At 40.1% G+C, this 57,671-nt stretch carries 46 protein-coding genes, 1 other RNA gene and 1 pseudogene (2 of these 48 cut by a window edge); 19 read left to right on the top strand and 29 right to left on the bottom strand.

The genetic code is table 11. The features are described 5' to 3' along the window. Window positions 1–1,992, bottom strand: partial view of a TonB-dependent receptor gene (locus H5115_RS08840; RefSeq protein WP_182754845.1) — the 5' portion only. It extends 1,302 nt beyond the left edge of the window; the window shows 1,992 of its 3,294 coding nt (coding positions 1–1,992); it begins with the start codon at window positions 1,990–1,992; its stop codon lies off the left edge, out of view. A gap of 345 nt (window positions 1,993–2,337) precedes the next feature. Between H5115_RS08840 and H5115_RS08845 the strand changes: the two genes are divergently transcribed. From H5115_RS08845 to H5115_RS08870, 6 genes are all read left to right on the top strand, one after another. Next, window positions 2,338–2,910, top strand: coding sequence for an RNA polymerase sigma factor (locus H5115_RS08845; protein ID WP_002958279.1), 573 nt, complete (start codon window positions 2,338–2,340; stop codon window positions 2,908–2,910). Further along, entirely contained in the window at window positions 2,903–4,006 is a 1,104-nt protein-coding gene (locus tag H5115_RS08850; protein ID WP_182754847.1) for a FecR family protein, read from the top strand. Before H5115_RS08845 ends, H5115_RS08850 begins: the two co-directional genes overlap by 8 nt. Before the next feature lie 36 nt (window positions 4,007–4,042). Continuing rightward, the gene (locus H5115_RS08855) at window positions 4,043–5,473 is read left to right on the top strand and encodes a sugar porter family MFS transporter (protein WP_182754849.1); all 1,431 of its coding nucleotides are present in this window, start codon (window positions 4,043–4,045) and stop codon (window positions 5,471–5,473) included. 132 nt (window positions 5,474–5,605) lie between these two features. Next, entirely contained in the window at window positions 5,606–6,019 is a 414-nt protein-coding gene (locus H5115_RS08860; RefSeq protein ID WP_182754851.1) for a YeeE/YedE family protein, read from the top strand. A gap of 3 nt (window positions 6,020–6,022) precedes the next feature. After that, the gene (locus H5115_RS08865) at window positions 6,023–6,424 is read left to right on the top strand and encodes a DUF6691 family protein (RefSeq protein ID WP_182737147.1); all 402 of its coding nucleotides are present in this window, start codon (window positions 6,023–6,025) and stop codon (window positions 6,422–6,424) included. 97 nt (window positions 6,425–6,521) lie between these two features. After that, a complete protein-coding gene (locus tag H5115_RS08870; RefSeq protein WP_002958286.1) occupies window positions 6,522–7,616 on the top strand; it encodes a mechanosensitive ion channel family protein in 1,095 nt (364 codons plus the stop codon). 34 nt (window positions 7,617–7,650) lie between these two features. Here H5115_RS08870 and H5115_RS08875 read toward each other — a convergent pair whose 3' ends face one another. After that, entirely contained in the window at window positions 7,651–9,786 is a 2,136-nt protein-coding gene (locus H5115_RS08875; protein ID WP_182754853.1) for a TonB-dependent siderophore receptor, read from the bottom strand. 223 nt (window positions 9,787–10,009) lie between these two features. Between H5115_RS08875 and zigA the strand changes: the two genes are divergently transcribed. Both zigA and H5115_RS08885 read left to right on the top strand, forming a co-directional pair. After that, complete coding sequence (gene zigA, locus H5115_RS08880; protein WP_182682318.1) at window positions 10,010–11,209, top strand: zinc metallochaperone GTPase ZigA; 1,200 nt, start codon at window positions 10,010–10,012, stop codon at window positions 11,207–11,209. Next, a complete protein-coding gene (locus tag H5115_RS08885) occupies window positions 11,209–11,898 on the top strand; it encodes a DUF1826 domain-containing protein (RefSeq protein ID WP_154903567.1) in 690 nt (229 codons plus the stop codon). The genes zigA and H5115_RS08885 overlap by 1 nt, the downstream gene beginning before the upstream one ends. A 26-nt stretch (window positions 11,899–11,924) precedes the next feature. Here H5115_RS08885 and H5115_RS08890 read toward each other — a convergent pair whose 3' ends face one another. From H5115_RS08890 to H5115_RS08900, 3 genes are all read right to left on the bottom strand, one after another. Further along, the gene (locus H5115_RS08890; protein WP_154903568.1) at window positions 11,925–14,684 is read right to left on the bottom strand and encodes a response regulator; all 2,760 of its coding nucleotides are present in this window, start codon (window positions 14,682–14,684) and stop codon (window positions 11,925–11,927) included. 732 nt (window positions 14,685–15,416) lie between these two features. Continuing rightward, an RNA gene (ffs, locus tag H5115_RS08895) (signal recognition particle sRNA small type) lies at window positions 15,417–15,513 on the bottom strand. 139 nt (window positions 15,514–15,652) lie between these two features. Then, the gene (locus H5115_RS08900) at window positions 15,653–16,528 is read right to left on the bottom strand and encodes a DUF3014 domain-containing protein (protein ID WP_039484317.1); all 876 of its coding nucleotides are present in this window, start codon (window positions 16,526–16,528) and stop codon (window positions 15,653–15,655) included. Window positions 16,529–16,767: 239 nt separating this feature from the next. Here H5115_RS08900 and H5115_RS08905 point away from each other — a divergent pair, with 239 nt between their 5' ends. Further along, window positions 16,768–17,913: a patatin-like phospholipase family protein gene (locus tag H5115_RS08905; protein WP_002958292.1), complete on the top strand. Its 1,146-nt coding sequence runs from the start codon at window positions 16,768–16,770 to the stop codon at window positions 17,911–17,913. 15 nt (window positions 17,914–17,928) lie between these two features. On the opposite strand, the gene H5115_RS08910 is transcribed toward H5115_RS08905, so the two are convergent. After that, window positions 17,929–19,902, bottom strand: a complete 1,974-nt coding sequence (locus H5115_RS08910; protein ID WP_024596261.1) for a monovalent cation:proton antiporter-2 (CPA2) family protein — start codon at window positions 19,900–19,902, stop codon at window positions 17,929–17,931. A gap of 133 nt (window positions 19,903–20,035) precedes the next feature. Here H5115_RS08910 and H5115_RS08915 point away from each other — a divergent pair, with 133 nt between their 5' ends. Continuing rightward, entirely contained in the window at window positions 20,036–20,932 is an 897-nt protein-coding gene (locus H5115_RS08915) for a GGDEF domain-containing protein (protein WP_182754854.1), read from the top strand. A gap of 29 nt (window positions 20,933–20,961) precedes the next feature. Here H5115_RS08915 and H5115_RS08920 read toward each other — a convergent pair whose 3' ends face one another. The 6 genes and pseudogenes from H5115_RS08920 to lpxB all read right to left on the bottom strand — a co-directional run bounded on the left by H5115_RS08920 (window position 20,962) and on the right by lpxB (window position 28,918). Then, a complete protein-coding gene (locus H5115_RS08920) occupies window positions 20,962–21,315 on the bottom strand; it encodes a hypothetical protein (protein ID WP_182754856.1) in 354 nt (117 codons plus the stop codon). Next, window positions 21,316–22,619: pseudogene (gene tilS, locus H5115_RS08925) on the bottom strand (tRNA lysidine(34) synthetase TilS). Between the two features lie 82 nt (window positions 22,620–22,701). Continuing rightward, window positions 22,702–23,658: an acetyl-CoA carboxylase carboxyl transferase subunit alpha gene (gene accA, locus H5115_RS08930; RefSeq protein WP_002958297.1), complete on the bottom strand. Its 957-nt coding sequence runs from the start codon at window positions 23,656–23,658 to the stop codon at window positions 22,702–22,704. Window positions 23,659–23,674: 16 nt separating this feature from the next. Further along, complete coding sequence (gene dnaE / locus H5115_RS08935) at window positions 23,675–27,166, bottom strand: DNA polymerase III subunit alpha (RefSeq protein ID WP_138488763.1); 3,492 nt, start codon at window positions 27,164–27,166, stop codon at window positions 23,675–23,677. 2 nt (window positions 27,167–27,168) lie between these two features. Continuing rightward, a complete protein-coding gene (gene rnhB / locus H5115_RS08940) occupies window positions 27,169–27,771 on the bottom strand; it encodes a ribonuclease HII (RefSeq protein WP_182754860.1) in 603 nt (200 codons plus the stop codon). Further along, the gene (gene lpxB / locus H5115_RS08945; RefSeq protein WP_182754862.1) at window positions 27,761–28,918 is read right to left on the bottom strand and encodes a lipid-A-disaccharide synthase; all 1,158 of its coding nucleotides are present in this window, start codon (window positions 28,916–28,918) and stop codon (window positions 27,761–27,763) included. The genes rnhB and lpxB overlap by 11 nt, the downstream gene beginning before the upstream one ends. Before the next feature lie 301 nt (window positions 28,919–29,219). Between lpxB and H5115_RS08950 the strand changes: the two genes are divergently transcribed. The 6 genes from H5115_RS08950 (at window position 29,220) to H5115_RS08975 (ending at window position 38,322) form a co-directional block, all read left to right on the top strand. Continuing rightward, window positions 29,220–30,803: a cytochrome ubiquinol oxidase subunit I gene (locus H5115_RS08950; protein ID WP_002958301.1), complete on the top strand. Its 1,584-nt coding sequence runs from the start codon at window positions 29,220–29,222 to the stop codon at window positions 30,801–30,803. Next, window positions 30,800–31,939, top strand: a complete 1,140-nt coding sequence (cydB, locus tag H5115_RS08955) for a cytochrome d ubiquinol oxidase subunit II (RefSeq protein WP_220487217.1) — start codon at window positions 30,800–30,802, stop codon at window positions 31,937–31,939. The genes H5115_RS08950 and cydB overlap by 4 nt, the downstream gene beginning before the upstream one ends. Window positions 31,940–31,951: 12 nt before the next feature. Beyond that, on the top strand, window positions 31,952–32,116 hold the full coding sequence (gene cydX / locus H5115_RS08960) for a cytochrome bd-I oxidase subunit CydX (protein WP_002958303.1): 165 nt from the start codon (window positions 31,952–31,954) through the stop codon (window positions 32,114–32,116). After that, window positions 32,106–33,899, top strand: coding sequence for a thiol reductant ABC exporter subunit CydD (gene cydD / locus H5115_RS08965; RefSeq protein WP_182754894.1), 1,794 nt, complete (start codon window positions 32,106–32,108; stop codon window positions 33,897–33,899). Before cydX ends, cydD begins: the two co-directional genes overlap by 11 nt. Continuing rightward, window positions 33,892–35,637 (top strand): thiol reductant ABC exporter subunit CydC, encoded by a 1,746-nt coding sequence (gene cydC / locus H5115_RS08970; protein WP_182754864.1) that lies wholly within the window; start codon window positions 33,892–33,894, stop codon window positions 35,635–35,637. Before cydD ends, cydC begins: the two co-directional genes overlap by 8 nt. A 708-nt stretch (window positions 35,638–36,345) precedes the next feature. After that, window positions 36,346–38,322 carry an RICIN domain-containing protein gene (locus tag H5115_RS08975; protein ID WP_182754866.1) on the top strand — a complete coding sequence of 659 codons (1,977 nt, stop codon included), beginning with the start codon at window positions 36,346–36,348 and terminating at the stop codon, window positions 38,320–38,322. A gap of 61 nt (window positions 38,323–38,383) precedes the next feature. On the opposite strand, the gene lpxA is transcribed toward H5115_RS08975, so the two are convergent. The 13 genes from lpxA to rpsB form a co-directional block, all read right to left on the bottom strand. Then, on the bottom strand, window positions 38,384–39,154 hold the full coding sequence (gene lpxA, locus H5115_RS08980) for an acyl-ACP--UDP-N-acetylglucosamine O-acyltransferase (protein WP_002958309.1): 771 nt from the start codon (window positions 39,152–39,154) through the stop codon (window positions 38,384–38,386). Between the two features lie 2 nt (window positions 39,155–39,156). After that, the gene (gene fabZ, locus H5115_RS08985) at window positions 39,157–39,609 is read right to left on the bottom strand and encodes a 3-hydroxyacyl-ACP dehydratase FabZ (RefSeq protein WP_002958310.1); all 453 of its coding nucleotides are present in this window, start codon (window positions 39,607–39,609) and stop codon (window positions 39,157–39,159) included. A gap of 26 nt (window positions 39,610–39,635) precedes the next feature. Continuing rightward, a complete protein-coding gene (gene lpxD, locus H5115_RS08990; RefSeq protein ID WP_024596249.1) occupies window positions 39,636–40,658 on the bottom strand; it encodes a UDP-3-O-(3-hydroxymyristoyl)glucosamine N-acyltransferase in 1,023 nt (340 codons plus the stop codon). Between the two features lie 7 nt (window positions 40,659–40,665). Beyond that, window positions 40,666–41,184: an OmpH family outer membrane protein gene (locus H5115_RS08995; protein ID WP_002958312.1), complete on the bottom strand. Its 519-nt coding sequence runs from the start codon at window positions 41,182–41,184 to the stop codon at window positions 40,666–40,668. An 11-nt stretch (window positions 41,185–41,195) separates the two neighbouring features. Continuing rightward, a complete protein-coding gene (gene bamA, locus H5115_RS09000; protein ID WP_024596248.1) occupies window positions 41,196–43,667 on the bottom strand; it encodes an outer membrane protein assembly factor BamA in 2,472 nt (823 codons plus the stop codon). A 100-nt stretch (window positions 43,668–43,767) separates the two neighbouring features. Beyond that, window positions 43,768–45,120 carry a sigma E protease regulator RseP gene (rseP, locus tag H5115_RS09005; protein ID WP_182754868.1) on the bottom strand — a complete coding sequence of 451 codons (1,353 nt, stop codon included), beginning with the start codon at window positions 45,118–45,120 and terminating at the stop codon, window positions 43,768–43,770. Window position 45,121: 1 nt separating this feature from the next. Then, window positions 45,122–46,327, bottom strand: a complete 1,206-nt coding sequence (gene ispC / locus H5115_RS09010; protein WP_182754870.1) for a 1-deoxy-D-xylulose-5-phosphate reductoisomerase — start codon at window positions 46,325–46,327, stop codon at window positions 45,122–45,124. Further along, window positions 46,324–47,190, bottom strand: a complete 867-nt coding sequence (locus H5115_RS09015; protein WP_182754872.1) for a phosphatidate cytidylyltransferase — start codon at window positions 47,188–47,190, stop codon at window positions 46,324–46,326. Before H5115_RS09015 ends, ispC begins: the two co-directional genes overlap by 4 nt. Before the next feature lie 19 nt (window positions 47,191–47,209). Continuing rightward, window positions 47,210–47,989, bottom strand: a complete 780-nt coding sequence (locus H5115_RS09020; protein ID WP_024596497.1) for an isoprenyl transferase — start codon at window positions 47,987–47,989, stop codon at window positions 47,210–47,212. Between the two features lie 243 nt (window positions 47,990–48,232). Beyond that, window positions 48,233–48,754, bottom strand: coding sequence for a ribosome recycling factor (gene frr / locus H5115_RS09025; RefSeq protein ID WP_220487221.1), 522 nt, complete (start codon window positions 48,752–48,754; stop codon window positions 48,233–48,235). Between the two features lie 49 nt (window positions 48,755–48,803). Continuing rightward, a complete protein-coding gene (gene pyrH / locus H5115_RS09030; RefSeq protein WP_024596498.1) occupies window positions 48,804–49,553 on the bottom strand; it encodes a UMP kinase in 750 nt (249 codons plus the stop codon). 158 nt (window positions 49,554–49,711) lie between these two features. Further along, window positions 49,712–50,563: a translation elongation factor Ts gene (gene tsf / locus H5115_RS09035; RefSeq protein WP_002958320.1), complete on the bottom strand. Its 852-nt coding sequence runs from the start codon at window positions 50,561–50,563 to the stop codon at window positions 49,712–49,714. A gap of 104 nt (window positions 50,564–50,667) precedes the next feature. After that, window positions 50,668–51,396: a 30S ribosomal protein S2 gene (gene rpsB, locus H5115_RS09040; RefSeq protein ID WP_002958321.1), complete on the bottom strand. Its 729-nt coding sequence runs from the start codon at window positions 51,394–51,396 to the stop codon at window positions 50,668–50,670. 271 nt (window positions 51,397–51,667) lie between these two features. Between rpsB and map the strand changes: the two genes are divergently transcribed. From map to dapD, 3 genes are read left to right on the top strand one after another with little or no spacing between them, the layout of a single operon-like run. Next, entirely contained in the window at window positions 51,668–52,453 is a 786-nt protein-coding gene (map, locus tag H5115_RS09045; protein ID WP_002958322.1) for a type I methionyl aminopeptidase, read from the top strand. 30 nt (window positions 52,454–52,483) lie between these two features. Beyond that, the gene (gene glnD, locus H5115_RS09050; RefSeq protein WP_149591839.1) at window positions 52,484–55,102 is read left to right on the top strand and encodes a [protein-PII] uridylyltransferase; all 2,619 of its coding nucleotides are present in this window, start codon (window positions 52,484–52,486) and stop codon (window positions 55,100–55,102) included. A 9-nt stretch (window positions 55,103–55,111) separates the two neighbouring features. Continuing rightward, on the top strand, window positions 55,112–55,939 hold the full coding sequence (gene dapD / locus H5115_RS09055; RefSeq protein WP_002958324.1) for a 2,3,4,5-tetrahydropyridine-2,6-dicarboxylate N-succinyltransferase: 828 nt from the start codon (window positions 55,112–55,114) through the stop codon (window positions 55,937–55,939). 179 nt (window positions 55,940–56,118) lie between these two features. On the opposite strand, the gene H5115_RS09060 is transcribed toward dapD, so the two are convergent. The 4 genes from H5115_RS09060 to phhA form a co-directional block, all read right to left on the bottom strand. Beyond that, window positions 56,119–56,892, bottom strand: a complete 774-nt coding sequence (locus tag H5115_RS09060; RefSeq protein ID WP_182754876.1) for a hypothetical protein — start codon at window positions 56,890–56,892, stop codon at window positions 56,119–56,121. After that, window positions 56,893–57,099: a hypothetical protein gene (locus H5115_RS09065; RefSeq protein WP_182754878.1), complete on the bottom strand. Its 207-nt coding sequence runs from the start codon at window positions 57,097–57,099 to the stop codon at window positions 56,893–56,895. It abuts the gene before it with no gap. A 175-nt stretch (window positions 57,100–57,274) separates the two neighbouring features. Continuing rightward, window positions 57,275–57,619 (bottom strand): 4a-hydroxytetrahydrobiopterin dehydratase, encoded by a 345-nt coding sequence (locus tag H5115_RS09070; protein WP_002958326.1) that lies wholly within the window; start codon window positions 57,617–57,619, stop codon window positions 57,275–57,277. Window positions 57,620–57,656: 37 nt separating this feature from the next. Next, window positions 57,657–57,671: the end of a phenylalanine 4-monooxygenase gene (phhA, locus tag H5115_RS09075; protein WP_008134775.1), read on the bottom strand. 783 nt of this gene lie beyond the right edge of the window; only the last 15 of its 798 coding nucleotides appear in the window; its start codon lies off the right edge, out of view — the gene reads right to left on this strand; it ends in the stop codon at window positions 57,657–57,659.

The following is a 57,671-nucleotide window of genomic DNA, read 5'->3' on the forward strand; positions in this document are numbered from 1 at the left end:
ACCACAAAAAGTACAGTGAATACCAACCCCTTCGTTGTCCCAACGATCAAGGTTTTTAGTTTCAGTTGAATACATAGTACCAAATTTAACCGAAACTAGGCCTGAGCTGCCATCGTTATGCCAAATGCTATCCCAACGAAACTGATCCACAGTATCTTCTACAGCCCAACCACGGCGAAGCATTACGTGTGCACGGCTGTTGGCTGTATCTAAATGATTTGATACACCATCAGGTGCAACTGCAGGGTTATAAGCAACACCGTCCAGCTCTTGCTGGCCGCTATAAATGTTAGGGTTAGCAGAGGCAAACTCACTCGCGTAAGGTAGTATGCCGCCATCTACTTCAAATCGAACTCGGTTAGCATAGCCAATCAACGATAGCTGATCGCCACCGCCATTATTAGCCTCACGCTTGGCTTTTGAGTGGCTCAAATCAAACTTCATATTTAAGTTATCGTTTACATGCCAATCAAAGTTTAAACCTAATGCGCTAGAGTTGGTTAAACGATCAAACTTTTTAGCGTGCATATCGGTTGCAAGGCCTACCTCTTGATATAAATCAACCACAGTGCCATTTTCATCAACGGTTGGGCCTGCAGCATCACCAAAGCCTTCTAAGTTTGGAGCTGTAAACCAGTGCCCGTAAGACGTTGTGTCTGCTTCTACATCAAAATCTGAATAGAGCGCATCAGCAGTGATAACTAAATCATCTGAAGGTGCATACTGTATAACTAAATTTGCATTAGTGCGTGTACGTGTCTCTGTAGTAACTTTATGATCGTAATTACGTGGCGAGAAAATATTACCGGTGTATGCTTGCCCGCTTTGAGTTTGAGGATTTGGGACGCCCACGTTTTCTAACCAGCCGTCTACCTGTGCCTGATTTAAGCGTGTTTCGCGCTCTTGGCGAGAAACAGCAAATAACACACCCAGTGTGTCATCATTAAATGTATTGCTGATTAACCCAGATATCTCAGGTGTGGTTTCTTCGCTATTTTCATCGTAAATACCCTTAACACTGCCCGCAACTTTAAAGCCATTAATAGCAAATGGGCGCGCTGTATTTACATTGACTGTTGAACCAATACCACCTGACTGCTTTGTGGCTGTTGAGGTTTTAAATACGTCTAAGCTTTTAACCAGCTCTGATGCAATGGTATCAAAACTAAACGCACGGCTTTGATTCTCTGATGCCATTTGGCGTCCATTTACAAGCACTGTATTAAACTGAGGGCCAAAACCACGTACTGTAATGAGCTGCCCTTCACCGCCTGAACGGTCTATTGAAACCCCTGTAATACGCTGTAAAGACTCAGCTAAATTTGTGTCAGGAAATTTACCAATATCTTCAGCTGAAATGGAGTCAACCACGCCACCCGCTTCTCTTTTGGCATCCATAGCTCGACCAAGCGAGCCTCTAATTCCGCGTACTTCAATTATTTCTGGTTCTTGTGCTGCTGTCTCTGCTACTGCAGGGAGCGTTGCCATTGTGCTTAGTACAGCAAGTACTGCACTGGACACGCCATTTTTTTTATAGTTAGCCATGTTGTCAGTTCTCTCGAAGCTTGGATCTATTAAAATAGATATTTGCCCATCTTCGCTAACATGCGGTTGCAACCCTGTGCCATCGAGTAAAATCTGTAATGCGTTTATTATTGAATACTCGCCAGCAATAGTATTTGTTTGTAACTGCTGAATTTTATCCAGCGGAAAAAGCAAAGTAATATCGGCTTGCTCGGCAAAATTTATTAGCGATAAATCGGCCCTTTGTCTAGGAATATTAAACACTGCTTTATCGTTTACAGGGCTCGCTTTTACCTCGGTGGTGAATAAGCTAAAAACCAGCACATAAATTGGTAAACAAAGCGGCAAATGCACATATTCCTTGTGTATAGTTTTTGGCCATACACTGAACAAAGACGAGTGACTTTTTATTTTCCTCCATAAATATTTTTTATTTTTTTCAAATAATTTATTTTTTTGACTAGCCATACTTATTATTACTAAACCTTTATTATTTTTTGGTGTGCAAAAAAATGTTGTGGGGTTTCAACTAAAAAGTTAAATATATTTTTATATTAATTAATTGGTTATATGAACACGTATAATTATAGAGCTAGCCTATACGTGTTAATAATCTGAAAAACTGTAGTACACTTGGTATTCAAATTACAAGCTTTTAACAACAAGGATTGATAGTGCCTGCAATTTTACAAATAGAAAAACAATTTATTTTAAAATTGAGTAGCGGATTTTTTATTACCAATCGTCTTAAGCTGTAATGGCAAAACAATAACAACAATTGCCAAAACCACACACACACGAGACACACACTCAATGACAAAAGACACACTATTTTATAAGGCTTATCTGGCCTCGCGCAAAGGTCTCTCAAATGTAGTGGCACGCATAGTGCCTCCACATGAAATTGAAGACATTGTGCAAGAAACTTACGTGCGAATTTGTCAAATAAAAAACACTGAAAACATTTGCTCACCAAAATCTTTTATTTATAAAACGGCGCGTAACCTAGCGCTCGATTATCAAAAGCAAGCCAATATACGACTAGTCGATAGTATCGACAACATGGAAGCATTAGAGCAACTCTTAACGGAACATCAGAAAGACGAAATGTACGAAAATGCGCTTACCGATTGCGAATTTTCAAATTTTTGTGAAGCTGTCAGGCTTTTGCCTGTTCAATGCCGTAAAGTGTTTGTATTAAAAAAAGTGTATGGTTATTCGCAGCGAGAAATTGCTGCTCAATTAAACCTTAGTGAAAGTACCGTGGAAAAACATATAGCAACCGGCGTAAAACGTTGTACGCAGTTTATGCGACAATCTGAAAAAAGTGTGTATGGCAAACCTAACTCTTCTTCACAAAAAAGTGCAGGGGGTAGTCATGAGTAATGTCCACCATATAAACGAACGAAATAATAAGGCAGTCGAAGACGTACGCCTTGATTGTGCTAGTGAATGGCTTGCTAAGCTCGATAGAGGTTTAACTAAACCCGAAAAAGACGCATTGCAGCTATGGTTAGCTCAGTCATATAAAAACGTCGAAGTATTACTTGAAGTTGCACACCTATGGGACAAGATGGGTGAACTCAGCCGCTTATCTGATCTATTCCCGCAATCACAATCTAGAAAAAAACGCCTCCCTGTGTGGTTAGGTGCAACGGCCGCTTCTGTTTTATTGGCTGTTGCACTTAGCTTTTTTCAAGAAGCATTTAATTTTTCATTTTTTTATCCCGTTAATCAGTCAACTGTTGTCGCTAAGCAACTTAACTTTCAAACGGGTGTAGGTGAAAGCAAGGACATAATTTTGCCAGATAAAAGTGAAATTACATTAAACACTAATAGTTTTGTACAAATAAGATATACCCGAGACTCTCGAGTAATTAACTTACTGCGGGGCGAGATACATATAAATGTGGCGCATGATAAGACACGGCCTTTAAGTGTTATTGCTGGTGATAAAGTTATTCAGGCAGTAGGCACTGCGTTTAATGTTGAAGTGGGTAAAAAACAAATAGAGTTAATAGTCACTGATGGCAAAGTGCTTGTTGCCGAACAAACTAGTTCGCAACCATCAAACCTCCAAAAAAATGGAACAAATAAGCTTGGTAAATATTTATCAAATAACTCTACAGCAGTTTCTAAAGGTGAAAAGCTCGATTTAAGTTTCAAAGGTAAAATAGCTAAGCACGTTGAAAAAGTAGACCCTATAGACGTAGCGGCTAGTCTTTCTTGGCGTAAAGGAAGCCTTATTTTTAGAGGCGAATCTCTTGCCGATGCCATGGCCGAGATTAGTCGATATACGAATATAGACTTTGAGCTTTCTGATGATGAGCGTTTAACAAGGGTACAAGTCGCTGGTATGTTTAAAACAGGCGATGTTAAGGGCTTATTAGAAGTATTAAATAATAATTTTAATATTAGTTATGAAAGAATTAGCCCAGATAAAATTCGTTTAAATTACGCAGATCCAAGCGCTTCAATATAGTACAGTACACAATAATAAAAATCAGGACACACAATCATGACATCATCTTTATCGCCGAGGAATAATAGCTCGGCGCGCACATCAAACACGTGCTCACTTTTTTACGTAATTTTTATCTCTGCCGTGGCTGCTATTGGTGGCTTTTTATTTGGTTTTGACTCGGGCGTTATTAACGGCACGGTGTCGGCGCTGGGTAATGCGTTTAATTCTAGCAGTGTAGCTACGGGGTTTAACGTAGCGTCTGTATTACTTGGCTGCGCGTTAGGTGCGCTTGCTGCGGGGCCGATGGCTGATAAGTTTGGTCGCCGTGCAATTATGATCATCACTGCGATTATTTTTGCCATTAGTGCATTTGGTTCGGGCATTAGCGAAAGCTCTGCGGAGTTTATTTTTTACCGTTTATTTGGTGGTTTAGGTATTGGTGCTGCATCAGTATTAGCGCCAGCTTATATTGCAGAGGTGGCACCACCAGCACTACGTGGTCGTTTAGCTACATTGCAACAACTCGCTATTGTATTGGGTTTATTTGCTGCTTTTTTAAGTAACTACTTAATTGCTGATGCAGCAGGCAGCGCGCAAAATATTTTAATGCTTGATATAGCCGCTTGGCGCTGGATGTTTTGGGCTGAGCTTGTGCCTGCTGTGTTGTTTTTAGTCGGTGTTTTGTTTATTCCGGAGTCGCCTCGTTATTTAGTGGCGCAAGGTAAAGTGGATGATGCAAAATCGGTATTTAGTAAAATATCGAACGACAATGTTGATGCGCAAATAAGCGATGTTAAACGCTCATTGCATAGCGATACAAAGCCAAGTATTCGCGACTTATTTATTGATAACAGTAAAAAAGTACACCCAATTGTTTGGGTGGGTGTTGCGCTGAGTGTATTTCAGCAATTTGTGGGTATTAACGTGGTGTTTTATTACGGCTCTGAGCTTTGGCAAGCCGCTGGGTTTGATGAGTCGCAATCGCTATTTATAAATGTACTCGCAGGTACTACTAATATTGTATCGACCTTTATTGCCATTGCCCTAGTTGACAAAATTGGCCGTAAACCACTGCTATTAGTAGGCAGTATTGGTATGTTTATTAGCTTAAGCGCGCTTACTTATATATTTGGCAGTGCAGGCCTTGATGAAGCAGGCAAACTTGCACTTAGCGATGACATGGGTACGTTTGCGCTTATTATGGCTAACTTATTTGTGGTGTTTTTTGGCTTAAGTTGGGGCCCTGTTGTATGGGTATTATTAGGCGAAATGTTTAATAACCGTATTCGCGGGGCAGCACTTGCTGTTGCAGCTAGTGCGCAGTGGATTGCTAACTTTGCCATTACCATGACCTTCCCTATTATGCTTGCCAACATTGGCCTTGCCGGTGCTTATGGCTTTTATGCATTATCGGCACTTATAAGCATATTTTTTGTTGTTAAATACATAAAAGAAACACGTGGTAAAACGCTCGAATCTATGTAATTTTTAAAAGCGATGATATTAATCGCCAGCAAAAAAAGTAACGGGTGCTAACTACTTAGCGCCTAATCAACAATTATCAATCGAAATGAAACAAACCGGTTTAGGCGCTTCTATTGTTTGGGAAATTTAAAAATGATAACAGAATTCACCCCAGTATCGGCTGCAATAGGCGGGGCATTAATAGGTATAGCGTGTACGTTATTACTGGTTTTATACGGAAAAATTGCGGGTATATCAGGCATTGTTAAATCTGTATTCGCTAAAGCAAATTCAGACTCTCGTTGGCAGTTATACTTTATTTTAGGGTTGTTGTTTGCAGGAGTGGCTGTAAGGGTATTTGCGCCATCTTTATTAGAAGGCGAATTGCAATTACCACCTTGGCTTATTGTTGTTGCAGGGCTTTTAGTTGGCGCTGGTACAACGTTAGCTAATGGGTGCACAAGTGGCCATGGTGTGTGCGGCATGTCGCGCTTTTCTACTCGCTCTTGGGTTGCAACATGCACATTTATGCTTGTAGCCTTCATTACAGCAAACCTTGTAGGATAAATAATGAAAGCAATTATGATGGTTGTTATAGGCTTTATATTTGGCTTAGGACTTATTATTAGCGGGATGACAAACCCCGCTAAAGTGATTAACTTTCTTACCTATGGAAACCAATGGGACGCAAGTTTAATTATAGTGATGGCTGTTGCCATGCTAATAATGATGCTTACATGGTTATGGGTTGCAAAAAAAGAGAAGCCACTTCTTTCAGGAACGTTTAATTTAAGTGATTTAAAAAAAATTGATACGCGCTTAATTATCGGCTCGGTACTTTTTGGTTTAGGCTGGGGTTTAAGTGGTATATGCCCAGGCCCGGGCTTGGTTCAATTAGTATCTCTTAAAATGGAATTTTTATTGTTTTTTGCAGCCGTGCTAGGCGGTATGTGGTTAGCCAAAAAAGTATAATATTTGCTGCCGACTAAACTCGGCAGCTACTTTTACCCAAACAAAGGTACATAACTTGCTGCAATATATATAAAACTATATTGAACAGGTTTAAGTTATGCTAAATAAAGCGCTGGAATTTTCTAACAACACACCTTGGTTAGGCGCAGCGTCCTCCCTATTACTTATAGCTATACTACTGTTTTTAATTCGTTTTTTTGTAATGTACTGGCTAAAAAAATGGACTTCAAAAACCAAATTTATATTCGATACTTTACTAATAGAGTCAATATCTAAGCCGCTAACACTGTGCACAATTATTGTGCTACTCACCATTTTAGAGCACGACACTTTCATTATTAGTACTTCTATTTCTCAACAGATCCCTTTTAATAGCATTAATATTGTATTAGCTCTGCTTGCACTTATTATGTTTTTAGACCGCTTTATTATTGGCACTATTAATTACTATGGTAAACAATCTGCCGTGGTTTTTAATTCAAAAAGCATAATTAAAGGCGTGATACGCGTTACATTATCGTCAGTGGGATTACTGGTTTTAATGGGCACGTTAGGTATTTCTATTACGCCCATTATTGCCTCGTTAGGTATTACATCACTGGCTGTTGCTCTTGCTTTGCAACCTACCCTCGAAAACTTTTTTTCTGGCGTGCAGCTAGTAATAGATAAACCTATAAGGGTGGGTGATTTTATTGAGCTTGAATCTAAGGAGCAAGGCTTTGTAGATCATATAGGCTGGCGATCTACATGGGTTAAAATGCTACCTAACAATATGATTATTATACCTAATAGCCAATTATCTAAATCGCGTATTATTAATTACTTTTACCCTGAAAAAGAGCTAAGCGTGCCTGTTGATATAAGTGTGCATTACGATTCAGATTTAGAATTTGTTGAACAAGTAACACTTGAAGTGGCTCGTGAAATACTTATTTCACACGAATGGGGTGTTGATGATTACAATACCTTTGTGGTTTTTCATACCTTTGATAGATCAAGCATTAACTTTACGGTGATGCTTAGAGCTAAAGAATACTTTAATCGCTTTTGGGTAAAATCTGCTTTTATAAAAGCCCTGCATAAACGCTATAAAAAAGAAGGTATTGTAATCCCCTTCCCTATTACGGCTATTAACACTACTCAAGAAGCCGCTAAATTTAATAGTGATAAAAAGGTGCAAGGCGACACTTAAAAAAAAGCGCGAGTAACTCTCGCGCTAATAAGTATTAAAACTTGTAAGTTATTTGCCCAATAATTTCACGAGGGCTGCCAGGAAAGTGGCCGTTTCGCTCACTAAATCCACTTACCGCGTATTCTTTATCAAACAGATTATTAATATTTACACTCAGCAATACGTCGTCAAAGCGACTCGTCCAGCTCATATCAAATAAAGTAAATGGTTTTACTTTTTGGCCACTGGTACTCAGTTGCTCACTTACGTAATTTGCACCAAAGGCAATTGATGAGTCAATTGAATCAATAGCGTAGCGAGTCCATAAACCTGCCTGGTGGCGTGGTGCATTAGCAAAGCGCGAACCATCTCCAAATGTATTTGAAAGCGTATCACCCGTTACGCCGTCTACCACTTGCGTATCGTTGTAAGCGTAGTTAGCCGTTACGGTCCAGTGCGCTGATAAATCGCCGACTAAAGTTGTTTCAAATCCTCGGCTTTCTACTTCACCTATATTTAAAAGTGCAGCAATTCCATCTCCAGCTCCCGTATCGTCAGGGTTGCTCATTACCACGTTTTCTTTATTAATTTGGTAAATTGCAAAGGTGCTCATTATTTTGCCGTCGAGCCATTGGTTTTTCATACCCAGCTCGGTTTGCTTGCCGGTTTCTGGTTCTAAATTACCTTCGCCTTCTACATCTTCTTGGTCGGCTGACGATGTAGGGTTAAAGCTCTCTGAGTAATTAATATATACCGATGTGTTTTCTACTGGCTGATAAGTAACAGCAACGCGCGGCGTTATATCGTTATCTGAGTAACTAAAACCTGTTTCTTGATTAAACTCTTTAAAATGGTCATAGCGCAAACCTGCAATTATTGTCCACTGCTCGCCTATGCTAATTACGTCTTGCGCGTATACACCAAATCGGTCGGTATCTACGCCATCGCGGTTCATATCGGTAAGGTTATAAGTACTTGGATCGGTTTCACCGTAGTTTAAATTAAAAATATTTAAATTAGCGACGCCATCGGCCTCATATCGGGCGCGAAAGTAGTCATATTCGGTATCAACGGTGTGGTAATCACCACCAAATAAAAACTGATGGGTTAATTGTCCTTGTCCAAAGTTATAAACAAAGTCGGTGGTTACACTTGCCTCTTTATTGGCACGAAATTGCTTACGGTATTCACGCTTAATCGTTTCATCGTCAATATTGGCAACGCCATCACCGTTTACATCTACCCAGCTTTGCGACTCATGGTAGGCTTGGTCTCGCTTGTTATCCATGTAACGAAACGTAGTACTTAACGAAAAATCATCATTAAAATAATGGCTAAGTTCTGCTTGAAGCACCAAAGCTTCCATATTTTGATAATCAAACGACTCATTCGCGTTATAACTTGGGTCAACTAAAAAGTTACCGTTGTCATCTACCGGTACGCCACGTAAGCGGTTTCCGCCTAGGTCTTGTTTAATGTAGTCAACACTTGTGGTTAAGGTCGTTGAATCTGTTAAATCAAATAACAATCCGCCTGTCAGCTCGGTGTTTTTTGAGTCTGCATTGTTACGAAAGCTGTCTTGCTCTTCATAGTAACCACCCAATCTATAAGCCATTGTATCGCTTAAACCGCCGGTCATATCAAGTGATGCACCACGGGTGTTGTAGTTACCCAAAGTAAGCTTTAGTTCGCGTTTTTGTGTGTAGCTTGGCTTTTTGGTTACGTAATTAATCATCCCACCAGGTTCGCCACCGCCATACAAAGCAGAGGCAGGCCCTTTTAATACTTCAACACGTTCAACATTAAATAACTGCGGTACACCAAAGCCCGAATATGGGTCGCCACGCACACCATCATAAAATACATTGGCGTCATCTCTAAAACCACGAAAAGTTACACCTGAGTAGCTGTATTCACTCACACCCGCAATCGAGCGGTATAAATCGGTAATGTCGCGCGCGGCTTGGTCAATAATAAGTTGCTCGGTTAATACCTGCGCAGATTGCGGTAATTTAATAAGATCTAAATCCGTTTTAGTACCAATTTTACTTTCGGTTTCTAGGTAAAATTGCTGGGCACGGCCAGTTACTTCTATTTTTTCAATATCGTTATTTTTCTCGGCAAATGCCACATTAGAAAAAGCAGAAAAAGACGCAGCAATACTGAGCGCCAAATATTTTTGGTTAAACATATTGATCCAAAGAAGAGGTTTATAAAACACTGCGAATGATAACGACTATCATTAACATGTGCAATGTAAATAATTTCATATTCATCCTTATTTTTCGAATGAAGAGTTTTTGAGTAACACACTAAATTTGCAGCTCAGCATTAAAAAAATTAATTAGCATTACTGGAATACAAAATTGATATAATATAACATACCTTTAATTGTAATTTAGTAAGATTATTAAATGATAAATAAACTGCCCGTCACAGTGTTATCAGGTTTTTTGGGGGCTGGTAAAACCACTGTACTTAGCCATATTCTTAATAACAGGCAAGGTAAAAAAGTGGCTGTTATAGTTAACGATATGAGCGATATAAATATCGATGCAGCCACTATTAAAAACGATGTATCGCTCAATCACAGTAACGAAAAGCTCGTTGAAATGAGCAACGGTTGTATTTGCTGCACCCTACGAGAAGACTTACTTGTTGAAGTGGGCAAACTTGCCAAAGATGGGCGTTTTGATTACCTCGTTATTGAATCAACCGGTATTTCTGAGCCATTACCTGTAGCCGAAACCTTCACATTTGCCGATGAAAATGGCGTATCACTGGGTGATATTGCCACCCTTGATACCATGGTAACGGTGGTTGATGCCGTTAACTTTTTAAACGACTACGAACAAGCAAATGATTTACAAGATACTGGCGAATCGTTAGGAGAAGACGACGAGCGAAGCGTAGCCGACCTACTTGTTGACCAAGTTGAATTTGCCGATGTAATCTTAATTAGTAAAACTGATTTAATTACAAACGATGAATTAAATAAACTCACTGCCATTTTAAATACGCTTAATACTCAAGCTAACATTATTCCTATTTCAAACGGCCATATTAATATTAACGAAGTGCTAAACACGGGTTTATTTAATTTTGAACGTGCCCAACAAGCACCGGGGTGGCTTAAAGAAATGCGTGGTGAACATATTCCCGAGACTGAAGAGTATGGAATTAGCAGCTTTAATTACACTGCGCGCCGCCCATTTGACCCAGAAAAGTTTTATAACTTTCTTCATAGCACCGAACAATTTGGCAAACTTATTCGCTCAAAAGGTTATTTTTGGTTAGCAACACGCCCTTTATTTTGCGCGCAGTGGAGCCAAGCAGGCGGTATAGCTCATTACGGATTTGCTGGTATGTTTTTTAAAGCCATCCCCCAAAAAGACTGGCCTACAGAGCCTGAACTGCTTGCTGACATAAATAATAAATGGGTAGAACCCTTTGGTGACATGCGCCAAGAGCTTGTGTTTATTGGTCAATCATTAAATAAACAAGCGATGATTAAAGCGCTTGATGACTGCCTACTACCAGAAGATGCGGTACTTAAGGGTAAGGACTTTTGGAGAACCTATAACGACCCGTTTCCTATTTGGGAGGAAGAGTAATGAATGCCCTAGCCCCAATAACTGCGCAAATAAAGCCTGCGGAACCGCTGTACCGAAAAGCAGCTAAAGAGTGTGACGCCGATGTATTGCCACAAATTTATAACCAAGACACTAACATTGTTATTTGGCAAAGAGACCTTGAGCAAACATTAACAAATGCAGTTAATACTCTCATTAGCGCAAATGCTTTAAAGCCACTAGAACTTGCGGTATCGCCCGATGATGCGTTTGATCAATTAATAAAAACGCTTAAGCCAGAAGATAATAACCGCGATGAAGTTAAAGCGCTGTGTGAAGATATCGCACTGTTGGTTGAAATGTTTTGCTGCCTGTTTGATTTAAAACGCGCCGGTTTAAGGCTAAAAATATTAGATAAACCCATGTGCCCGCGTTTTCATGTAGACAAAATTCCGTGCCGGCTAGTGACTACCTATCAAGGTGTTGCTACGCAGTGGTTAAATCACAGCGATGTAAACCGCTCAAAGCTAGGTACTGGTAATTTAGGTAGACCCGATGAAGAGTCTGGCTTATTTAAAAGCCTAAATAATATTAATCAACTCAAGCAAGGTGATGTTGCCCTGCTTAAAGGCGAGTACTGGGATGAAAACGAAGGTGCAGGGCTTGTACATCGCTCACCAGCGGTGGCTGCAAACGAGCAACGCTTATTACTTACGCTCGATTTTATCTAAAATTTGTTGTGGTGATAAACGCTAAGCTAGTACGCGTTTATCACCCTAGCGATTACTTCGTACAAACCTTGTGTATTTACAGGTTTAGATACAAAATCGTCCATGCCCACACTTAAACAGCGCTGTTTATCGTCTTCGTAGGCATTAGCGGTAATTGCAATAATGGGCACATGTGCCTTAGTGTTTGCTTCGTTAGCACGTATTGTTTGTGTACATTCGTAACCATCCATATTTGGCATTTGGCAATCCATTAAAATTAAGTCAAAGGTGTTACCCTTAAGCACTTTTAACGCTTCAATTCCATCGTTAGCCATTGTAAGTTGTATATGAGTTGGCTCTAACATTTTTGCAATTACTTGGCGGTTTATGGGGTTGTCTTCTACCAATAGTAATTTTTTGCTACCAAGATCAGGTACTGATTGCGACTTTACTGCGGCTGTGGGCTCTATAAACTCAGCTTTAGGCGCATTAATGTAAAACTTGAGCATGCTGCCTTTACCGGGTTCACTATTTAAAGATATTTCACCCTGCATTTTTTTAATTAACCCTTGGCTAATGGCCAAACCTAGCCCGGTACCGCCATATTTACGCGCAACACCTACATCAGCTTGAGTAAACTCACTAAACAATAACGATTGCTGATCTTTTTCTATGCCTATGCCGCTATCAGACACACTCACAAATAATTGCTGGCCACTGTAATCAAACGATAAACGCACAAACCCGCGCTCAGTAAACTTATACGCGTTAGATAATAAATTAATAATAACTTGGCTTAAGCGTAAATCATCTACGTTAATACAATCTGGCAAGGTGTTACTACACTGAACTATAAACTGCACATCGTCAGAGCTTACAATGGGTGAAAACAACGATTTAATATTTTCGATAAACGGCGCTAAGTTTGTTGGGCGCGGGCTAATTTGCATTGCATTAGCCTCAATTTTAGAAAAATCTAAAATATCGTTTAAGATTTTTAATAAGTTTTGAGCACTTTTTTGTTGCGTATCTAAAAGATCTCTTTGCTCGTCGGTTAACGAACTATCACGCAGCAATACTTCACCCATGCCCAAAATACCGTTCATTGGGGTGCGTAGTTCATGACTCATATTTGCTAAAAACTGCGATTTAGCCACATTAGCTAAATTAGCACGCTCTACTGCTTGCTTAAGCTTGTTAGTTTGCTCAGCAACTTGTTTTTCTAGCTGCTGGTTAAACTCACTGAGTTGTTTGTTTAGGTCTTGGTTTTTTATATTTGACGCTTGCAGGTTTTCTATTGAATGCTGCAGCGCAGTGGCTAGCATTTCAAACTGCTGTTGTAGTTGCAATACTTCTTGCCAACTTGAATCTGTATTAAAAGTATGTTTTTTTGATTTATTAAAGCTTTGCATTAAATTAGTTAAACCACTAATTGGCTGCACTAATAAGTTTGCAAGTTGGCGTACAAACAGCACCACCATAATAATTAGCATAGCGCCTAGCAAGATACTTGGCAGCCATGCTTTAGCTACAGCCATACTCAAATGTTTACGATTATAAAAAGTGATTACTTGCCATTTGCTCTGCGGATTAACATATCTAGAACTATGGTAAACCTCATTATTATTGGAGCGAAATAAATTTTTATCGCCCATATTACGCGTATTAAAACCATCTTCGTTAAAGTCGGTTAATATTTTAAACTGCTCAAGCGAGCTAAAAACCACTTTTTGCTTATCATCCAGTACAACTAATTCGCCAGTATTTTCAAATAAATTAGGAATAAACTGCTCTAATCGTCCAAGCTTTAACGACCCCTCTACTACGCCGAAAAACTCACCATCACGATAAATAGGTGCCGACAGCGCAACAATGGCTTCATTGCCAAGCCCTCGACCTTGAAACACACCACCGCTATAACCGAGAGGATATTGCTTAGCCTGATTAAAGTACTCGCGATCAGTGACATTACGCTGCGCCTTAGTTAACCCCGCTATAAGGTTATTAGGCGACGTTATTTCAACGTAGCCGCTAGGGTTTGCATACAAGCTTGTAGCAAACCCTGGAAATAGATTCATTAGCCTTTTTAACTGCTGTTCACTATCTGTGCCCGCGCTTATGGCGTCGCTACTCATTACAATGGCATTTTTATGAAACGTTAAATAATCACTTAATTGAGTGCTTATATATTTGGCTTTTTCTTCAAGCTGGGCGTCTACCTCATACTCTAACCGAGAGTGGTGATCGTTCACTAAAATTACACTGGTAAGCAGTATAACCAATATAATAATAACGCTTACAACATAGCTAAGAATGCGAGCAAGAGGCCTGCCCTGATAGGCACGGCTGGCGTGGGGTACAAATACACTAAATAAATCAACTAAAGCTAAGCTAATTAACGCATTTATGAGGTACTTTGATATTGCAACAACTAGCGTTAACCATGGCAGACCAATAAGGAACTGCCCTATTCCCCAAATTATAGGTAAACCAACTAACAGCCAAAAAACAGTACCAAGAGGGAGTATGGGTTTAGAGCGGCGTAAACAAAAAGTGTAAAGCCAAAAAAGCTCGAGTAAATAAACAATACTCGGCCAGCAATGCCCCCACCTATAAAGTAAAAAGCCAGATACGATCGCAAGGCTTAAGCACGCATAACGCAGCCCAATAAACACTAAGCTACATAATACAAATACTTGTCCAAATAAAAACTCAGAACTGTCGAAAAAATATAACGGCGAGAGGTTAACTAAACCCCCTAGCAACCCTAATAAAACAGCGAGTGTCCACTTACTTCTTTGAGGCATTACTTCAACCCTAGAGTACTTTGTTAACACGCAGTGTTAAATTAATATAATTGCTACATTATTGCGTACAAGTTAAAAGTTGTCTAGCGAGAAAAGGAGCTGGAAACTATTAGGTATTATGGATTAATTTAGTGAAAAAATATAAATATTAAGGAGTTAGCGATATACACCCAATGTTGCTTGAAGTATAAGTTGGCATAACCAAACTCGGTTTTATTGGTCCACAGCGACAAAAGTGAAGCGTAAGTTGACATAGAGTTGAATCATAAAATGGCATAAAGTGACTGGTTTTCTTAAATTAAAAGCTCCTGATACCAAAGCCAGTTTTTTAATGCTAAAAAATTCCGATTAATTTAGTAGAAATAGATATTTCTCATTAAGACTTAAACACCGTTAAGTTTCAATTTTTGATGGTGAAGAAAATGATTGGATAAATTTTATGGGATATCTATGTCGATGACATGACGTACCGATTCGCAACGAACGATTATATTAACACATCAAGAATAGTGGAAATATCACCTCAGAACCAGCTAATCAAAACAGTCAGTGGTAGCCTTTATCAAGTTATTGGAAAAGGAAAAAAGCCGAAGTGCAAATGTGAGTGAGCCATTTAACAATTTGGTTAATGCTAAATTATGTCATCTTATGCTTCTTGTTTATGCCATCTTTTAGTACAAATATGTCAACTTATACTTCAAACAACACCCAAATGAGGAATTTGGGTGGCAGTCTTACCAGCCACATCTCGGCACACACGTCACAAACTGTGGCTGCTCCCTTCCGGGCCTGACCAGGTTCGCCTGCTAGTGTTGCGAGAGGACCAATAAGACTACCATTGAGGGCCTTGGTTGGCGCGGGAAGGATTATCTCTACTTTTGCTCTGTTATTCAAGGGATAATCTAAAAAGAAAGTGCGATTGCATACTTCATATACAATCGCGACGTGTTTAGCTGTTTTAGTGCGTATTAATTGTTCTCTAACTGCGCTTTTATATTACGAAGTGCTGCTTTTACTTTTTTCATGTTTTCTGGACCCATACGTAAAAGCTGTTTTTGCGCAGCAGGTAATTGCTCCCACTCCGAAAACGCATACTGATACGTCACTGAGTCGCGAAGTAACGGCAAGTCACCTTCAGGCTCTGGCGTATCAAGTAATAAATCGATTGCATCGGTTAGCGTTTGATTAAACTCATCATCTCCATAACCAATTTCACTGTATGCATTATTTATAAGTGGCTTGTACTCTTCGTACATGCGAACGGCTTGCGCTGCACTCATACTGGTAAATATTTTCACATACGGGGTATAACGCTCGTAGCTGTTAGGGTTAATTGTGAGGATATCCCCTTCATTAACGCTAAATTTCTCTTCTGGCTGTACAACAGGCGTGTGCTTTTTAGCTACCTTACCTTTAGCTAGGTTATCTACAAATACAACACCACGGCGAATTACATCGTCGGTCACCATTAGGCTCATTACTGAGTCGCTTAGGTACTCATCCATTTTAGCAACCACAACTGCATCACTTTCGTTAAGTGTTGGTAGTGGCTCTACTTCAGGCTCCGGCTCACTCGGGCTTTGTGCTGGTACTTCAAGCTCGGCTGGTTTTTCTGGCATTACAGATGGCGCGTCTACCACTGGGTCATTCTCGGGTTTAAGCTCCATCATAGGTTGCTCTTTAACTGCGGGCTCTACCTCAGTGCGTGTTTCTTGCTCGTCACTTGGTGTGAGCAATACGAAGGCGGCCGCACATGCTACGACTATTAAAATAATAACGGCGAAAAGAATATTGTTATTAGGTGGACGTTTTTGAACATCTGATGCTTCTGGTTTATCTGACATACGAACTCCATAAAAATTAAAATGCGATATCACTTAGAGTACGCTAAGTGGATTAAATTCATTCTTACACAAATACTATGACATTTTATAATACGGCAATTATAGCAAAGTAAGTTACCTACTAAATTGGGTGATTAAATAATGTAATAAGCATTAGGGCAGTTATCCTTTGATTCTTCTAGCTTAAAGACTTACAGTTAATAAATAAAGTAAAGACGTAGAACAGTTTAACCACCAATATGAAAATCAAGCAAGTTGATCCACAAAAACCTAAAACTGCCTTATTACTTACAGGTGGTGGCGCACGAGCTGCTTATCAAGTCGGTGTGCTAAAAGCGCTAGCTCATAGTATGCCTCGTACTGCTCCATTGCCATTTAGAGTAATAAATGGCACCTCCGCTGGCGCTATTAACTCTGCTGCATTGGCATGTTACGCTTCTTGTGCGCATTTGGCTGTACGAAAGCTCGAATCAGTTTGGAAAAACTTTTCAACCTCTATGGTCTATAAAAGTGACTTTTTAAGCGTGTTTGGTCATATTGCTCGCAATATCTTAACGAGCTTTCAGTCAGAGCATATTAACCACCCACCAGCGAGCTTACTAAATAACCGCCCTCTGCGTAGTTTATTAAACGAGATTTTAGATTTACACCGCATTGAGCGCAATTTACACCGTAATTATTTAGATGCGCTGTCTATTACAGCCTCAAGTTATACAACGGGTGACTCGGTTGCATTTTTTCAATCTAATACGCAAACATCGTGGCAACGCGCTAAACGCGAAGGCCGCGCAACTCGTATTAATGTTGAGCACTTAATGGCATCAAGTGCCATTCCTATGGTGTTTCCAAGTGTAAATATTTATAACCATTACTTTGGTGATGGCTCTATACATCAACTTTCTCCGCTGAGTCCGTCGATTCATTTAGGCGCTGAAAAAATATTTATTATTGGGGTAGACCAACCTAAAGAATTACACCCGCCGGGTTATTCGCCGCATTATCCTGGACTCTCTGCTGTTGCGGGGCATTTACTCGACAGTGTATTTACCGACACTATGCAATCGGATTTAGAGCGCTTGGCTCGTGTTAACCGAACATTAGGGCTATTACCCGCTCGTGACAAACATCAAGAACTTAAACAAATAGATACCTTTGTAATTAACCCATCGCAAAACTTTAATGCTATTGCAGCGCAGTATTACGATGATATGCCTTGGGCTATTAAAGTATTGCTACGTACCATAGGTGTTAAAAAACATTCGCAATCGAGCTTAACCAGTTATCTATTGTTTGAAAAACGCTACACCCAGCATTTAATGCAAATTGGTTATGAAGACGGTATGAAAAAATTACCGGAGATACGCAAGTTTTTAGAACTAGATTAAGCCCAAACAGAAACGTTATTCTATTCCGTCGAGCAGGTAGTGCTCTACCCGCTCAACACGCCTTGGTTTACCTTGTAACACTAAAACGTCATTAGCCAATAAGGTTGTTTGTGCTGATGGCGTGTCTATTTCGGCCCCTTCTCTGCGCAGTGCTTTTACCAGTACCCGACGCTTTTCTAAATTTAAATTTTCGATTGTTTTATTAACTGCATAAGCTTTATCAGGCAGAGCAACCACATGTAAGTACTCTAACCGGTCACTTGATGTATCTTCGTTATCTTTAAAATAGCCTGCATAAAAGCTTTGCATTAACGGATAACGATTACGACGCTCTTTACTTACTCTTCGCACAATACGCGTCATCGGTACTCCCGACATAGACAACACATGCGACACGAGCATTAAGCTTGCCTCTAACGACTCAGGTACTACTTCGGTTACACCTAGCTCTTTTAAATAATCTAGCTGGCTATCGTCACGGGTACGAATGAGTATTTTAACATTGGGTGCTATTTGCTTTATGGCATCAATAACAACCTGTGCGTGATCAAACTCTGTAAAAGTAATAATAACCAAGCGAGCTCGCTCTACTCCTGCGCACTTTAAAATATCTTTTTGTTTAACATAGCCAAATATGACAGGCTCACCTGCCGCTTTGCCTTCTTGTACTAAAATTGGGTTACTTTCAATCGCAACATAATCAATTGCTTCGGGCTTTAAAAAACGCGCTATAGTTTGCCCAACTCGCGAAAAACCACAAATAACAACATGGTCGCTATAAAGCGTACTACTTTGTGGCTCACTCTCGAGCGCCAAACTTGGGCGATCGAGTATGCCTAAACGCTTTAAAATAAATGGCGTTTTATCAATCAAAAATGGGGTAAATGCCATTGAAAGCACACCAAGGGCAATTAAAAATGAAGCTTGCTCTGAATTTAATAATTGATGCTGGCCAGCGAGTGCAATAAGTACAAAGCCAAACTCCCCCATTTGCCACAGCATAATGCCACAGGCGAGTGAATCTTGGTTTCGCTCATGCATTAGCCGCGCGCTAAATGCTACCACTGCAATTTTTAATACCAGTAAACCCAGCAAGGCGCCAATAATTATTACGATATGTCCTAGTACAAATAAAATATCTAGCTGCATACCTACAGTAACAAAAAATAGCCCCATTAAAATATCGCGAAATGGGCGTATATCGGCCTCTAACTGATGCCTGTAATGGCTCTCACCTAACATCATTCCGGCTAAAAAAGCACCTAGCGCCATAGACAAGCCAAACATATACGTTAAAAAGCCTGCAAACAACGCGACTAATATGGTGGTAAGTACAAATAACTCATCGGTTCGTACTTGCGCTATTTCTTTAAACACAATAGGCAATACCCATTTACCAATTGCCCAAAGAAGCACACATACAAATGCGCCTTTACTTAGGGCAAACGCTAAAGCCCAGCCAATACTTTGAGAGTCACTTGATGCAAATAAAGGAAGTATTATTAATAAAGGAACAACAGCAATATCTTGAAAAAGCAGCACACCAACGGCTAATTGCCCACGGCGCTGATTAAGCTCACCCGTTTCTTTTAATAACTTAACAACTACGGCGGTTGAAGAAAGCGCCATAATTGTGCCGATGGTAAAACTGGTGAGTAATGAAAAATTTAAGCAATATAGAATAATAATGAAGAGTAAACTGGTTATACCTACTTGTAATGAGCCCAAACCAAATACTAGATTTCGCATTGCCATTAGCCGAGAAATAGAAAATTCTAGCCCTAAACTAAATAACAAAAACACAATACCCAGTTCAGCTACAAACTCTATTTCGTGAGATTGTGCAAGCCAGCCAATACCATGACTACCGGCTAAAACCCCCGTTGCTAGGTACGCTAAAATAGGCGGCAAGCCAATGCGCTTAAAAAACCACACAAAAAGAACTGCCGCGACTAATAAGCCAAAAATTTGAGCATTAATACTTTGCAAATGCAGCCTCGCGTTTAAATTAAACTAGTAGCTTGTAAGTAAATATAACAACCATATGTTTTTCATGCAATTTTAAAATGTGGCACAAAAATAGCTTGGTTATTGCAAAGTAACACCCTCGGGGGAGAATTTAATGGAAAACGTCCATATTTTGACGCAGCGTGTGTCTGGTCGCGGTGATTTTTTGCCGTTTTCGGCTGAACAATCACCTACAAATGAAATAACTGAAACGCATGAACTCGTCGCAGAGCTACAAACAAGCTTAGTGATCGAGGATGTTCTGGCTATTTACGCTAAATTTGCAAAACAATTGCTCAATTTTTCTGGATTGCAGTTTCAATCAACTTTAGGTACTGCTCAAACATCACAAAGTGATACAAATAGTACACCCTATATTTTTGATTTAGCGATTAATAAAGACCACTTAGGGCAGCTAATTTATTTTAGTAAATTCCCGCTTGGTCACGCAATTGAGAAAAAATTACATACATTACATACTGCGCTGGTTTATCCACTTCGTAATGCGATGATGTATAGCCGCGTACTAAAGCTTGCCACAAAGGATGCGTTAACCGGTTTAAATAATCGTAGTCAATTTAATGACTTTTTACTTCAAAAGCTTGAAAACTGTCGCCGTTATCAACGTCCATTTAGTTTAATGTTGCTTGATTTAGATAACTTTAAACAAGTTAATGACAACTTCGGCCATAAAATTGGTGACGATACACTTAAAGAATTTTCAAAAGTACTGTGTAGTAGTATACGCGGCACTGATTCGGTATTTAGATTTGGTGGTGATGAGTTTGCTTTACTTATTGAAGACCCTGAGTTTACAACTAATAAAGTGATTGCTGAGCGGATAATGTGCTTAGTAAGAAAATCGCCATTAATGTCTAAATACAAAGTAACAACTAGTATTGGTTTTACTTTAGCTAACAGCCAAGACAGCGAAACTGAAATATTTGCTCGCGCCGATAAAGGTTTATACAAAGCAAAAGCATCTGGTAGAAACTGCGCAAAAGCATATTAGTCTTTACTTAGCTGCATTAAATAAAAAGCCTAGCTTCCCCCGCTAGGCTTTTTATTTACCAATTTATAAATAAACAAAGCAGCACAAAAACCAAAAAAGAATCCGCTAATTAAATTAAGTAATGCGGTAATAGTAGCAAGCGGTGTAAATAACACTAAAAGCAGTGGCAGGCTCACGCCTAAAATAAAAAACAATCCACCTTTACCTAACCAATAAGCTAATAAAAGCACTGCAGATACAATTCCACCCGCAACTGCATAACCTAGCGTAACTATATTTAGCTCAAGTGAAATATTAGCAATAATAGCTATAACGGCCGTTATTAGCATACCCATTGGCGCTTTAGTAACTAACGACAAACCAACATGCGGCTGTTTACTCATTTATTTACACTCCCAAAAAATACCATTTTCATCAACATGCTTAGCACTTATAAATAACCAACCACTTGAACTAATTCATCATTATAAAAAATAAGTGGCACACTGGCGCGTAGCCACGGCGCTATTTTTGCATCTTTAAACCAATGCTTAACTGTATTACTACCAGGCTTTTTAAGTGGTTTAATACGTGCGCTATTGCAATTAAAGCGCACTATTACTTGCTCATTTGAGTGTGGAGGTCTTACTCCAAAACCAATGCTTTTAATTAATAAGCGCCCGTCTGCAAGTTTTAGCTGTGAATGATTTAGCTCAATATCTGTTAATACTTCACTCGGTGTTACAAAATACAAATAACCTTGATGACGACGTATTTGCCCATCGAGCAAATCAATACGCATTTGCGCGTCGTTTTTTGCGCACATTGCTTGATTAATAATTTGCTCAAGCTGCTTTTGCGATGGCATGACTTGTGTAAATAATGCAAGCCACGCACGTACTATATTTGCAATACGCGCTGAGCTGTATTCACTTATTTGGCTAATGCACAGTGCTTGGTGCTCGTTAATACACTTATTTAAATCAAGCTGAGTGTACTCATCAAGTAGTGTTTGCTGCTGTTGTAGTAGCTCAATACTTCGTGCTGTACATTGTTCAAACCCAGTAAAACGCTCGGCTAACACAGGTACTATTTTTGAGCGTAAAAAGTTACGGTCAAAACTTTCATCTGTATTAGAGTCATCGGTTATGTGGCTAATACTAAACTGCGCTGCAAACGCTTCTATATCGCTGCGAGCTACATTTAGTAATGGTCTAAAACATATACGCCCACTTTGCAGAAAGCGCTCTTTATACATAGAACCAAGCCCTTTTAAACCTGAGCCACGCTTTAAGCGCAATAAAAACGTTTCCACTTGATCGTTTAAGTGTTGGCCCAGTAAAATAATGCTGCCTTGTGGGCTTAGTTCATCAAGTGCTTTATAACGGGCGTCGCGTGCTTGGGCTTCAAGACTTGTGCGCGACTGCTGCTCAATTACAACTTTTGCGGCTTTAAAAGGCACATCAAGCTCAATACATATGTTTTTGCAAAAGCGTTGCCAGTCATCGCCATACTGGCTCAAGCCATGGTGAACATAAATAGCCGATACATCAATTGCAGGGTTATCGGCCCTTAAAGCACGCATTAAATGCAGCAACACCACAGAATCAACACCACCAGAAAGCGCCACAGTAAAAACAGTGTTACCTTGCTCAATATAGCTATTTAGTGATTTTTTTAATTGCTGATAAATTGCTGTTGTATGCATATGGCCGCACTTTTATATAAAAACTCTGAACATTTTAAAGCAAAAAAGCCGCATAAGCGGCTTTTTTTAACAATTAATGTGTTTAGCAATAACCAAACGACATTAAACGTTTGTAACGTTGATCAAGCATTTCTTCAAGCGTAAGCGCTTGTAAGTCTGCTAGGTCACGCTTAAGACGTACTTTTAAGTTACGTGCCATAGCATCGTAATTACGATGTGCACCACCTAGAGGCTCATCAACTAAGTTGTTGATTAAGTCTAGCTCTTTAACGCGCTCTGCGGTTACACCCATTGCTTCTGCTGCAAGCGGTGCTTTGTCAGCGCTTTTCCAAAGAATAGACGCACAACCTTCAGGCGAAATTACAGAATAAGTGCTGTACTGCAACATGTTAACTCTGTCGCCAACACCAATTGCTAATGCACCACCTGAACCGCCTTCACCAATAACTGTACATATTGTCGGCACTTTAAGTGACGCCATTACTTTTAAGTTACGTGCGATTGCTTCAGATTGACCACGTTCTTCAGCGCCAACACCTGGGTATGCACCTGGTGTGTCAATAAAGGTCATGATTGGCATTTTAAAACGCTCAGCCATTTCCATTAAGCGTAATGCTTTACGGTAACCTTCTGGCTTTGGCATACCAAAGTTACGTTTAATTTTTTCAGCAGTATCACGACCTTTTTGTTGGCCAATAACCATTACTGGTTCGCCATCTAAACGCGCAATGCCACCTAAAATAGCTGGATCGTTAGCAAAAGTACGATCGCCAGCAAACTCGTCAAATTCCGTGAAAATGCGCTCGATATAATCTCGAGTGTATGGACGCAACGGATGACGTGCTAACTGTGATACTTGCCAAGCGCCTAAATTAGAAAAAATCTCCTGTTTTTGTTTGGCACTTTTTTCTTTTAATTTGCTGACTTCCTCTTCTAACTCAAGGTCTAATTCGCCAGCGCGGCTGATACTTTGTAATTCTTCAATTTTTGCTTCTAATTCTGCAATTGGAAGCTCAAAATCAAGATAATTGAGGCTCATGCTCTAAACTACCTAATTAGTTAAATTCTAGTTCTACATCTTGCGCAGCCATTAGTGATAACTTATGGATTAAGTCGTCACTTGGCGTAACACACCATTCGATTCCAAGAGTTAATTGCGCCAACGCATCTGGACGTTGGTAATAAACCTTGATCGGACACGTTCCCATTTTATAGGGTTCGAGTACTTTTTGTAATTTATCGAAGAAACCTGCCTCGATTTGCACCATGTTCAGCGTCATTTTAATCGCTTTAATACGCTTTTCACGCGCTTGAGCAATGGTGTTTATTTCTCTGGCGGTCATTGTAATACCACCGGAGAAGTTATCAAAGCTGACCTGTCCAGATATTACCAAGATATTGTTAACTTGGAGCATATCTTGGTACTTTTCAAACTCGTCTGAATACAAGCGTACATCAATCCGTGCACTCTTGTCATCTAAAGTTACTAAGGCCCAACGATTTCCTTTTTTATTAATTAATACTCTAGAAGCAATAACTAAACCAGCTGCCGTTGCAAACACATCACGATTAGTTGGCTGTAAATCAACTATTTTTCCACTAGTGTAATGCCTAAGCTCACGGCGGTACTGATTTATTGGATGCCCAGTTAAATAAAGGCCTAGCGTCTCTTTTTCGCCATCTAACCACTCGTTATCAGTAAGCCCTGTGGCTTTAATAAAAGCTTGTTCAACTTCATCAGGCTCAGTGGCTAATAAACCAAATAAGTCACTTTGTCCTAATTGCTCAGCTTTGTTGTGTTGATCGGCCGCACGCATAGCATCTTTTAAACTGGCTAGTAATGTAGCACGCCCAGATTGGGTTTTTTCTGGCCCTAATTGGTCCAAAGCACCTGCGTAAATTAATTTTTCAGTAACACGTTTATTTAAGCGTTTTAAATCAACACGCGCACAAAAATCAAATAAATCTTTAAATGGGCCACCTTTTGCACGCGCTTCTAAAATTGCTTCAACCGGTGCCTCACCTACGCCTTTTATTGCGCCAATACCGTAAACAATTTCACCTTCAAGGTTTACTGTAAACTTAAACTCACCTGCATTTACGTCTGGTGGTAATAAGGTGAGCTTCATGTTTTCACATTCATCCACCAAAATAACTATTTTGTCGGTGTTATCCATATCGGCCGACATTACCGCAGCCATAAACTCTGCAGGATGATGCGTTTTCATCCACAATGTTTGATACGATACGAGTGCGTAAGCTGCTGAGTGAGATTTGTTAAAACCGTAACCTGCGAACTTTTCTACCAAGTCGAAGATTTTTATCGCAAGCTCGCCGTCAATGCCGTTATTTCTTGCGCCATCTTCAAATGTTGAACGCTGCTTTGCCATTTCTTCGGGTTTTTTCTTACCCATTGCACGACGCAGCATGTCGGCGCCACCTAGCGTGTAACCTGCTAGTACTTGCGCAATTTGCATTACTTGTTCTTGATACAAAATAATGCCGTAAGTTGGATCAAGTATTGGTTTTAAGCTTTCGTGCTGATACTGCGCATCTGGGTATGAGATTTCTTCTCGGCCCAGTTTTCGGTCGATAAAGTTATCTACCATGCCTGATTGCAGTGGACCTGGGCGGAACAAAGCCACAAGTGCAATCATATCTTCAAAGCAGTCGGGTTTAAGGCGGCGTACTAAGTCTTTCATACCACGCGACTCTAGCTGAAATACAGCGGTCGTTTCGGCGCGAAGTAGCAACTCAATACTTTTTTTATCATCCAGTGGAATGGTGTTTATATCAACGGGGTCTTTACCTTGGCGCTTCATGCGCACATTGGTCATATCGACCGCCCACTGCAATATAGTCAGTGTACGTAAACCCAAGAAATCGAACTTAACTAAGCCGGCTGTTTCTACATCGTTTTTATCAAACTGTGTTACTGGAAACTTACCTTCGTCATCGCAATAAAGCGCAGCGAAGTCGGTAATAGTGGTTGGCGATATTACTACGCCACCCGCATGTTTACCGGCATTACGTGTACACCCTTCAAGGATGCGACACATGTCGATTAAGTCTTTTACCTCATTGTCGCCATCGTAGGCTTCTTGCAAGCGTGGTTCTACATCAAACGCTTTGGCAAGTGTCATACCGGGGTCACCCGGAATCAATTTTGAAATTCGATCAACAAACCCGTAAGGATGCCCAAGCACTCGCCCTACATCGCGTATTACCGCCTTTGCAGCCATGGTACCAAAGGTAATAATTTGCGAAACCGCATCCCGACCATACAAAGCCGACACGTGATCAATTACCTCGTCTCGTCTATCCATACAAAAATCGACGTCGAAATCGGGCATTGATACACGTTCAGGGTTTAAGAATCGCTCAAAGAGTAAGTCAAACTCAAGTGGATCAAGGTCGGTAATTTTAAGCGCGTACGCAACTAACGAACCCGCACCTGAACCACGACCAGGTCCAACTGGAATATTATTATCTTTACTCCACTGAATAAACTCCATTACGATTAAGAAGTAACCTGGGAATCCCATTTGGTTGATTACACCGAGCTCAATTGCAAGACGCTCATCGTATTCAACACGTTTTACTTTTCTATCTTCTTCGTCGGGGAATAAAAACTGTAGTCGCTCTTCTAGGCCGTCTTGTGACACTTTAACTAAAAAGTCTTCAATTTTAAGCGAGCCGGTTGGGTAATCAGGTAAAAAGTAAGTACCTAATTGCACAGTTACATTACAACGCTTAGCGATTTCTACGGTATTTTGTAGGGCTTCTGGAATATCGCTAAACAACTCAGCCATTTGCTCAGGTGTTTTTAGATATTGCTCTTCAGAGAACCGTTTAGGGCGGCGCTTATCATCGAGCGTGTAACCGTCAAAAATAGCAACACGAATTTCGTGCGCTTCAAAGTTTTCTGGCTTTAAAAACACCACTTCGTTGGTCGCTACAACCGGTAGTTGCTCTTTAGCAGCAAGCTCTACCGCCATGTGCAAGTAATCTTCTTCAAGCGGTCGATTGGTGCGAACAAGCTCTAGGTAGTAGTTATCGCTAAAATGCTGCTTATAAAAACTAACAACCGATTCAATTACAGTCGGATTATTTTTTAATAATGCTTTACCTAAGTCACCGTCTTTAGCGCCTGAGAGAATAATTAAGCCTGCTTTTAGCTCAACTAACCACTCACGGTCAATAACTGGGCGATGAAATACATGCCCACGCTGATAAGCTTTAGATATCAGCAAGGTAATATTTTTATAGCCGTCGTTGTCTTTGGCTAATATAGTTAAGCGGCTTGGCTCATCAGGAAACTCTGGGCTTCGAACCCAAAAGTCAGCACCCACTATAGGTTTAATACCTGCATTATGCGTGGCGCCATAAAAACGCACTAAACCACAAAAGTTCATTTGATCAGTAATTGCAATGGCTGGCATTTGCAGCTCTTGCGCTTTTGCGACTATTGGCTTTGTTTTAGCAAGGCCATCAACCATCGAAAAGTCTGAATGAACTCTTAAATGAACAAAATCAGGAGCAGCCATGCTTAGCCCTCACCATTGGCTTGCGCCAAAACGCGCTGCACAGGTTTAAAGCTTTTACGATGCTCGTCAATTGCACCGTATTGTTCAAGCGCTGCAAAGTGCGCTTTAGTGGGATACCCTTTGTGCCCTGCAAAACCATATTCTGGGTGGCATGCATCAAGTTCAAGCATTTCGTCATCGCGCGCTACTTTAGCTAAAATAGACGCCGCTGAAATTTCGGCCACTAAGCTATCACCTTTAACAACAGCTTGTGCTGGCATAGTGAGTTTTGGCAATCGATTACCATCTATAAATACAAATTCAGGTTGTGTGCTTAATGCCTCTACTGCGCGAGTCATGGCAAGCATCGTTGCGTGTAGAATATTTAACTCATCAATTTCTGTTGGACTACAGCGTCCATACGCGTAGCACAATGCTTTTTCTTTTATTTCAATTGCAAGTGCTTGGCGTTTTTTATCCGTTAATTTTTTAGAATCTGCTAAGCCTGCAATTGGTTTAGTGGGATCTAAAATGACGGCGGCAGTGACTACATCACCAACAAGTGGGCCGCGCCCTACTTCATCTACACCAGCAATTAAGGATACATTGGGTCTATCAATTTGCATTTATTAACTCCGCCACAGCATTGGCTGCTTGTTCACTGGCATTTAATCTAATTTTTTCGTGAATAGCTAAAAAGCGTGCTTTTAGCTCTTTGTTATCTGTGTTGAGCATAGGGGTAAGTGCGTTTGTTAAGTTAGTCACATTACACTCGGTTTGTAAAAACTCAGGCACTAGCTCTTCGTCGGCTAATAAATTAGGCAGCGAAAAGTACTTAATATTAAACGTAAATAAAGTTTTAAAAATCCAATAGCTCAACGGCTTTATTTTATAGCCCACTACCATTGGCTTTTTATAAAGCATGCCTTCAAGTGTTGCAGTGCCCGACGCTAATAAAATGGCATTAGCAGCTTGCATCGCTAATTTTGATTGCCCATCAAGCAGATTAACATTAAGGTCAGGCGCGGTGGCGTTTAATATTTCAGTAAACTGCGCTTTGCGCTTTTCGTTTACCAGTGGCACCACAATTTTAAGATTAGGATTTTTAGCTTGCAGCTTTTCAGCTGTTTTAATGTAAGTCTCGCTTAGCAAACCAACTTCAGAGCCTCGACTACCAGGTAGCAGCGCCAGTACTTTGTCATCAAGGCTTAAGCCGAGTTCTTCACGTGCTTTAGTATCGTCGTGCTCAAGCGCTATGTCGTCAGCCAAGGTATGCCCCACAAATGTACATGGCACTTGGTGCTTATCGTAGAACTCTTTTTCAAATGGTAATAATGCTAACACTAAGTTAGTGGCTGCACTTATTGTATGAATGCGCTTTTCGCGCCACGCCCAAACAGACGGACTTACATACTGTACGGTTTTAATGCCCGCATCTTTAAGTGGTTTTTCTACACGTAAGTTAAAATCGGGTGCATCTATACCTATAAATACATCAGGTGGGTTATCTACAAAATGCTGCACGAGTTGTTTACGTATTTTAAGCAAACGTGGTAAACGCCCTAGCACCTCAACAAGCCCCATTACCGAAAGCTCATCCATGTCGTAAAGTGTTTTACAGCCCTGCGCTTGCATTTTAGGTCCTGCTATTCCTTCAAAAATAGCGTCCGGAAAGTGTTTTTTAAGGGCTTTAATTAAGCCTTCACCTAAAATATCGCCCGACAGTTCACCTGCCACAATACCAATACGTAGTTGTTTTTTATCTTTATTCATTTGATTTTATTTCACAAGTAAACCAGGCGTTCATGCTTGTTAGTTTACCGTGTTTTACTGTTTGGTTAAACGCTTTAAATAACTGGTTTTTTATTACCTAAGTTAAGGCTTTATGTTGTTTGTTTTTAATACTGATGTAGCATAGGAAATATATATTACGCTTTACTAATATGTATGTTGACAAAGATTGCACAAACGTAAATACTATTACAAACTTTCAGTAATTACTGAAAGTTCATTAAAACTTAACTTTGCCAATAAAATGTTGCCCTGTTAATCCGTCACTCTCAAGGAGCCAATAATGATAGATGAAACCTTTGTGGATCTATCGCGATTACAGTTTGCTGTTACCGCTCTCTTTCATTTCTTATTCGTACCTTTAACGATAGGTATGACCTGGATTTTAGTTATTATGGAATCGGTTTATGTTATGACCGGTCGCGAAATTTATCGTGATATGACTAAGTTTTGGGGAAAATTGTTTGGTATTAACTTTGCAATTGGTGTGGCAACAGGCCTTACCATGGAATTTGAGTTTGGTACTAACTGGTCTTATTACTCCCATTACGTAGGTGATGTTTTTGGGGCTCCCCTGGCTATTGAAGGTTTAATGGCATTCTTTTTAGAATCGACCTTTGTGGGTATGTTCTTTTTAGGCTGGGACAGGCTTTCTAAACGCCAACATTTAGGCGCGACCTTTTTAATGGCCATTGGTACTAACATGTCGGCGCTGTGGATTTTAATTGCCAACGGTTGGATGCAAAACCCAGTAGGCGCTGAATTTAACTATCAAACCATGCGCATGGAAATGACTAGTTTTGCAGAGCTTGTGTTTAACCCTGTAGCCCAAGTTAAGTTTATTCATACTGTATCGGCAGGTTATGTAGCTGCCTCTATGTTTGTATTGGGTATAAGCAGTTGGTATATATTAAAAGGCCGTGATTTAGCATTTGCTAAACGCTCTTTTTCAGTCGCTTCGGGCTTTGGGTTAGCGTCAATTTTGTGTGTAATTTTACTCGGTGACGAATCAGGCTACGAAGTAGGCGAAGTCCAAAAAGTGAAACTTGCCACAATTGAAGCCGAATGGCACACAGAAGAAGCTCCGGCTGCGTTTACCGCATTTGGTTTTCCTGATTCAGAAGAGCAAGTAACACATGCAGCGGTTAAAATACCTTACGCACTTGGGTTAATTGCTACGCGCTCACTAGATGAGCAAGTAACGGGTATTAACGACCTAGAAAAACAACATGAAGTACGTATTCGCAACGGTATGATTGCTTATGAATACCTTACAAAACTCAGAAACGGTGAAGATACGCCAGATAATATTGCCAAATTTAATACTCTAAAAGATGATTTAGGTTATGGCTTGCTACTTAAGCGCTACACACCAGATGTTGTAGATGCTACTGAAGAACAAATTCAAAAAGCTGTTAAAGACTCTTTTCCTAAAGTAGGCCCTATGTTTTGGTCATTTAGGATTATGGTTGCCTGTGGTGTAGCCATGCTAGGTGTATTTATATTGGCATTTTACTACAACGCACACCGTGTGATTGAGCAAAAACGCTGGTTGTTATGGGCTGCCGTATTGAGTATTCCACTACCTTGGATAGCGATTGAATTTGGCTGGATTGTTGCCGAGTATGGTCGCCAACCTTGGGCTATATCTGAAATACTGCCGACCTTTTTAGCCACGTCGTCACTAACAGTAAACGATATTTTAATTAGCTTAACTGGGTTTATTGTTTTCTATACTGGTTTAGCAATTGTGGAAGGCTGGCTGATGATCCGCTTTGTTAAGCAAGGGCCAAGCTCGCTACATACTGGTAAGTATCATTTTGAATTACCAAACAAAGCTGATAAAACTGAAGGAGAGCAATCATGATTTTTGATTATGAAACATTAAAAATGCTTTGGTGGTTGATCATTGGTGTGCTGCTTATTGGTTTTGCTATTACCGATGGTATGGATATGGGCGTTGCTATGTTGCTTCGCCTCGTTGGTAAAACAGATTCAGAGCGCCGCACAGTAATAAACACAATTGGCCCGCATTGGGATGGTAACCAAGTATGGTTTATAACTGCAGGCGGCGCGTTATTTGCGGCGTGGCCTATGGTTTATGCTGCTGCATTTTCGGGCTTTTACTTTGCCATGATGCTAGTACTCTTTGCTTTGTTTTTTAGACCACTTGGATTTGATTACCGCAGTAAAGTTGACTCAAAACGCTGGCGCAATAACTGGGATTGGGGCTTGCTTGCAGGCAGCGCAATTCCAGCATTAGTATTTGGTGTTGCGTTTGGTAATTTATTTTTAGGCGTACCGTTTAATATTGATAACTTAATGCGTGTTAGCTACCAAGGTTCATTTTTTGGCTTACTTAACCCATTTGGATTACTTGCAGGTTTAGTGAGTATTACCATGTTAGTTGCGCATGCGGGTATGTGGTTACAACTTCGTACAGCAAGTGTGGTCGCAGAGCGTTCGGGTCAATATGGTCGCTATTCTCTTATTGTGTTTATCGTGTTATTTGCTGCAGCTGGTTTTTGGGTGGCTAACTTAACTGGTTACCAAGTTGTATCTATGGCTGATACACAAAGTCATGCAGACCCTCTAGCTAAAATAGTTACTACAGCGCAAGGTGTTTGGTTAAGTAATTACAGCACCCGTCCGTGGACAATGACCTTCCCTATTTTAGCCTTTGCAATGGCATTAAGTGCACTTGTGTTTTCAAAATTAAATAAACCTGCACTTGGACTTATTTCAACAAGCTTAATGTTAATTGGCGTAATTATGACGGCCGGTGTTTCTCTATTCCCATTTATTATGCCATCAAGTAATAACCCTAATATTAGCTTAACAATTTGGGATGCGGTATCGAGCCATAAAACGCTCAATATAATGTTTGTTGCAGTGTGTATTTTTGTACCACTAATTTTGTCCTACACCACTTGGTGTTACGTAAAAATGTGGCGCAGAGTAACGGTAGAAGAAATTGAAAACAACACTCATGGTAGCTACTAAGGAGACTAAACAATGTGGTATTTCGCTTGGATTTTAGGTGTACTTTTGGCCTGTACCTTAGGTGTAATAAATGTAATGTGGTACGAGTTTCATCAAAATAAAAACAGCATTGCTGATGATGAACAAGCCATGCACGATTTATTAAATGATGCTAACAACACAAAAGATGACGACTAACCCCCGACCAGATCGCGCGCAGCAGCAATCACTGCGCGCTTTTTTAAAGCGTCAAAGTAAACCCGCTGCAGTGTGGTTAAAGTTAAGCATTGCACTGGGTACTTTTAACGCACTACTGATGATTGCAGGTGCTTATTTACTGGCTCAAGCTATTCATAATGTAATGTTTGAAGGTAATAACTTAGCCCAAGTCACTCATTTATTATGGCCCTTAGCAGGCATTATTTTATTGCGCGCGGTGTTTTTAGCGTTAAGTGAGCGCTTAAGTGCATTTGCTGCGCTTAAAATAAAATCGGCTATGCGCCAAACACTTCTCCATAAGCTCAGCTTACTTGGGCCTAGTTATATAGAACAACACGGCCAAGGCGCTACATTAAACACCCTGCATAATGGCGTTGAAGCACTTCACGACTATTACGCTAAATACTTGCCAGGTGTTGCTTACAGCGCACTTATTCCGCTGGCAATATTGGTTGTTATTTTTCCGACAGATTATAAAGCTGGGCTGATATTTTTATTAACCGCCCCACTTATTCCTTTTTTCATGATTTTAGTAGGCTCTAAAGCCGAAGCTTTAAACCAAAAACGCTGGAAGCAACTTGCTGTACTGGGCAATTACTTTTTTGACCGCGTGCAAGGTTTAACTCAGCTAAAACTATTTAATGCAACACGTACCGAGCTTAAACAAATAGCTAAAATTTCAGATGATTTTAGACACGCGACACTCGATGTTTTAAAAATCGCGTTTTTATCATCATTTGCACTTGAGTTTTTAGCCACCATTAGCGTGGCACTCGTTGCCGTAATTATTGGTTTTAGACTATTTTTTGGCACTCTTGATTTTGCCACTGGCTTTGTGGTGCTACTTTTAGCGCCTGAATTTTATTTACCACTGCGCCAGCTTGGTAGCCATTACCATGCACGTTTGCAAGGTATTAGTGCGGCGGCCGATATGGTTGCGATTTTAAATGCCCCACTGCCAAGTGACGTAAATGCGCCAGTAACTACAAGCGCACCTGAAAACAATTTAACTTTAAATACAATTAATTCAATAAGTATTACCGACCTTAATTTTATATACCCAGGTAGTAACGAAGGGATTAAAAATATAAATTTAACATTGCCAAATAAAGGCTTAATCGCAGTTGTGGGCAGTAGTGGCTCAGGTAAAAGTACGTTGTTTGATTGTCTATTAGGGTTTCACCCTGAGGTGATTAACAACCTATCTATTAATGATCAGAGTTTAAGTACAACCGATATTACTCACCTGCAAAATAATATTGCATGGATACCACAACAAGCGACGCTATTTTACGACACCATTGCTGCCAACATTAAATTGGCCAAACCCACTGCCACACAGCAAGAGCTTGAACACGCGGCAAAACAAGCTGGTGTGCTTGAATTTATTAATACCCTACCCGATGGTTTTAACACGCTGATAGGTGAGCAAGGCGAAGGGCTTTCTGGCGGTCAAAAACAACGTATTGCACTGGCTCGCGCATTTATAAAACAAGCACCAGTCTTAGTGCTTGATGAGCCCACTGCGCACCTTGATAGCCAAACAGAGCTGCTTATTCAAGATGCTATTAATGAATATGCTAAAAACAACTTAGTGTTAGTTATTGCCCATAGATTAAATACCGTTAAACATGCCAGCAATATCATTGTGATGCACGATGGAAAAATAGCTGAGCAAGGTGACTTTGAAACACTTGCAGCGCAAAATGGTGCATTTGCTGACTTACTAAAAACGGCTGAACAAGGGGTGGTGCATGCGTAATTTTATTCGCTTATTAAAGCTTTGTGCTCCTCATTACAAAGCTATGCTATTGGGTACATTTTTAGCAACGATTACGGTATTAGCTAATGTGGGCCTGTTGGCTATATCTGGCTGGTTTTTAGCATCAATGGCCGCTGCTGGTATTGCGGGCGTACAAATGAATTATTTTACTCCTGCCGGCACGATTCGTTTTTTAGCAATTGTGCGAACAGCATCACGCTATGGCGAACGCCTAGTTACTCATAACGCCACGTTTTTATTACTAAGTGAAATACGTACCAATGTCTTTGCAACGTTAAGTAAGCTTAACAATGTTGATTTAGCAATGAGCCGCAGCGCTGATTTAGTTAACCGATTACAAAACGATGTAGACGCACTCGATAAATTTTATTTAAACGTTTTACTTCCTATGCTGGTCGCTCTTTTAAGTGTGCCAATCATCATGCTGTTTATGTCGGCCTATAATGGCAACGTCGCCCTTATTTGCTTTACTGGCATTATACTTATTGGTGTGGTTATACCTGCCCTACTTAGCGCAAAGCTCACTAGAAACAGCCATAAAGAAACACAACTTAGTGCACAACTTCGCTCTGAGCTTTCAGATACACTTACAGGCCTTAGAGAGCTTAGTATTTACCAAGCCCGTTCGCAGCAACTTAATAAGTGCGACGAATTAAGCGAGCAGTACAATCAGCAATTATTTGTTCGCCACAAAGCACTGGCAAACTCAGATGGGTTAAGCATGTTGGTTGTTCAATTAGCCATGCTTGCTAGCATAGTAACCATAGTGCCACTGGTATACACAAGCAGTATGGTAAATGTAGAACTTGCTATGTTGAGTTTATTTGTACTGGCAAGCTTTGAAAGCGTATTGCTACTACCCAATGCGTTTATAGAGCTTCCAAGTGTTTTAAAAGCAGCAGAGCGATTGTTTACACTTGAAGACAAAGCAGCTAGTTCGCAAATTGAAAGTACACATGTAAACGTTGATGAAAGCTTTAGCGCGCAAAACCACACGTTAGCACTTAACAATATTAGCTACCAATATGGTGAGCAAACAGCGCTTACTAATATCAGTTTTGAGTTAATGCCCCAGCAAAAGGTAGCAATTGTAGGTAGAAGCGGCAGCGGTAAAACGACGCTTGTAAATTTACTTACTGGTTTATGGCCTTTGCAACAAGGCAGCATAACGCTAAACAATCAAAATAGCGTTGTTGACTTACATTCGTTAAATAATGATATACGCGCAAATGCTATAAATATACTCGCCCAGCAGCACCATATTTTTGATGGCACATTAAGTGAAAACTTACGTTATGCCGCGCCAAATGCAACCAAAGAGCAAATGATTGAAGCGCTCGCATTAGCTCAATTGAGCCCATGGTTTAATGAGCTAAAAGAAGGTTTAAAAACACGATTAGGCACTGGCGGGCGTAACGTGTCGCAAGGTCAATCTAGGCGTATAGCCATTGCCCAAGCATTACTTAAAAACCCTGCTATTTTAGTTCTTGATGAACCAACAGAAGGTCTTGATAATCAATCTAAGCAAGGGGTAATGCAAGCAATAATGCATGTTATGAATAACGCCAGCGTGCTCACAATTACGCACGATCCCGCTCTACTTGCTCAAATGGATAATGTTGTATGGTTAGAAGGCGGTAAAGTAGTCGCACAAGGCTCTCATAAAGAGCTCATTGGCACTTATCCCAACTATGTTGCGCTCACTACTCGGTTTTAGTTAAAGTCACCTGAACTTTGGATAATAAATCCTTTAACCAGGGTTCAGGTTGAATAAATCCCTACATCTGCACTATTTTAACATCAGAAAATAAAAGGCAATTTCACTAAGTAACCTGAACTCTGGATAATAAATTTAAATATCACCATAACTCAATACGTTAGTAAACTTCTTAACCAGGGTTCAGATTAAGTAACAATTCCATTTTTAGTTTTTTCAGTTAAACAGTACTGCTTAAACCAACCTGCATAAATTTTTGAGCAATTTAACAAATTAAATTGCCTCTGGGCAAAACCGTACGAGCAGCGCATGTTTACCATTTATTCTACGTTATCGCCTATTTATGGAGAATAACCATACTACATAGGCCCTGTCTTGTCTAAACACCAAGCTTACTGCTGTAAGTTCAGCCTCGAAAGATAAACAGGCCCAAAATGAAGTATTTCTTAATCGATTACAAAAAAAATACTGTGATTACAAATATACACACTTTCTTAAATGCATGATATTTATATGTTATTTTATTGTAAATTAATTATTGCAAAAAAGATCGATTCATCTAATCCTTTTTACTTATTGTTATTATTATTATTTAAAGTGATTATGCCACCGGTGGCATTTGTAGTTCAAGAATAAAACTTGTTAATGATCACTGCAGTCTTAAATACAAAAGTTTTTACACTGAAAACCATTTTAATTGGAGTTAAAATGAAAAAAACTAATATTTTAAAATACTCTTTACACACAACTGCAATATTAGCCGCAATTTATGGCGGCAGTGCCCTAGCTGCAAATGCATCTGGATATGCTTCAACAAACGGTAATACAACAGGTGGTGCCGGTGGTGATGTAGTATATGCAACAACAGGAACCCAAATACACCAAGCTTTATGTAATCGTGCATCGAGTGATACACCAATTATCATTCAAGTTGAAGGCACAATTAATCATGGTAATACAAGCAAGGTATCTGGTGATAGCTGTAACACTGGTCCTGACTTAATTGAACTAAAAGAAATTAGTAACGTTTCTATTATTGGTGTTGGCAGTGGTGCTTTATTTGACCAACTCGGTATCCATATTCGTTCTTCGTCAAACATTATTATTCAAAATGTTCATGTACGAAATGTAAAAAAATCAGGCTCACCAATCTCAAACGGAGGTGATGCAATTGGTATGGAATCTAATGTTCGAAATGTATGGGTTGACCATGTAACACTTGAAGCAAGTGGTGGTGAAAGCAGTGGCTATGATGCACTTTTTGATATGAAAAATAATACAAAATACGTAACTTTATCTTATAGCATTTTGCGTAATTCAGGTCGAGGTGGTTTGGTTGGCTCGAGCGACAGCGATGATGCTAATGGCCCTGTAACATTCCATCATAACTACTATCAAAATATAAATTCACGAACCCCCTTACTCAGACATGCAACAGCCCATGCTTATAATAACTACTATAGTGGCATACAGTCATCTGGGATGAATCCACGCATAGGTGGTAAAATACGTGCAGAAAATAACTACTTTCAAGACTCTAAAGACCCACTAGGTACTTTTTACACTAACGATATGGGATATTGGCAAGTAAGCGGTAATATCTGGGACAATATTGATTGGTCTGAAGATGAAAGTAAGCTTCACCCAGCAGGCCCAAATCCTTCATCAACTACTTCTATTAGCATACCTTATAACTATCAACTGGATAATACTCAGTGTGTTCCTGCAATTATTGCAGCAACCGCAGGTGCAAATAAGGGCTTAAAAGAGTCCAATGGTGAATGTGGTACGACTGAGCCCACAGATCCAACTGAGCCTACTGATCCAACAAATCCACCTGAGCCGACTCCTTCAGGGGAAAATCTTGCTTTGGCTGCAGGTGTAGATGGCAGCTCTAAAGCCAGCGGTACAAGTTATGGTAATGTTAAAGATGGAGATACATCCACTTACTGGTCGCCAAATTCATCTACTGGCACAATAAATATTAAAAACTTAAATACTACAATTAATGCTGTAAAGATTATTGAAGCGTCAGGTGCTCAAGGAAATATTACTTCATGGTCGCTGGTTAATTACGATACAGGCACAACGCTCGCTAATGGCGGGGCTGTACCTAATGTGATCACCTTTTCGAGTGTAAATTTGTCAAAAGTCAGTTTTGTTATTAACTCTTCAAACTCAACACCGAGAGTTGCTGAATTTGAGGTTTACAATGGCTATAACGACTCAGGTAGTTCAGTCACTAATACCCTAGTTAATGGTGTATACAGGGTTACACCTAAGCACAGTGCTAAATCACTTGATGTAGCTAATTGTGCAAATAGCAATGGTGCTAACATATCGCAATGGTCATGGTTAAATAACGATTGTCAAAAATTCAATATATCAACGGTCGATGGTATTTGGCATAGAATTTCACCAGTTAATGCTCCATCGAAGGGCCTTGATGTAGCCGCTAACTCAACGGTTAATGGTGCAAACATTGCTCTGTACACATATACCGGTAGTTATAATCAACAATTTAGATTCCAAGCCGCAGGTACAGGAAAATGGCGGATAATAAATCGTAGTAGTGAACTTTGTTTTGATATTGAGGGAAATAAAGCAAATGACGGAGCAAATCTATTGCAATGGACTTGCAGCGCTGGATCTGAAAATCAAATGTTTGAACTAACGCGACAGTAAACTTTAATAATAAAAAACCACCTTCGATTTCTCTAAGGTGGTTTTTTTAATTAAGAAGCCGTTATCTTACAATACCGCGCTCAGAACCTTTAACAAAGTCGACCATCAATTTCACAGCAGGGTACTTTGCAGCATCTTCACTAAGCGATTCAATCGCTTCGTCTGCACCTAAGCTTTTACGGTAAAACGCTTTGTATGCACGGCGTACAGCCATAATTTCATCACTTTCGAAACCACGACGTTTCATGCCTTCTTTATTGATAGCAGCAGGACCTGCTGGCATACCAATGGTAGTAACAAAAGGTGGTACATCTTTGTTAACACCTGAATACATACCAATAAAGGCATGTGCACCAATTTTACAAAACTGATGAACTCCCGAATTACCACCTAAGATAACCCAGTCGCCTACATGTACATGGCCGGCCACACTTGCATTGTTAGCAAAAATTACGTTATCGCCAATTACAGCGTCATGTGCAACGTGTGTATAAGCCATAAATAAGTTATTACTACCAATTTTAGTAACGCCTTGGTCTTGAATTGTACCACGGTGAATAGTGGCACATTCACGGATAACATTGTTATCACCCATGATTAATGTGGTTGGCTCGTTGTTGTATTTTTTGTCTTGGCAGGCTTCGCCCACAGACGCAAACTGAAAAATATGATTGCCAGAGCCAATAGTTGATGGCCCTTTAACAACAACATGAGACTCAATAATACAGTTATCACCGATAACAACATCATTGCCAATATAACTATACGGACCAACTGAGACATTGTTACCTAGTTTAGCGCCAGGTTCGATTATTGCTGTAGAATGGATCACTATTAAAACTCTCTTCTCGCACACATAATTTCGGCACTACATACAACTTTGCCGTCGACTCTAGCTTCTGCAGCAAACTTCCAAATGTTGCGACGTTCTTTTAAAAACTCAACATGAAGATGCATTGTATCACCTGGGATCACTGGCTGTTTAAAACGTGCGTTATCAACAGCAGCAAATAAATATAATTCGTTTTCACTACGATTTTCTACTGTTTTAAAACCTAATAAACCCGTAGCTTGCGCCATTGACTCTAGTATTAGCACACCAGGAAAAATTGGCTGATTTGGGAAATGGCCAGTAAATATAGGTTCGTTTATAGAAACATTTTTAATAGCATGTAAAGATTTGCCAGGTGTAAAATCAATAACACGATCAATTAATAGCATCGGGTAACGGTGCGGTAATAAACTTAAAATTTCTTGAATATCAAGGCTATTTAATTCGTTTGCCAAAATAGCATCCTTATTAGTGTTCAACGTTATGACTTAGCCAATGCTTCCAGCGCTTTAAGACGAGATTTCATGTCTGAAAGGTTACGCAAGTGAGCTATTGATTTACGCCATTCTTTGTTTGTTGTATGGGGCATACCAGATGAGTAAATACCTGGTTCGGTGATTGATTTTGTCACCATACTCATGCCGGTAATTATAACACCATCACATACAGACATGTGACCATTAATTGCAACCATGCCACCAATTTGACAGTTTTTGCCAATGGTAACGCTTCCTGCAAGTACGGTGCAGCCCGCGATTGCGGTGCCTGAATTAACTTCAACGTTGTGCGCTATTTGACACTGATTATCGATAATAACATTGCTATGAATGATGGTATTGTCCAGGGCGCCACGATCAATTGTCGTGCTTGCACCAATTTCAACTTTGTTACCTATGATCACTGAACCAAGCTGAGGTATTTTTACCCATTGCCCGCGTTCGTTCGCATAGCCAAACCCATCACTACCTACAACACTATTTGCTTGAAACAAACAATCTGAACCAATTTCAACATCGTGATAAATAGTCACACTAGACCAAAGCTTAGTGCCAGAGCCTATTTTAACACGTTCTCCGATAAAACTGTTCGGACCAATTTGCGCATTGTCACCTATCACCGCATCAGCTTCGATGACTGCATTAGCACCTATGGCGGCGCTGTCACTAACAATCGCTGTTGAATGAACAGTGGCACTTGGATGTATACCCGTCGAGGCTGAGCGTGGTGTAGTATCCATAAATTGCGCTAATTTTGCGTAACTTACGTACGGATTCGCAACAATAACTTTGCTACCACTAAAGTACTGAGCATCGGCTTGGCTTACTATTACAGCGCTAGCTTGAGTAGTTTCAAGTTGCGAGCGATATTTTGAGTTCGCTAAAAATGCAATATGCCCAGAATGGGCATTTGCAAGTGTCGCTATTTTTTTTATTTCTAAAGCGCCATCACCCTGAAGTTCGGCGCCTAGAAGTTCCGCAATTTGCGAAAGCGTATAATTTTGCATAGAGTGATTATTTCTTACTAACTGCAGCTACAACTTTAGACGAAAGATCAGTTACTTCTTTAGGATTAAAGTAAATTGTTGTGTCTTTTACTTTAACTTCGTCGAAGTCGCCGTCTTTAGCAATTTCTTCAATTGTTTTGATGATCACACCTTGAACTTTAGCAAGTTCTTGGTTTTGGCGCGCTTTGATTTCTTGCTCTAAAGGACGACCTTGTTCAGCAAGATTTTTTTGCATGCCTTGAATTTTATCACGTAGTGCATCTTTTTGAGCTTGGCTCATAGTTGTACTTTCGCGTTTAAATTTTTCAGCTTCAAAACGAATATCGCCTTGTAACTTTTCAAGCTCTTGACGACGTTCAGCAAACTCAGTTTGTAAAGACTGTTCAATTTTAGCCATTTGAGGAATTTGCTTGTAGATTTCCTGCATATCAACAATACCTACTTTGTGTGCAAATGCATTCACAGAAGTGCCCATCATTAACGTTGCTAAAACTGCTACAGCTGTTGATTTAAATAATTTTTTCACAAAAAACTCCTTTAGAAAGTGTTACTAATGTTAAAGCTGATGGTTTTCGTATCGTCATCTTCTTCTTTTTGCAATGGATACGCAAAACTGATCAGCATTGGACCCATTGGAGAGATCCATTGTAATGAAAGACCGGTTGAAACCCTAAAGCGCATTGGGTCTGAATAGTCATCTAATTTAGCACGTTCATCGACGCCTAAGTTTTGATAGCGGTCTACGTTAAACTCAGTATCCCATACGTTTGCAGCATCAACAAAGAAGCTAGTACGTACAGAGCTGGTATTTTCTTCATCTAAGAATGGTGTAGGAACAATTAGCTCCATACCTGCTACTGCTTTGGCATTACCACCAATACGACCTTGTGGCACTAGAATATCAAATTCTGATGCACCACCAATGCTACCTGTTGTAGTACCGTCTGCACCTGGCGTACCCGGAATAGACTGCGGTATACGCGATACAGCACGTGGTAATATTGTATTACGGTCAAAGCCACGAAGTTCCATTTCCGTTATACGGAAATACTCTTGGAATGGCAGTGTTTGCTCATACCCATTTGTAGAACCATAACCATTACCGTAACCAAGCGCTGCACGCGTTGAGAATACCCAACGGTGGTCATTTGATATAGGCCAGTAAAAACGCGAATCGTAATTCAGTTTAAAGTACTGAAGATCTGAGTTAGGCGTTGTTGCTGTTAAGTTTAGCGTTTGACGCGAACCCGCTGTTGGGAATAAACCACGGTTAACGGTAATACGCGACCAACCAACACTCAGCTCATACTTAGTAAAGTCAAAGCCTGCATCTGGGTTATCTGGGTCTAAGAATGTTTCACGAAGTACACGCGTTTGCTCGTACTCTGCAATATCCGAAAGCTCTTCTTTAATCCAACGGGCGCCAAAGTTAACACGATTTACAGCATCAATTGGAAAACCAATATTTGTGCCTAAACCATAGCTTTTTGATTTGTACTCAACAAGGCTAAATTTACTTGCATCGTAGTTTCTGTAAAAGATGCTACTGCCTTGCGATACACCATCTGGCGTAAAGTATGGGTCTGTGTATGATAAGCTTAAGCTTTCAGAACCTGTAGACGTATTAAGGTTTAAACCAATTTGGTTACCTGTGCCTAAAAAGTTAGATTCTGTTACACCAATATTAAACTGCAGGCCTAAGTAAGAACCATAAGCAAGGCCGGCATTAAAGCTACCCGCTGATTGCTCTTTTACAGTAAAGTCTACATCTACTTGGTCATCCACACCGGGTACAGGCACTACGTTAAAATCAACAGTTTCCATATAAGGCAAACGTTGAATTTGTAGTTTTGAACGCTCAAGGTTTTGATTAGATAACCAAGCGCCTTCAAGTTGTGTCATTTCACGGCGAAGTACTTCATCAGCTGTATTTTGGTTACCGCCAACAATAATACGGCGAACGTATACACGCTTACCTGGATTAACCGATAGTGTTAGTTGTACTTCTTGCTTTTCATCGTCAATTTCTGGAATTGTACGCACTTCGGCATTAGCGTAACCAAAACGTGCTAAGTAGCTTTTAATAAATTCTTCTGACGAAGTAACGACTGAACCGTTGTAAAGCTCACCTGCTCTAAGTGGGATAACACTTTTAATTAAGTCTTCACGGCCAAGCAAGTCACCAATAAAGTCAAAGCCTTTAACGGTATATTTTACGCCCTCAGTTAAGTTAGCTGTAACGTAAACTGATTCACGTTCAGGGCTCACTGATACTTGCGTTGAGTCGATATTAAAACGTAGGTAACCACGGTCTAAATAATAACTCCGAATTTTTTCTAAATCGCCTTCAATGGTTTGCTTTTGGTAGCGATCACTACCCATAAACTGCCACCAAGGTAAATCTTGCTGAGATTCAGCAAGCTTAAGAAGCTCTTCATTAGAAAAAAGTTCATTACCCACTAAGTTAATTTGTCGGATAGAAGCTGCATCACCTTCATCAAACTCTAATTTAAGTTTAACGCGGTTACGAGGCAACTTAGTAATACTGATATCTACTTTAGCGTTGTATTTACCAATACTGTGGAAAAACTCAACTAAACCTTTTTCGATACTATCGATAACGGTTTTATCAAGTGGTTCACCTTGGCGAATATCTTGCTGATCAAGAGACTCATTAAGCTGCTCGTCTTTAATGTCTTTATTGCCTTCAAACTCAATGAAGCTGATGGTAGGACGTTCCGTTACTTTAAAAATAACGTTGTTGCCATCACGAAGGGCTTTTATGTTATCAAAGTGCCCAGAACGATAAAGTGACTTTATTGTTTTTGAAATCGTATAGTCATCAACATTATCGCCTACGTTAATAGGAATATGTGTTAGCGCTGCACCAAGTGCTACACGCTGCAAACCTTCAACTTTCAGGTCTTCAACAATAAAGGAGTTTTGGCCTAGGGCTGCAAAACTTGCACCCAATAAACTTGTTACTGCCAAATGTTTTTTTATAGCCATTTTATTATCTTTATCCTTTACAACTGTATTACCGCATAACACCCTACTAAAGTGGTGCTTTACAATCGTGTTCTAATTAGTAATTTGCCACGCTGTAAAACTACAAACGCGATACATCATTGAACAAAGCGAAACATGTTAGAAAAATGAGCAACAAGGCGCCCACTTTAAAACCAAACTCTTGTGTCTTTTCAGAGACCGGCTTTTTACGAAAAAGTTCAATTATGTAATACATTAAGTGTCCACCATCAAGCACTGGTAAGGGTAATAAATTAAATACACCCAAGTTAACGCTTATTAAGGCTAAAAAGCTTAAAAAGGCCACTAACCCATAGCTTACGCTAGTTCCAGCGCCTACTGCAATGCCCACAGGGCCACTTAAATTTTTAACCGAAACCTGGCCTGTAATTAAATTACCAATCATGTCAAAACTGAGTGTAATTAAGCGCCACGTTTCTTTTGTGCCTCGCACGATACTATCGAGCGGGCCGTAATGTCTAGTCTCTACATAACCATCGGGCCATTGCTGTACAACAGGAGCAACGCCTAAAAAGCCTTGCTCAATACCGTTATTACCAATGCGCCCTTTAGGGGTTACTGTAATGGCTTGTATAGTATCTTGTCTTTTTACACTAAATTGTAAAGATTTGTTAGCTGATTGCGTAATAAGATTAACTAATTGCTGCCAATTGCTTATTGTTTCACCGTTTACAGCCAAAATTGTGTCATTAACTTGTAAATTTGCGTGTTCTGCAGCTGAATCTTTAGTCACGGCGGCAATTGTTAAAGTGGCTTGAGGTCTAAACGGTACAATACCTAACGAGCTTAGTGGTGGCACGTCTTGCTGATCTAATTTCCACCCCTCTAAATTAAGGGTTTTAACACGTGGTTGAAGGTTTTTATCGCGCACTATCACTTCAACGCTTTCTTCACCTAAATTAGACATAAGTGCAAACGTGGCATCTTGCCATGTCGTTATATCATCATCGCCAATTTTTATAATATGTTGAGAAGGCATAATGCCCGCTTGCTCTGCTCGGCTACCCTCTGTAATGCTACCTACTACAGGCTTTACCGACTGCACACCCACCATATACATTATAGCAAGAGCAAAAATAGCAAACAAAAAGTTAGCCATTGGACCCGCTGCAACTATGGCAATACGTGCTTGTACAGATTTAGCGTTAAACGATAAATGACGTTGGTTTGCCGGCACATCATCAACACGCTCATCAAGCATTTTTACATAACCACCTAGTGGAATAGCCGCAATCACATATTCGGTATTATATTTATCGTGCCATTTTAAAAGCGGTTTACCAAAGCCAATTGAAAAACGAAGCACTTTAACGCCCATTTTTCGCGCAACCCAAAAATGCCCATATTCATGTATGGCCACTAAAATACCAAGCGCTAAAATAAATGAGCCAAGATTCCAAAAAAAATCAAACATATTAATGCGCCACTTTTGTTATAAATTCTGAAGCGCTAATACGCGCTAATTTATCGCACTCTAAAATTTCATCTAAGCTTTGTACATTGGTATACGTTGCAGCTTCAAGCGTTTGTGCATTTATTTTGTATATATCAGTAAAACCAATTTTACCGTTTAAAAATGCACTTACAGCTATCTCATTTGCAGCGTTAACCGTTGTGGTCGCGCCTTGCCCTGCACTACACGCATCAATCGCTAATTGTAAATTTGGATAGCGAGAAAAGTCAGGCTTGGTGAATGAGAAATCACATATATCAGAGAAGTTTAACGGTTTAACGCCTGCATTAATTCGCTCAGGGTATGCAAGAGCGTGGGCAATTGGCGTACGCATATCAGGGTTACCCATTTGCGCTAAAATAGAACCGTCGTGGTACTGCACCATTGAATGAATAATACTTTGTGGATGAATCACTACGTCTATATCACTGGTGTCGCAATTGAATAACCACTTAGCTTCAATAAACTCTAAGCCTTTATTCATCATAGTGGCCGAGTCTACTGATATTTTTTGACCCATCGACCAGTTAGGATGCGCCACGGCTTCACTTACGGTTACATCTTTTAGTGTGTTTATATCGCGCTTTAAAAACGGGCCACCAGAACCGGTAAGCAAAATTTTACTTACGCCATGTTGCTGTAAATTTTGATCGCCTTTGGCATTTTGTAACGAAGAAGGTAGGCATTGAAAAATAGCATTATGTTCGCTATCAATTGGCAGCAAGGTCGCTTTATGTTGTTTAACTTTATCAATAAACAACTGACCTGACATAACTAACGATTCTTTATTAGCTAGCAGTACTTTTTTACCTGCTTCTACTGCACTTAATGTTGGCAGTAAACCAGCTGCTCCTACAATTGCCGACATCACGACATCAACATCTGGGTGAGCACATAAGTCGCACATTGCTTGCTCGCCGTGCATAACAAGCGTTTGGCATGGTGTATTAGCTAAATAAGCAGATAGCTGCTCAGCGGCTTTCTGGGTAGCCATAATCGCATAAAGTGGTTCGTGTTCAATACACAGCTCAGCCATTTTTTTTGCGTTTTGCCCTGCAGCTAAAACAAAAACATCAAATAACTCTTTATTGCGCGATACAACATCTAGTGTACTTAAACCAATTGAACCTGTTGCGCCTAAAATAACCAGTAATTGCTTTTGGCTCATAAACTCAGAGTCCACGCATAGCACATTACAAACATTGGAGCTGCAGCCGTTAAGCTGTCAATGCGATCTAGAATACCGCCGTGCCCAGGTAAACAACGGCCGCTATCTTTTAAACCGGCTTCACGTTTAAACATGCTTTCCAGTAAATCACCTACCGCAGAGAACAATGCAATAAATGCAGTCATTATCGCGTAGATAGGCCAAACACCTAAATCAACATCGGTAAAGTGACAAAATGCTAAAACAAAAATGATAGAAGCGACTACACCGCCTGCTAACCCTTCAATTGTTTTATTAGGGCTCACTTTTGGCATAAGTTTATGCTTACCAAAGCTCTTACCTGAAAAATAAGCACCAACGTCTGCACTCCACACAATACCCAATACGACTAAAATCAGTACAGAGCCAAAATGTGTTGATTCAACGTATTGCGCACTGCGCAGCGTATTTAGTGCAAGCCATAACGGCACAAGTGTTAATAAACCTGCAATGCCGCGCATTACTAAACCTTCATTCCACGCTTTAGCCATTTCTGGATAGCGCCAAATTAAATAACTAGCAACAATCCACCAAGCAAACGAAAGCGTAAATACGTAATTTGCATCACCTACTAACTTGCCATTTTCCCATAATGATTCAATAGGCCAATGTAAATTAAGCAAGCCAAGTAAGGCTGCAATCAATACAACAAAAGCACCACGTTTGAGCTTATCGCATAAACCCATAAACGCAGACCATTCCCATGCGCCTAATAATACTATTGCACCGGCAAAGTAACTAAATAACGTAAGCGGTGTATAAAAAACCAAAGCTAATGCCGATGGTGCAAGCACTAGAGAGGTTAAAATTCGTTGTTTTAACAAAATGTGACCCTTATTCTATTTAGGTTTGAGCGAGTAATTGTTTTATTTGTTCGCCCGTACAACCAAAACGTCGCTCTCTGGCAACGTAACACGCTATAGCCTCAGCAAATGCTGCTTCATTAAAATCAGGCCAAAGTGTCTCGGTAAAGTAAAGTTCTGCATAAGCAACTTGCCATAGTAAAAAATTACTAATACGAACATCGCCACCAGTGCGAATAAGTAAATCAGGTTCAGCCTGATCTGCCATGCTCATATGCTGTGCTAAGCGCTCTTCTGTAATATCTTCTGCGTTGAGTGTGCCTTGCGCAACTTGCAAAGCAAGTTGTTTAGCCGCGTTAGCCATATCCCAACGACCACCGTAATTAGCTGCAACATTTAAGCGCAATCCGGTGTTATTTTCAGTCAGCTTATGCGCAGCGTCTACCTTGCTACGTAATCCTTCAGAAAATCGTGATAAGTCTCCAATAATGGTCAGTTTTACATTGTTTTTATGAAGCTTTTTAACTTCCTTTGTTAAAACAAATAAGAAAAGCTCCATTAAAGTGTTTACTTCGTCTTCAGGGCGGCGCCAGTTTTCACTACTAAAAGCAAATAAGGTTAACGATTGTATCCCTAATTTAGTACAAAACTGAACAGATTGACGAACTGCGTCTACGCCTTTTTTATGCCCATACACACGAGGTCTATTTCTAGCTTGTGCCCAACGTCCGTTCCCATCCATGATGATAGCAACATGTTTGGGTAAACATTGCTGTGAAATTGTGTCAGCATCTAGAACCATAAATATTGAGTATTCCATAAAAAAACGCCGCCTAGTATACCCTAGACGGCGTTTCAAAACTAATAATTTTAATAGGTCCTGTCGACCTTTCACGATTGTAATTTCTTCAATCTAGGCAGAGCCCTTTGGGCAGCGCGTTTTTAGGTTTTATGCATTGCTATCGCCTAATAATGGGGAATAACCTCACTACATAGGCTATGCTTTGCCTTAAAACCAAACATACTACTGCAAATTCAACCTCAAAAATAAACAGGGACTTACTTAGATTTCCATTAACTCTGCTTCTTTAGCAGCTAATAGAGTATCCATTTCTTTGATAAATTTATCTGTCAGTTTTTGAATCGTATCATCTGATTGACGCGCTTCATCTTCAGATATTTCTTTATCTTTTAATAAACCTTTTACATCACCATTAGCATCACGACGAATGTTACGAATAGCAACACGACCGCCTTCAACTTCGCCACGTACAATTTTGATTAGGTCTTTACGACGCTCTTCTGTAAGTGGAGGAAGTGGTACACGAATAACAGTACCTGCCGACATAGGGTTTAAACCTAAGTCAGACGCCATAATTGCTTTTTCAACAGCTTGCGCTAAAGACTTATCAAATACACCAATAGCAAGTGTACGAGAATCTTCAATTGTTACGTTAGCAACTTGGTTTAAAGGCGTTGGTGCACCGTAGTACGACACCATAATGCCATCTAGGATTGCAGGATGTGCACGGCCAGTACGAATTTTAGATAATTGGCTACCTAGTGCAGTTACACTTTTTTGCATGCGCGCTTGCGCGTCTTTTTGAATATCGTTAATCACGGTTTAATCCTAATTATTTGATTATTTCATCTGAGGCTTGTGAAGAAATAAGTGTTCCTTCTTCTTCACCCATAATTACGCGTTTTAGCGCGCCTGATTTATTCATATTAAATACGCTCAATGGCATATTGTGATCGCGGGCTAGAGTAAATGCCGCTAAATCCATAACTTTTAATTCTTTTTCAATGATTTCATTGTAGCTTAAGTGGCTGTAAAGCGTCGCTTCTGGGTTTTTAACAGGATCATCACTGTACACACCATCCACTTTAGTCGCCTTAATTACTGTATCCGCTTCAATTTCGATACCGCGTAAACACGCTGCAGAATCGGTAGTAAAAAATGGGTTACCAGTGCCCGCTGCAAAAATAACAACGCGGCCAGTTTTTAATAAACTAATTGCTTCAGCCCAGTTATAAGCGTCACATACACCATTTAGCGGAATAGCCGACATTAAACGACAGTTTACAAATGCACGGTGTAGCGCATCACGCATTGCAAGGCCATTCATAACCGTTGCAAGCATACCCATGTGGTCGCCTACTACGCGGTTCATACCTGCTTCTGCAAGTGAACCACCGCGTAAAAAGTTACCTCCACCAATAACTAAACCCACTTCTACGTCAAGCTCTACTAGCTCTTTAATTTCTTGTGCCATACGGTCTAAAACTTTTGGGTCGATGCCGAAGCCTTCGTCTCCCATTAAAGCTTCACCACTTAATTTGAGAAGAACACGTCTAAAAATAGGTTTGCGATTGATAGTCATAGTATAGGGGCCAACTTTTATTGAATTATGGATAAAAAATAACCGCGCTTATGTTAAACATAAAAGCGCGGTTATTTTAAAGAATTTCTAGCTGTGAAGCAAAACCAAATAGTACTTTAATTGCATCTAATTTCCTTTTGCATCACAAATAGTTAATCTTACTGACCTTTAGCAGCTGCAATTTGAGCAGCAACTTCAGCAGCAAAATCTTCTTCTTTCTTCTCGATACCTTCACCAACTTCTACACGTACAAAGCCAGTAACTGTTGCGTTTTTCTCTTTAAGAATATCGCCAACAGATTTTTTAGGTTCCATGATGAAAGCTTGACCAGTAAGAGAAACCTCACCAGTGAATTTTTTCATGCGACCAACAACCATCTTCTCAGCGATTTCAGCAGGCTTGCCTTCATTCATCGCGATTTCGATTTGTACTTGCTTTTCTTTTTCTACAACGTCAGCTGGTACGTCTGAAGGAGTTAAGTACTCTGGACGTGAAGCAGCAACGTGCATTGCAACGTGCTTAAGTGTTTCTTCATCAGCAACACCTGCAACAACAACACCGATACGGTCGCCATGACGGTACTCAACTAGGTTTTCACCAGCAATGTACTGTAGACGGCGTACGTTGATGTTTTCGCCAATTTTAGTTACTAGCTCAACACGGTCTTCTTCAAACTTAGCTTGTAAGTCTTCGATAGTAAGAGTGTCAGCAATTGCAGCTTCAGCAACTTTATCAGCAAATGCTAAAAAGCTTACGTCTTTTGCAACGAAATCTGTTTGACAGTTAACTTCTACTAGTACTGCAACACCAGCGTTTTGCTTGATGATGATAGTACCTTCAGCAGCAATGTTACCTGCTTTTTTAGCAGCTTTAGCAGCGCCACTTTTACGCATATTTTCAATCGCTAACTCGATGTCGCCATCAGTCTCAGTTAACGCTTTTTTACAATCCATCATGCCAGCGCCTGTGCGCTCGCGTAATTCTTTAACTAGGGCAGTAGTTACAGCCATTAGTAAATCCTCAAATCTGAAATCTGGTTTAGATAAGCGGGTTACCCGCTCTACAAGAATAACAAGTCTTCACCTTAAAAAGATGAAGACTTGATGATAGCTAATTACTCAGCTTCAACGAAATCGTCTTTCTCAGCTTGAGCAACGATGTTATTCTCGCGACCTTCAGTGATAGCAGCTGCAACAGCGCTAGTGTAAAGGCTTACAGCACGGATAGCATCATCGTTACCAGGAACGATGTAATCAACGCCGTCTGGGTTAGAGTTAGTATCAACGATTGCAACAACAGGGATACCTAGGTTGTTTGCTTCACGGATAGCAATGTGCTCGTGGTCAGCATCAATAACGAAAAGCGCGTCTGGAAGACCGCCCATGTTTTTGATACCACCAAGGCTCTTTTCAAGCTTTTCCATTTCGCGGTTAAGCATTAACGTTTCTTTCTTAGTTAATTTCTCGAAAGTACCGTCTTGGCTTTGTGCTTCAAGGTCTTTAAGACGCTTGATTGATTGACGTACAGTTTTCCAGTTAGTCAACATACCACCTAACCAACGGTGATTTACGAAGAACTGATCGCTTTCTAAAGCAGCTGCTTTAACTGCGTCGCTTGCTGCGCGCTTAGTACCAACGAAAAGAACTTTACCTTTGTTTGCTGCAGCACTTGATAAAAACTTAAGTGCGTCGTTGAACATTGGTACAGTTTGCTCAAGGTTGATGATATGTACACGGTTACGTGTGCCGAAGATGAAAGGCTTCATCTTAGGGTTCCAGTAACGTGCTTGGTGACCAAAGTGAACACCAGCTTGAAGCATATCGCGCATTGAAACGTTTGCCATTTTATAGATCCTCTATAGTTGTTTAGGGTTAGGCCTCCACATATCCCATAGCACCAACACCGAAGTAATTAAACTTCAAATGCACCCAAGTGTATGTGACGATACGTGTGTGTGTTAAAATAAAATTGTGTTTGCCTTAAATACAAAAAATCATTTAAGAATTTATTTGTAAAAAGACGGCGCGCTTTATACCATATTAAAATTAAATACTCAACGTCGCGTGCAAAATTTGTTCGGCGATAAATGTTAGAAACTCAACTTTGGAGCCTCAATGAGCGCTATTATCAAGACCCCTGAAGAAATAGAGAAAATGCGCGTAGCTGGGCGCTTAGCGGCCGATGTACTTGAAATGATCGGTCCTCATGTAGTGCCGGGTGTTACCACCGATGAGCTAAATACACTTTGTCATGATTATATTGTTAATGTGCAACAAGCAATCCCTGCTCCGTTAAATTATCATGGCTTTCCAAAATCAGTTTGTACGTCAGTTAATCATGTTATTTGTCACGGAATTCCAAATGACAAAGCATTAAAAGAAGGCGACAGCGTAAATATTGACGTCACTGTCATTAAAGATGGCTACCACGGCGATACTTCTAAAATGTTCCACGTTGGTACACCAAACATCCAAGCTAAGCGTCTTGCAGAAGTAACACAAGAAAGCTTATACCTTGCTATTAAAATGGTAAAACCAGGTGTGCGCTTAGGTGATATTGGCTCTGCTATTCAAAAATATGCAGAAAGTTTTAATTACTCTATTGTTCGTGAATATTGCGGCCACGGTATTGGCGCAGGATTTCATGAAGAACCACAAGTAATGCACTACGGTAAAGCGGGTACTGGCGAAACTTTAAAAGCGGGTATGTGCTTAACAATTGAGCCAATGGTTAATGCGGGTAAACGCCAATGTAAGCTACTTAAAGATGATTGGACTGTAGTAACTCGCGACCGCAGCTTGTCTGCACAGTGGGAACATACTTTATTAGTGACTGAAAATGGTGTTGAAATTTTAACGCTACGATCAGATGATACTATCGACAGGATCATAGAACACTAATAATAAATAAGAAATTAGGAGCCAGCCCACGTGGCATTACCCAACAAAGTAAAAAAGTTGCTCAGCGATGCTGAGCAACTTAGTGATTATCGCGATTGTTCTAGCTATTTTTATAAATGGTTACATAACGAATTTTCTAAACAACCGGTTGGGAATTTAATTAATGCCCGGGCTGAGTTTATTGACCGCCTACTAATTAAGCTTTTTCATGTTTACGACTTAGCGCGCGAACCTGATTTAGCATTAATAGCAGTAGGCGGATACGGACGTGGGGAGCTACATCCCTACTCCGACATCGACTTTTTATTGCTTGTAACTAAACCGCCAAGCGAAGAAATATGCGAAAAAATAGGCCAGTTTGTCACCATGCTATGGGATCTCAACTTAGAGATTGGTCACAGCGTGCGCACTATAGAACAAGCCATTGAGCAAAAACGTGAAGACGTTACTTTTGCCACCAGCTTACTCGAAAGCCGCCTTATTTTTGGTAATCATATTGAGTTTGAAAAACTCAAAACGCATATTCTAGAAACACCCGTATGGCGCTCCGGTGAGTTTTTTACTGCCAAAGTTCAAGAACAAAACTTACGCCATAAAAAGTGCCACGGCACCGCGTATAATCTTGAGCCAAACATTAAAGAAAACCCCGGTGGCCTGCGCGACTTGCAAACCATTATTTGGGTCGCAAAAAAGCACTTTAGAACCGAAACCCTGCAAGAGTTAATAAGTCACGGCTACTTAACCCATGAAGAGTTTCAAGAGCTTTCTGAGTGCCTAGAAAACCTATGGAATATTCGCTTTGCACTGCATCTAGCAGCAGGTCGAGCCGAAAACCGCTTATTGTTTGATCATCAACCGCAAGCCGCCGAAATTTTAGGATTTGGTAGCGATGGCAAAGCATCGGTTGAGCGTATGATGAAGCGCTTATTTAGAATAATGAGCCGCGTTCGCGAGCTTAACCAAATGCTACTTTCATACTTTGAGCAAAGTATCATGCCCGAAAGCAGTGAAAAAACGGTGATAGAGCTCGACAGAAACTTTGAGCAAGTGGGCCATCAAATACGCGTAAAAGATCCATCTGTATTTTTTAGACGTGACCAACTTTTTGTATTGTTTGAGCACATAGCAGACAACCCTGCAATAACGCATATTTACCCAAGCACTATTCGTACAATTCGCCAAGTACGCCGCCGATTATTGGGGGATTTACAAGATTATGCCGCCTGTCGTGAAGCCTTTTTACGCTTAGTTAAACACCCTAATGGCATGGGCCGCGCATTTACGCTTATGCACAAGCACGGCATGCTTGCCGCCTACTTACCGCAGTGGCGTAATATCTTTGGGCAAATGCAGTTCGATTTATTTCACGCCTACACCGTAGATGAGCATACTCACAAATTAATCAAAAATATTTACGAATATTTTGATAAAACAGGCATTAGCGAGTTTCCGATTTGTAGTGAAATAGTCACTCGCATGGATAAGCCTGAGTTACTTTATTTAGCCGGTATATTTCACGACATTGCTAAAGGCCGAGGGGGAGATCACTCAGAACTTGGCGCTGTTGATGCTATAGCCTTTGCTAAATTACATGGTTTTTCATCCTCTGATGCAAAATTAGTTGCATGGCTTGTAAGTAATCATTTACTTATGTCGGTTACCGCGCAGCGTAAAGATATTAACGACCCTGCCGTAATAAAAGACTTTGCAACACGTATTAAAACAGAGCGCCAACTCGACTATTTATATTGTTTAACCGTTGCCGACATACGTGCAACCAACGACAACTTATGGAACGATTGGAAAAACACCCTACTGCGTGAATTGTACTTGCACACGCAGCGCGCATTACGCCTAGGGCTTGAAAACCCAATGGATCAGCGCGACCAAATTCGCGATAAAAAGCACCAAGCTAAACAACGTCTACTCAACTTAGGTTACCCTGAGAATAAAATTGATTTAATTTGGAGTCGCTTTAAAGCCAACTACTTTACCGCCTTTAGCGAACAACAAATATCGTGGCAAAGTGAGCATTTATTAAGCAGCACCGATTTAAGCCAACCCAGTGTAATTGTATCTAACAAAGCAATGCATGGTGGTACACAAGTATTTGTATACAGCCCTTACTCTGGAGCACTATTTGCAAGATTAGTGAGTGTAATTGGCTCTAAAAAAGCACAAATACAGCACGCGCAAGTACTGACAACAAAAGACGGTTACGTCCTGTTTAGCTTTGTAATACTTGAAGTAAGTGGCGACCCTATAGCGAGCGGTCGAGCGCAATCAATTAAACGCGGGCTTGAGCAAGCACTTAGCGATCCACGTAAAAAAATTCGCTTTAAAAAGAGCCGCTCTCAACGCTTTAAAGATTTTAATATTAAACCTAAAATTGTGTTGCGCCCACATGCACGCAAAGACCGTAGCTTAATAGAAATTCAAGCCGTCGATATACAAGGTTTACTAACCAAAATAGCCGAAGTTTTCCAAGCGCATTTACTACACATTCACGCAGCCCGTATTACAACGGTAGGTGAACGTGCCGAGGATTTCTTTGTTGTATCTAATAACGAATACCAAGCGCTGACTGATGAAGAGCAAGCAAAAATTCATCAGGCATTACGTAAAAAATTCAACGCCGAAACAGAATAGAGGACACACATGTCAGATTTAAAAACGATGATCGAAAACGCATGGGACAACCGCGATAGCATTAGCCCAAGCACAGTATCTAGCGACGTAAAGCAAGCCATTATCGACGCACTTGATTTACTTGATAGCGGCGCAGCACGCGTTGCCGAAAAAATATCAGGTGAATGGGTTGTACACCAGTGGCTTAAAAAAGCAGTATTACTGTCGTTTCGTATTCGCGACAACCAACCAATGAACGACGGCGTAAACCAATTTTACGACAAAGTACCACTTAAATTTAGCGACTACACGCCAGAGCAATTTCAGCAAGGTGGTATGCGCGTAGTACCAAACGCAGTAGCGCGTAAAGGCAGCTTTGTAGGTAAAAACGTTGTACTTATGCCATCGTACGTAAATATTGGCGCATACGTTGACGACGGCACCATGGTTGATACTTGGGCGACTGTAGGCTCGTGTGCACAAATTGGTAAGAACGTACATTTATCAGGTGGCGTTGGCATAGGCGGCGTTTTAGAGCCTCTACAAGCTAACCCAACCATCATTGAAGACAACTGCTTTATTGGCGCACGTTCTGAAATTGTTGAAGGCGTAATTGTTGAAGAAGGCGCAGTAATTTCAATGGGTGTTTACATCAGCCAAAGCACTCGTATTTATGACCGCGAAACCGGCGAAATTCACTACGGCCGCGTACCAGCAGGCGCAGTAGTTGTTCCAGGCGCACTACCGTCAAAAGATGGCACCCACAGCCTTTACGCTGCAATCATCGTGAAAAAAGTAGATAAACAAACACGTGAAAAAGTAGGCATAAACGCCCTACTACGCTCAATTGATGAGTAAAAAATCGATAAGCTTTTAGCTGATTTGTGTTAAACATAGGTTGGGTTGAGTGAAACGAAACCCAACTATACTTTGAAGTTAAGTGTTTTAGCTAAACTTTAATTGTATATAGAAAAGCTCTAAGCCCTTTGGTTTGGAGCTTTTTTGAGAGTTTAACCTAATAAAATTGAACTTTTCCATTAAAATGGTATTGGCTTCCACACTTTTTTAATGGGGTTTAGCCTATTATATGTATCAAATTCAAATTCACTAACAGATGATATTAAATCTTGACGTAATACTATTGTTAAATCTTTATCTTTCTCGCCATCATAGTGCGTAGTAAACTTAACTTTAAGGGTATCTTTATCCCTATACCCGCTCATAATAGGTATTATTTTTACTTCTTGATCAGGTCCTTCAATTTCATTCGGTTCGCCCATACTTATAACCTGTCCGACGTACACTTTCCTATCACTTAACGAAAGCATTAGAGCCGTTTTGCGATCTTTTTCTATTAAAGCTTCATATAAAATAGAGTCTAATGGGCTATCGCTCAACAGTTGACCTATCAACATCTCTTTTACTTTTTTAGTTTCGAGGCGTAAAGGCAATATAATATTTTCAAACCACATTAGAATAAAAGGCGTTACAAGCATTGAAGTACTGAAAATAATTAACCAACTAATTTGCGTTGCTAATGTAGATTTTGGTTCTACTACTTTTAATGCGTTTACTAGCTCAGTAATAGCGGAAATAATATTTATTGATATAGAGCATATCTGAGGTGGAATAAAATAGTTAAGAAATAAGATGGATAAAGTTGATAACGCTAAGCAGAGCAAACCAAGTTTTGCGCTTTTTAAATATAGATATTGCCCTTCAAACCTATGTAGTTTATATTTTTCTGAGGGAAGGATATGACAACAAATAAAGCCACTAACTAAAATTGGCAATATTAAAAAAAGGAACATTTATGCTTGAGACCCCTCAACTATTTCTTTGGCTTTTTTATATAAATCTTGCTCGCTTATGCTCTTACGAACCTCAGAGGCATCGACCATTAAAGTTCCTCTACCAACAACACGTAAAGAACTGTACGATTTATTATTTAATTTTTCAGCTAAAACTTTATCTTGAGGTGTTAAACCAAAACCCAAAAAACTAAAAAAATTACTCATATAAACTCCAGTAAAATATACCCAATAAGTACATCTATATCATATTCTATTTGTCAGCAAAGAACAATTTAATATCATGGATAAAACTCAGAACTAAAGAGTTGAATTACAATTCAAACCAACAGAAGCACTTATAAAAATAAGTGCTTCTGTTGGTTTGCTCAATTAGTGTGGTTTACAGCGCGTTAAATACGTCGTCTGTTTTAGCTGCGCAAATAAAATCGTTTTTGTGTAGGCCTTTGATTGAATGGCTCCACCATGTAACGGTTACTTTGCCCCACTCGGTTAATAAACCTGGGTGGTGGCCTTCGTCTTCTGCCATGTCGCCTACTTTGTTAGTAAATGCGATAGCTTGTTTAAAGTTTTTAAATTTATAAACACGCTCAAGCTGCATAATACCGTCACGCACTTCTGGTACCCAGTCTGGGATTTTAGTAATTAATTGTGCTAACTCTTCGTCAGATACTTTTGGCGCATCTACATGACAGGCTTCGCATTTTTGTGCACTTAATGAAGACATTCTAAATCCTTACTTTTAGCTTTTTTAGCATTAATATTTAACTGGCTAATTT

Source organism: Pseudoalteromonas sp. SR44-2, from assembly GCF_014163745.1.
In the GTDB taxonomy this organism is placed as follows: Bacteria; Pseudomonadota; Gammaproteobacteria; order Enterobacterales; family Alteromonadaceae; genus Pseudoalteromonas; species Pseudoalteromonas distincta.

What these genes read in the sequence shown, in the direction of transcription:
- rseP (WP_182754868.1), bottom strand. Translation starts at nt 45,120, where the DNA reads ATGTTTGATTTTTTTTGGAATCTTGGCTCATTTATTTTAGCGCTTGGT.
- frr (WP_220487221.1), bottom strand. Translation starts at nt 48,754, where the DNA reads ATGCAAAAAAGTGTAACTGCACTAGGTAGCCAATTATCTAAAATTCGT.
- dapD (WP_002958324.1), top strand. Translation starts at nt 55,112, where the DNA reads ATGTCAGATTTAAAAACGATGATCGAAAACGCATGGGACAACCGCGAT.
- H5115_RS08855 (WP_182754849.1), top strand. Translation starts at nt 4,043, where the DNA reads ATGACATCATCTTTATCGCCGAGGAATAATAGCTCGGCGCGCACATCA.
- cydD (WP_182754894.1), top strand. Translation starts at nt 32,106, where the DNA reads ATGACGACTAACCCCCGACCAGATCGCGCGCAGCAGCAATCACTGCGC.
- H5115_RS08915 (WP_182754854.1), top strand. Translation starts at nt 20,036, where the DNA reads ATGGAAAACGTCCATATTTTGACGCAGCGTGTGTCTGGTCGCGGTGAT.
- H5115_RS08870 (WP_002958286.1), top strand. Translation starts at nt 6,522, where the DNA reads ATGCTAAATAAAGCGCTGGAATTTTCTAACAACACACCTTGGTTAGGC.
- H5115_RS08890 (WP_154903568.1), bottom strand. Translation starts at nt 14,684, where the DNA reads ATGCCTCAAAGAAGTAAGTGGACACTCGCTGTTTTATTAGGGTTGCTA.
- H5115_RS08850 (WP_182754847.1), top strand. Translation starts at nt 2,903, where the DNA reads ATGAGTAATGTCCACCATATAAACGAACGAAATAATAAGGCAGTCGAA.
- cydB (WP_220487217.1), top strand. Translation starts at nt 30,800, where the DNA reads ATGATTTTTGATTATGAAACATTAAAAATGCTTTGGTGGTTGATCATT.
- rpsB (WP_002958321.1), bottom strand. Translation starts at nt 51,396, where the DNA reads ATGGCAAACGTTTCAATGCGCGATATGCTTCAAGCTGGTGTTCACTTT.
- H5115_RS08875 (WP_182754853.1), bottom strand. Translation starts at nt 9,786, where the DNA reads ATGTTTAACCAAAAATATTTGGCGCTCAGTATTGCTGCGTCTTTTTCT.
- zigA (WP_182682318.1), top strand. Translation starts at nt 10,010, where the DNA reads ATGATAAATAAACTGCCCGTCACAGTGTTATCAGGTTTTTTGGGGGCT.
- H5115_RS08905 (WP_002958292.1), top strand. Translation starts at nt 16,768, where the DNA reads ATGAAAATCAAGCAAGTTGATCCACAAAAACCTAAAACTGCCTTATTA.
- H5115_RS09070 (WP_002958326.1), bottom strand. Translation starts at nt 57,619, where the DNA reads ATGTCTTCATTAAGTGCACAAAAATGCGAAGCCTGTCATGTAGATGCG.
- rnhB (WP_182754860.1), bottom strand. Translation starts at nt 27,771, where the DNA reads ATGCAAATTGATAGACCCAATGTATCCTTAATTGCTGGTGTAGATGAA.
- lpxD (WP_024596249.1), bottom strand. Translation starts at nt 40,658, where the DNA reads ATGCAAAATTATACGCTTTCGCAAATTGCGGAACTTCTAGGCGCCGAA.
- bamA (WP_024596248.1), bottom strand. Translation starts at nt 43,667, where the DNA reads ATGGCTATAAAAAAACATTTGGCAGTAACAAGTTTATTGGGTGCAAGT.
- cydC (WP_182754864.1), top strand. Translation starts at nt 33,892, where the DNA reads ATGCGTAATTTTATTCGCTTATTAAAGCTTTGTGCTCCTCATTACAAA.
- H5115_RS08845 (WP_002958279.1), top strand. Translation starts at nt 2,338, where the DNA reads ATGACAAAAGACACACTATTTTATAAGGCTTATCTGGCCTCGCGCAAA.
- H5115_RS08865 (WP_182737147.1), top strand. Translation starts at nt 6,023, where the DNA reads ATGAAAGCAATTATGATGGTTGTTATAGGCTTTATATTTGGCTTAGGA.
- H5115_RS08975 (WP_182754866.1), top strand. Translation starts at nt 36,346, where the DNA reads ATGAAAAAAACTAATATTTTAAAATACTCTTTACACACAACTGCAATA.
- map (WP_002958322.1), top strand. Translation starts at nt 51,668, where the DNA reads ATGAGCGCTATTATCAAGACCCCTGAAGAAATAGAGAAAATGCGCGTA.
- H5115_RS08860 (WP_182754851.1), top strand. Translation starts at nt 5,606, where the DNA reads ATGATAACAGAATTCACCCCAGTATCGGCTGCAATAGGCGGGGCATTA.
- H5115_RS09065 (WP_182754878.1), bottom strand. Translation starts at nt 57,099, where the DNA reads ATGAGTAATTTTTTTAGTTTTTTGGGTTTTGGTTTAACACCTCAAGAT.
- lpxB (WP_182754862.1), bottom strand. Translation starts at nt 28,918, where the DNA reads ATGAATAAAGATAAAAAACAACTACGTATTGGTATTGTGGCAGGTGAA.
- pyrH (WP_024596498.1), bottom strand. Translation starts at nt 49,553, where the DNA reads ATGACTATCAATCGCAAACCTATTTTTAGACGTGTTCTTCTCAAATTA.
- accA (WP_002958297.1), bottom strand. Translation starts at nt 23,658, where the DNA reads ATGAGCCTCAATTATCTTGATTTTGAGCTTCCAATTGCAGAATTAGAA.
- H5115_RS08885 (WP_154903567.1), top strand. Translation starts at nt 11,209, where the DNA reads ATGAATGCCCTAGCCCCAATAACTGCGCAAATAAAGCCTGCGGAACCG.
- tsf (WP_002958320.1), bottom strand. Translation starts at nt 50,563, where the DNA reads ATGGCTGTAACTACTGCCCTAGTTAAAGAATTACGCGAGCGCACAGGC.
- H5115_RS08900 (WP_039484317.1), bottom strand. Translation starts at nt 16,528, where the DNA reads ATGTCAGATAAACCAGAAGCATCAGATGTTCAAAAACGTCCACCTAAT.
- dnaE (WP_138488763.1), bottom strand. Translation starts at nt 27,166, where the DNA reads ATGGCTGCTCCTGATTTTGTTCATTTAAGAGTTCATTCAGACTTTTCG.
- ispC (WP_182754870.1), bottom strand. Translation starts at nt 46,327, where the DNA reads ATGAGCCAAAAGCAATTACTGGTTATTTTAGGCGCAACAGGTTCAATT.
- H5115_RS09060 (WP_182754876.1), bottom strand. Translation starts at nt 56,892, where the DNA reads ATGTTCCTTTTTTTAATATTGCCAATTTTAGTTAGTGGCTTTATTTGT.
- H5115_RS08920 (WP_182754856.1), bottom strand. Translation starts at nt 21,315, where the DNA reads ATGAGTAAACAGCCGCATGTTGGTTTGTCGTTAGTTACTAAAGCGCCA.
- H5115_RS09020 (WP_024596497.1), bottom strand. Translation starts at nt 47,989, where the DNA reads ATGGAATACTCAATATTTATGGTTCTAGATGCTGACACAATTTCACAG.
- H5115_RS08950 (WP_002958301.1), top strand. Translation starts at nt 29,220, where the DNA reads ATGATAGATGAAACCTTTGTGGATCTATCGCGATTACAGTTTGCTGTT.
- cydX (WP_002958303.1), top strand. Translation starts at nt 31,952, where the DNA reads ATGTGGTATTTCGCTTGGATTTTAGGTGTACTTTTGGCCTGTACCTTA.